This window comes from Nocardia sp. NPDC051321 (genome assembly GCF_044455225.1).
Lineage (GTDB): Bacteria > Actinomycetota > Actinomycetes > Mycobacteriales > Mycobacteriaceae > Nocardia.
Window position 1 is genome coordinate 115,343 of sequence record NZ_JBITEM010000007.1, and the last position, 57,342, is coordinate 172,684.

General features: G+C 66.9%; 55 protein-coding genes (2 of these 55 only partly in view). 15 read left to right on the forward strand and 40 right to left on the reverse strand.

The features are described 5' to 3' along the window. Positions 1-213 carry the 3' end of an isocitrate lyase/phosphoenolpyruvate mutase family protein gene (locus ACIA8C_RS17995; RefSeq protein WP_397135906.1) on the forward strand. Its footprint begins 639 nt before the window's first position, so only the last 213 of its 852 coding nucleotides appear in the window; the start codon falls outside the window, past its left edge; the stop codon is at positions 211-213. A 28-nt stretch (positions 214-241) separates the two neighbouring features. Here ACIA8C_RS17995 and ACIA8C_RS18000 read toward each other — a convergent pair whose 3' ends face one another. The 3 genes from ACIA8C_RS18000 to ACIA8C_RS18010 form a co-directional block, all read right to left on the reverse strand. Beyond that, the gene (locus tag ACIA8C_RS18000) at positions 242-868 is read right to left on the reverse strand and encodes an NUDIX hydrolase (RefSeq protein WP_397135908.1); all 627 of its coding nucleotides are present in this window, start codon (positions 866-868) and stop codon (positions 242-244) included. Positions 869-1,211: 343 nt separating this feature from the next. Then, positions 1,212-2,468 carry an adenylosuccinate synthetase gene (locus ACIA8C_RS18005; RefSeq protein ID WP_397135910.1) on the reverse strand — a complete coding sequence of 419 codons (1,257 nt, stop codon included), beginning with the start codon at positions 2,466-2,468 and terminating at the stop codon, positions 1,212-1,214. Between the two features lie 532 nt (positions 2,469-3,000). Further along, the gene (locus ACIA8C_RS18010) at positions 3,001-3,948 is read right to left on the reverse strand and encodes a hypothetical protein (RefSeq protein WP_397135912.1); all 948 of its coding nucleotides are present in this window, start codon (positions 3,946-3,948) and stop codon (positions 3,001-3,003) included. A gap of 103 nt (positions 3,949-4,051) precedes the next feature. On the opposite strand from ACIA8C_RS18010, the gene ACIA8C_RS18015 reads away from it, so the two are divergent. Beyond that, positions 4,052-4,438 carry a RidA family protein gene (locus ACIA8C_RS18015; protein WP_397135914.1) on the forward strand — a complete coding sequence of 129 codons (387 nt, stop codon included), beginning with the start codon at positions 4,052-4,054 and terminating at the stop codon, positions 4,436-4,438. Positions 4,439-4,492: 54 nt separating this feature from the next. Beyond that, positions 4,493-4,783: a YbaK/EbsC family protein gene (locus tag ACIA8C_RS18020; protein WP_397136552.1), complete on the forward strand. Its 291-nt coding sequence runs from the start codon at positions 4,493-4,495 to the stop codon at positions 4,781-4,783. A gap of 15 nt (positions 4,784-4,798) precedes the next feature. Here the strand turns inward: ACIA8C_RS18020 and ACIA8C_RS18025 are convergent, their stop codons facing one another. Beyond that, positions 4,799-5,296 (reverse strand): winged helix-turn-helix transcriptional regulator, encoded by a 498-nt coding sequence (locus tag ACIA8C_RS18025; RefSeq protein ID WP_397135916.1) that lies wholly within the window; start codon positions 5,294-5,296, stop codon positions 4,799-4,801. Between the two features lie 54 nt (positions 5,297-5,350). Here ACIA8C_RS18025 and ACIA8C_RS18030 point away from each other — a divergent pair, with 54 nt between their 5' ends. Beyond that, on the forward strand, positions 5,351-5,794 hold the full coding sequence (locus ACIA8C_RS18030; protein ID WP_397135918.1) for a nuclear transport factor 2 family protein: 444 nt from the start codon (positions 5,351-5,353) through the stop codon (positions 5,792-5,794). 9 nt (positions 5,795-5,803) lie between these two features. Further along, complete coding sequence (locus ACIA8C_RS18035) at positions 5,804-6,157, forward strand: MmcQ/YjbR family DNA-binding protein (RefSeq protein WP_397135920.1); 354 nt, start codon at positions 5,804-5,806, stop codon at positions 6,155-6,157. Between the two features lie 107 nt (positions 6,158-6,264). Here ACIA8C_RS18035 and ACIA8C_RS18040 read toward each other — a convergent pair whose 3' ends face one another. The 3 genes from ACIA8C_RS18040 to ACIA8C_RS18050 all read right to left on the reverse strand — a co-directional run bounded on the left by ACIA8C_RS18040 (position 6,265) and on the right by ACIA8C_RS18050 (position 9,689). Further along, complete coding sequence (locus tag ACIA8C_RS18040; RefSeq protein WP_397135922.1) at positions 6,265-7,854, reverse strand: ABC-F family ATP-binding cassette domain-containing protein; 1,590 nt, start codon at positions 7,852-7,854, stop codon at positions 6,265-6,267. Between the two features lie 181 nt (positions 7,855-8,035). Then, positions 8,036-8,638, reverse strand: coding sequence for a DUF4291 domain-containing protein (locus tag ACIA8C_RS18045; protein ID WP_396991104.1), 603 nt, complete (start codon positions 8,636-8,638; stop codon positions 8,036-8,038). Positions 8,639-8,711: 73 nt separating this feature from the next. Then, complete coding sequence (locus ACIA8C_RS18050) at positions 8,712-9,689, reverse strand: aldo/keto reductase (protein ID WP_397136554.1); 978 nt, start codon at positions 9,687-9,689, stop codon at positions 8,712-8,714. A 240-nt stretch (positions 9,690-9,929) separates the two neighbouring features. Between ACIA8C_RS18050 and ACIA8C_RS18055 the strand changes: the two genes are divergently transcribed. After that, the gene (locus ACIA8C_RS18055; protein ID WP_397135923.1) at positions 9,930-10,571 is read left to right on the forward strand and encodes a putative glycolipid-binding domain-containing protein; all 642 of its coding nucleotides are present in this window, start codon (positions 9,930-9,932) and stop codon (positions 10,569-10,571) included. A gap of 176 nt (positions 10,572-10,747) precedes the next feature. Here ACIA8C_RS18055 and ACIA8C_RS18060 read toward each other — a convergent pair whose 3' ends face one another. From ACIA8C_RS18060 to yajC, 6 genes are all read right to left on the reverse strand, one after another. Continuing rightward, the gene (locus ACIA8C_RS18060; protein WP_397135925.1) at positions 10,748-11,626 is read right to left on the reverse strand and encodes a GNAT family N-acetyltransferase; all 879 of its coding nucleotides are present in this window, start codon (positions 11,624-11,626) and stop codon (positions 10,748-10,750) included. Between the two features lie 117 nt (positions 11,627-11,743). Further along, positions 11,744-12,316, reverse strand: a complete 573-nt coding sequence (locus tag ACIA8C_RS18065; protein WP_397135927.1) for an adenine phosphoribosyltransferase — start codon at positions 12,314-12,316, stop codon at positions 11,744-11,746. Positions 12,317-12,353: 37 nt separating this feature from the next. Next, positions 12,354-14,075, reverse strand: a complete 1,722-nt coding sequence (locus ACIA8C_RS18070) for an ABC transporter substrate-binding protein (RefSeq protein WP_397135929.1) — start codon at positions 14,073-14,075, stop codon at positions 12,354-12,356. A gap of 16 nt (positions 14,076-14,091) precedes the next feature. Further along, on the reverse strand, positions 14,092-15,315 hold the full coding sequence (secF, locus tag ACIA8C_RS18075; RefSeq protein WP_397135931.1) for a protein translocase subunit SecF: 1,224 nt from the start codon (positions 15,313-15,315) through the stop codon (positions 14,092-14,094). Between the two features lie 5 nt (positions 15,316-15,320). Continuing rightward, the gene (gene secD, locus ACIA8C_RS18080; RefSeq protein WP_397135933.1) at positions 15,321-17,039 is read right to left on the reverse strand and encodes a protein translocase subunit SecD; all 1,719 of its coding nucleotides are present in this window, start codon (positions 17,037-17,039) and stop codon (positions 15,321-15,323) included. 173 nt (positions 17,040-17,212) lie between these two features. Beyond that, the gene (yajC, locus tag ACIA8C_RS18085) at positions 17,213-17,596 is read right to left on the reverse strand and encodes a preprotein translocase subunit YajC (RefSeq protein WP_397135935.1); all 384 of its coding nucleotides are present in this window, start codon (positions 17,594-17,596) and stop codon (positions 17,213-17,215) included. Positions 17,597-17,952: 356 nt separating this feature from the next. Between yajC and ACIA8C_RS18090 the strand changes: the two genes are divergently transcribed. After that, positions 17,953-19,299, forward strand: coding sequence for a hypothetical protein (locus tag ACIA8C_RS18090; RefSeq protein ID WP_397135937.1), 1,347 nt, complete (start codon positions 17,953-17,955; stop codon positions 19,297-19,299). Between the two features lie 49 nt (positions 19,300-19,348). Here ACIA8C_RS18090 and ACIA8C_RS18095 read toward each other — a convergent pair whose 3' ends face one another. Further along, positions 19,349-20,839 (reverse strand): flavin-containing monooxygenase, encoded by a 1,491-nt coding sequence (locus ACIA8C_RS18095; protein WP_397135939.1) that lies wholly within the window; start codon positions 20,837-20,839, stop codon positions 19,349-19,351. Positions 20,840-20,875: 36 nt separating this feature from the next. Between ACIA8C_RS18095 and ACIA8C_RS18100 the strand changes: the two genes are divergently transcribed. Continuing rightward, a complete protein-coding gene (locus ACIA8C_RS18100; protein ID WP_397135941.1) occupies positions 20,876-21,541 on the forward strand; it encodes a TetR/AcrR family transcriptional regulator in 666 nt (221 codons plus the stop codon). A gap of 148 nt (positions 21,542-21,689) precedes the next feature. Then, on the forward strand, positions 21,690-22,289 hold the full coding sequence (locus tag ACIA8C_RS18105) for a DivIVA domain-containing protein (RefSeq protein WP_397135943.1): 600 nt from the start codon (positions 21,690-21,692) through the stop codon (positions 22,287-22,289). Between the two features lie 394 nt (positions 22,290-22,683). On the opposite strand, the gene ruvB is transcribed toward ACIA8C_RS18105, so the two are convergent. The 4 genes from ruvB to ACIA8C_RS18125 form a co-directional block, all read right to left on the reverse strand. Beyond that, positions 22,684-23,766 (reverse strand): Holliday junction branch migration DNA helicase RuvB, encoded by a 1,083-nt coding sequence (ruvB, locus tag ACIA8C_RS18110; protein ID WP_397135945.1) that lies wholly within the window; start codon positions 23,764-23,766, stop codon positions 22,684-22,686. 6 nt (positions 23,767-23,772) lie between these two features. Continuing rightward, positions 23,773-24,375: a Holliday junction branch migration protein RuvA gene (gene ruvA / locus ACIA8C_RS18115; protein WP_397135947.1), complete on the reverse strand. Its 603-nt coding sequence runs from the start codon at positions 24,373-24,375 to the stop codon at positions 23,773-23,775. Beyond that, entirely contained in the window at positions 24,372-24,941 is a 570-nt protein-coding gene (ruvC, locus tag ACIA8C_RS18120) for a crossover junction endodeoxyribonuclease RuvC (protein WP_397136556.1), read from the reverse strand. Before ruvC ends, ruvA begins: the two co-directional genes overlap by 4 nt. Before the next feature lie 104 nt (positions 24,942-25,045). Next, positions 25,046-25,474: an acyl-CoA thioesterase gene (locus ACIA8C_RS18125; protein WP_397135949.1), complete on the reverse strand. Its 429-nt coding sequence runs from the start codon at positions 25,472-25,474 to the stop codon at positions 25,046-25,048. 111 nt (positions 25,475-25,585) lie between these two features. On the opposite strand from ACIA8C_RS18125, the gene ACIA8C_RS18130 reads away from it, so the two are divergent. After that, entirely contained in the window at positions 25,586-27,058 is a 1,473-nt protein-coding gene (locus tag ACIA8C_RS18130) for an alpha/beta hydrolase-fold protein (RefSeq protein ID WP_397135951.1), read from the forward strand. A 34-nt stretch (positions 27,059-27,092) separates the two neighbouring features. On the opposite strand, the gene ACIA8C_RS18135 is transcribed toward ACIA8C_RS18130, so the two are convergent. Beyond that, on the reverse strand, positions 27,093-28,055 hold the full coding sequence (locus ACIA8C_RS18135; protein WP_397135953.1) for a GlxA family transcriptional regulator: 963 nt from the start codon (positions 28,053-28,055) through the stop codon (positions 27,093-27,095). A 70-nt stretch (positions 28,056-28,125) separates the two neighbouring features. Between ACIA8C_RS18135 and ACIA8C_RS18140 the strand changes: the two genes are divergently transcribed. Together ACIA8C_RS18140 and ACIA8C_RS18145 are read left to right on the forward strand one after the other, a co-directional pair. After that, positions 28,126-29,073 (forward strand): NADP-dependent oxidoreductase, encoded by a 948-nt coding sequence (locus ACIA8C_RS18140; protein ID WP_397135955.1) that lies wholly within the window; start codon positions 28,126-28,128, stop codon positions 29,071-29,073. Positions 29,074-29,145: 72 nt separating this feature from the next. Then, positions 29,146-29,352: a DUF5988 family protein gene (locus ACIA8C_RS18145; protein ID WP_396991124.1), complete on the forward strand. Its 207-nt coding sequence runs from the start codon at positions 29,146-29,148 to the stop codon at positions 29,350-29,352. A 308-nt stretch (positions 29,353-29,660) separates the two neighbouring features. Here ACIA8C_RS18145 and ACIA8C_RS18150 read toward each other — a convergent pair whose 3' ends face one another. Both ACIA8C_RS18150 and pdxT read right to left on the reverse strand, forming a co-directional pair. Continuing rightward, on the reverse strand, positions 29,661-30,413 hold the full coding sequence (locus ACIA8C_RS18150) for a YebC/PmpR family DNA-binding transcriptional regulator (RefSeq protein WP_397135957.1): 753 nt from the start codon (positions 30,411-30,413) through the stop codon (positions 29,661-29,663). 116 nt (positions 30,414-30,529) lie between these two features. Further along, a complete protein-coding gene (pdxT, locus tag ACIA8C_RS18155; RefSeq protein WP_397135959.1) occupies positions 30,530-31,174 on the reverse strand; it encodes a pyridoxal 5'-phosphate synthase glutaminase subunit PdxT in 645 nt (214 codons plus the stop codon). A 219-nt stretch (positions 31,175-31,393) separates the two neighbouring features. Between pdxT and ACIA8C_RS18160 the strand changes: the two genes are divergently transcribed. Then, on the forward strand, positions 31,394-33,085 hold the full coding sequence (locus ACIA8C_RS18160; RefSeq protein ID WP_397136558.1) for an APC family permease: 1,692 nt from the start codon (positions 31,394-31,396) through the stop codon (positions 33,083-33,085). Positions 33,086-33,367: 282 nt separating this feature from the next. On the opposite strand, the gene ACIA8C_RS18165 is transcribed toward ACIA8C_RS18160, so the two are convergent. After that, positions 33,368-34,186: an acyl-CoA thioesterase gene (locus tag ACIA8C_RS18165; RefSeq protein ID WP_397135961.1), complete on the reverse strand. Its 819-nt coding sequence runs from the start codon at positions 34,184-34,186 to the stop codon at positions 33,368-33,370. A gap of 137 nt (positions 34,187-34,323) precedes the next feature. Here ACIA8C_RS18165 and ACIA8C_RS18170 point away from each other — a divergent pair, with 137 nt between their 5' ends. Continuing rightward, a complete protein-coding gene (locus ACIA8C_RS18170; protein ID WP_397135963.1) occupies positions 34,324-34,926 on the forward strand; it encodes a hypothetical protein in 603 nt (200 codons plus the stop codon). A 139-nt stretch (positions 34,927-35,065) separates the two neighbouring features. Next, entirely contained in the window at positions 35,066-35,509 is a 444-nt protein-coding gene (locus tag ACIA8C_RS18175) for an HIT family protein (protein WP_397135965.1), read from the forward strand. A 360-nt stretch (positions 35,510-35,869) separates the two neighbouring features. Here ACIA8C_RS18175 and ACIA8C_RS18180 read toward each other — a convergent pair whose 3' ends face one another. The 18 genes from ACIA8C_RS18180 to ACIA8C_RS18265 all read right to left on the reverse strand — a co-directional run. Further along, a complete protein-coding gene (locus ACIA8C_RS18180) occupies positions 35,870-36,601 on the reverse strand; it encodes an SDR family oxidoreductase (RefSeq protein WP_397135967.1) in 732 nt (243 codons plus the stop codon). Between the two features lie 80 nt (positions 36,602-36,681). Next, positions 36,682-37,131 (reverse strand): hypothetical protein, encoded by a 450-nt coding sequence (locus ACIA8C_RS18185; protein WP_397136560.1) that lies wholly within the window; start codon positions 37,129-37,131, stop codon positions 36,682-36,684. A 244-nt stretch (positions 37,132-37,375) separates the two neighbouring features. Continuing rightward, positions 37,376-38,275: a LysR family transcriptional regulator gene (locus ACIA8C_RS18190; RefSeq protein ID WP_397135969.1), complete on the reverse strand. Its 900-nt coding sequence runs from the start codon at positions 38,273-38,275 to the stop codon at positions 37,376-37,378. Between the two features lie 202 nt (positions 38,276-38,477). Further along, complete coding sequence (pdxS, locus tag ACIA8C_RS18195) at positions 38,478-39,380, reverse strand: pyridoxal 5'-phosphate synthase lyase subunit PdxS (RefSeq protein ID WP_397135971.1); 903 nt, start codon at positions 39,378-39,380, stop codon at positions 38,478-38,480. Between the two features lie 574 nt (positions 39,381-39,954). Continuing rightward, positions 39,955-40,998 carry an NUDIX domain-containing protein gene (locus ACIA8C_RS18200; RefSeq protein WP_397136562.1) on the reverse strand — a complete coding sequence of 348 codons (1,044 nt, stop codon included), beginning with the start codon at positions 40,996-40,998 and terminating at the stop codon, positions 39,955-39,957. Further along, the gene (locus ACIA8C_RS18205; RefSeq protein WP_397135973.1) at positions 40,998-42,122 is read right to left on the reverse strand and encodes a glycosyltransferase family 4 protein; all 1,125 of its coding nucleotides are present in this window, start codon (positions 42,120-42,122) and stop codon (positions 40,998-41,000) included. The genes ACIA8C_RS18200 and ACIA8C_RS18205 overlap by 1 nt, the downstream gene beginning before the upstream one ends. Further along, on the reverse strand, positions 42,119-43,144 hold the full coding sequence (locus ACIA8C_RS18210) for a phosphatidylinositol mannoside acyltransferase (RefSeq protein WP_397135975.1): 1,026 nt from the start codon (positions 43,142-43,144) through the stop codon (positions 42,119-42,121). The genes ACIA8C_RS18205 and ACIA8C_RS18210 overlap by 4 nt, the downstream gene beginning before the upstream one ends. A 46-nt stretch (positions 43,145-43,190) precedes the next feature. Next, positions 43,191-43,904 carry a phosphatidylinositol phosphate synthase gene (gene pgsA, locus ACIA8C_RS18215; RefSeq protein WP_397135977.1) on the reverse strand — a complete coding sequence of 238 codons (714 nt, stop codon included), beginning with the start codon at positions 43,902-43,904 and terminating at the stop codon, positions 43,191-43,193. Positions 43,905-43,906: 2 nt separating this feature from the next. After that, positions 43,907-44,500, reverse strand: coding sequence for an HIT family protein (locus tag ACIA8C_RS18220; protein WP_397135979.1), 594 nt, complete (start codon positions 44,498-44,500; stop codon positions 43,907-43,909). Continuing rightward, entirely contained in the window at positions 44,497-46,548 is a 2,052-nt protein-coding gene (gene thrS / locus ACIA8C_RS18225) for a threonine--tRNA ligase (protein WP_397135981.1), read from the reverse strand. Before thrS ends, ACIA8C_RS18220 begins: the two co-directional genes overlap by 4 nt. Before the next feature lie 409 nt (positions 46,549-46,957). Next, on the reverse strand, positions 46,958-47,572 hold the full coding sequence (locus tag ACIA8C_RS18230) for a (2Fe-2S)-binding protein (RefSeq protein ID WP_397135983.1): 615 nt from the start codon (positions 47,570-47,572) through the stop codon (positions 46,958-46,960). Continuing rightward, entirely contained in the window at positions 47,569-47,994 is a 426-nt protein-coding gene (locus tag ACIA8C_RS18235) for a TIGR02611 family protein (RefSeq protein WP_397135985.1), read from the reverse strand. Before ACIA8C_RS18235 ends, ACIA8C_RS18230 begins: the two co-directional genes overlap by 4 nt. 94 nt (positions 47,995-48,088) lie before the next feature. Further along, positions 48,089-50,341, reverse strand: a complete 2,253-nt coding sequence (locus tag ACIA8C_RS18240) for a SulP family inorganic anion transporter (RefSeq protein ID WP_397135987.1) — start codon at positions 50,339-50,341, stop codon at positions 48,089-48,091. 242 nt (positions 50,342-50,583) lie between these two features. Then, positions 50,584-52,815, reverse strand: coding sequence for a SulP family inorganic anion transporter (locus ACIA8C_RS18245; protein WP_397135989.1), 2,232 nt, complete (start codon positions 52,813-52,815; stop codon positions 50,584-50,586). A 317-nt stretch (positions 52,816-53,132) separates the two neighbouring features. After that, entirely contained in the window at positions 53,133-54,206 is a 1,074-nt protein-coding gene (locus ACIA8C_RS18250) for an SDR family oxidoreductase (protein ID WP_397135990.1), read from the reverse strand. After that, entirely contained in the window at positions 54,206-55,600 is a 1,395-nt protein-coding gene (locus ACIA8C_RS18255; protein ID WP_397135991.1) for a condensation domain-containing protein, read from the reverse strand. The genes ACIA8C_RS18250 and ACIA8C_RS18255 overlap by 1 nt, the downstream gene beginning before the upstream one ends. Then, complete coding sequence (locus ACIA8C_RS18260; protein ID WP_397135992.1) at positions 55,597-56,799, reverse strand: M20 family metallopeptidase; 1,203 nt, start codon at positions 56,797-56,799, stop codon at positions 55,597-55,599. Before ACIA8C_RS18260 ends, ACIA8C_RS18255 begins: the two co-directional genes overlap by 4 nt. Positions 56,800-56,856: 57 nt before the next feature. After that, positions 56,857-57,342 carry the 3' portion of a class I SAM-dependent methyltransferase gene (locus ACIA8C_RS18265; protein WP_397135994.1) on the reverse strand. It continues 309 nt past the right edge of the window, so the window shows 486 of its 795 coding nt (coding positions 310-795); the start codon falls outside the window, past its right edge; the stop codon is at positions 56,857-56,859.

Consider the following 57,342-nt stretch of genomic DNA (forward strand, 5'->3'; position numbering starts at 1 on the left):
CTGCCGATCAACGTCATGGTCGGCGCCGGAGCACCCTCCGTCGCAGAACTCGCGGCGACCGGCATACGCCGAGTCAGCGTCGGCTCGGCAGTAGCCCAAGCCGCTTACAAACTGGCCGAAACGGCGACCATCGAACTCCTCGAGCACGGCACCTACACAACCCTCGAAAATGCCATCGACTTCGGCGCTATCCAATCCCTGCTGAGTCGCTAACCCCGTCGAGCGGCGCAACACTTTCCCGTTAGTCGTCAGCGCTGAACGCCCAGACCGCGGCGGGTCGGCCCGTCGCCTTTACCCGGCGACGTTCGGTGGTGCGGGCTAGGCCGGGGACGGTGGCCAGGGTGCGGTTGAGGTTGGCGGGGTCGGGGCGGGTGCCGGAGAGGGCGGTGGTGGCCGTTACGGCCTTGGTGGCGGGGAATTCGTTGCCGAGTAAGGCCCGGGTGAAGGAAAGGTCTTTCCACAAGAGGTCGGCGAGGAGGGTGCGGGACGCGTCGAGAATGCGGTTGTGGTCGAAGGCCAGGGCGGGCATCTCTTCGAAACTGATCCATTGGGCGGGGCCCTCGTGCGGTCCGACTACCGCCCACATCGCGATCGACAACGTGGGACCGCGCGGGTCGCGGTTCGGTTCATCGAAGGTCACGAGCTGACCGACCGCACCAATCGCAGCCTCGGGGACACCAAGTTTCGTGTGCACCGCCCGCCGAGCGGCTCCGACCAGCCGCTCGCCACGCCCGAGCAAAACACCGGGCAGAGCCAACTCCCCGGTGAACGGCGCCATCACACGCGGCGCGATCCCCACACTCACCCCAGCGTCGTCGCCCCAAAAACGCAACGCCACCACATCAACCGACACCACAGACTGCTCCACGCCTCCCAATCCTGCCGCACCCAACCCCCCAACCCCCCGACCGGCACCCGCCACGCCGCACCCCGATACCGAATCCACATTCAGTGGCACCTGAGGGCGGCAAACGTCGTAAGACCCCGCCGTGGTGTGCCACTGAATGCCGATTCACCAGTGCTTGTCCGGTGCCGGAACACCCAGTTTGTGGGTGGTCGAGGTGGTCAGCGGCGGTTTTGGTCATCGATGCGACCCCGCGAAGGCGGCCTCGTTGGTATCAGCCAAGATCCGCACTGCCTTTCGGGATCCGCTGCTGCGCCCTGGAGTCGGTGCGGATCCCGAGAAACAGTGCGGTTCCGGGCAACGGGGCTCATGCGGCGGCGGACGTTGCCGCGGTGGGGGTGCGGTGGGTTCGGGTGGGGCCGTTCGAGGTCAGTACTACTGGGGTGTCGAGTGTTTGCGTCAGCCAGGGCACCACGTCGGCTGGCATTTCAGTGAGCACCGGGTGGGCGGTGGACAGCAGGTCCGTGAGGTGCTGTTGGTAAGCGAGATCCTGCCAAGCGCCCGGCTCCAGGTTGTCGATCACGCCGTTGTCGGTGGCGTATCCCGTTGCCGCGTACCGAGTTCCCGGGGTGTCCAGGTGGGTGAGGGCGAGGCCGTCGATGCCGCCGGAGACCGCGATGGCGTAGCGCAGCAGGATCGGGTCGAGGTGGCCCAGGCGGAATTCGCCTTGGTAGCGGCCGGTGGCGTTATGGGGTTCCGGGAAGTCGAGGGCGCGGTCCTCGGTGGGGAGCGGGCCTGCGCCGTGGCGGGTCATGTAGGTGCGGGTGACGCCGAGAACGTAACCGGCGGCGCCGATTTCGGACAGCATGGTGCGCGCGTTCCGTGGTTCCACGGTGGACCAGGTGGTGTGCGGATGGAAGCCGCGCCACTCGTCGAGGAGGACACCTTGGGCACCTTCGAAGATCAGGCGGCCGCGCCGGGCGAACCTGGCGAACTGGTCGCCGCCGACGATGCGGACGGCGGCGGCGAATTCCCGATACATCTCGACCAGGGTGTCGATCGGCTCGTACCGGTGTCCGCTGGGGGCGATCAGCGCGCCGTAGTGCGCGGCTAGCACCTGAAGTTTGTCGCGAAGAACTTTGGGGCGCAGGCAATCCGATACTGTCGGCGCGTCGTGCGTCAACGCGTACGAGGCGGTTTCGCCGATCCCCCGTCCGCACGAACCGTGCCGCGAGGAACCCCTCGCGTCCTCGCGGGCACGGTTGGCGGCGATGTGGATCGGCGTGGTGAGCAATGCCCGGCCGTCGATGTGCAACAGTGCCAACGGATCCGGTACACCAAGAGCAGCCAACTGCCGCGCCTCCCCGGCAAGCGCGATCGGCTCGACCAGCACATGCTGCGACAGCAGCGTCGGCACACCCGAGAACGTGCCCGATCCGAACTGCGCGAACGTGTGATGCCGACCGTCTGCGATCACGTTGTGCGCGGCCTGCGCTCCCCCGTTGAACCGCACCACGGCCGAAACCTCGAGCCCCGCCGCCACAGAGCACAGCCAATCGACCGTCGCCCCCTTCCCGGCATCGCCGAAGCCGAGGTCGACCACCACAATGTGCGAGCGAAACATGCTGCACTCCTTCCTATCTAGCCTGATGTCACCAGCCCCGGCCGGTAATCGCCGCACGGACCACGGCGATCCGGTAACTGCTGCGGCTACCCGATAGCGCACCTCCCCGACCATCACCTATCGCGCACCGCACGGCCACCGACCGCCCGCAGCAACGCGATCCGATAGGTGCTGCCCCTACCCCAGTAACGCACCTACCCATCGCGCCCACCATCACCTATCGCGCCTCGAACCGGTCACCCCACACGGCAACCGACCGCAACGGCGATCCAGTTAGTGCTGCGGCTCCCCATCTCGGCCCGAACCGGTGAGCCACACGCGACAACCAACCGCCCGCACTACGGCGATCCGTTAAGCGCTGCGGCTCCCCGATCCCGCACCCTTCCCATCGCGCCCACCATCACCTATCCCGTCCCGAACCGGACCTATCCAGTCCCGAACCGGCGGCCCCCGCCCGGCACAACCGCCCGCGGTAGCACAATCTGTAGGCACTTCAGCTACCCCGGTTCGCCTCGGGAACCGACAGGCGACGTCAACTGCGACCACTTGGCAGCGCACGCATCCGCGGCCCCTTGGCCGCCAACGCCTTTCCGACCGACGCGGCCTCGGCCGCCGATCCCACATCACGGAGATCCGCGAGCCCCGCATCGACATCGACCCGTCCCTCCTCTAAACCGATTGTCAGCGCGATGAGTTCGCATACGGCAGCCGGATCGTCGAGCTTCAGGAATCCCTGCCCGAGCAACCCACGCCAGTGGTCGGCGATCTCCGGATCGTCGTAGTAGCTCGACTGATTAGGCAGGATGTAGTAGATGTGCCAGCGCTCGGCGAGCTCGCGGTAGATGGATTCCACCGAAACATCGCGCCGCACACCGTCACCGATGACGCTGCGGATGTGCCGCGAGGCCAGCTTCGGCTTGTTCAGCTCGTCGCCGATCAGGAACAGGTAGCCCTTCTTGCCCCGCTTCTCCCACGCGTCGGTGACGATGTGGGTGGCCATGAAATATCCGGCCAGTTCATAACTTTCGGACTTCTGCCCACCACCGCCGCCTTCCAGCAGGATGGCGCGCAACTGCTCGTCCATCCGGTTGTCGGACTCGAACTGCCCCACCTGCAACGGAACTCGGTCGCAGTCGGCGTCGCCGACGGCGCCGAACAGGATCTGCGGGTCGTCCGCGTATCCCTTGCGCCGCAACAGTCCGTGCAGCTTGCCGAGCTTACGCTGCATGATCCGCGGCACCCGGCCCATCGAGCCGGTGACGTCGAACAAAACCGCGATGGGCAGCGAATTTTCGTGGTCGGCCGAGTCGCGGCATTCGCGCGCGGTGACGCCGAGTGGGTCGAGGGTCGGGTGCGCCTGCCAGTCCGCGTATGCCACAGAACGCATTTCGGCGGTGTATCCGAAGTCGTCGAGCCCTCGGCTGGCACGGAAGGTCTTGGCCGCCCGATAGGCGGTGTCGTCCCAGTTTCCGTATCCCATGTGATCACTTCCTCTCGTGAATCTAGTTTTAGTGTAAGCGACTAAAACTACGGCCGTCAAGGAATCACCTCGGTAAACGCCGTTCCCTGGCAAGATCGAGAGGGTGGATCTCCTACAGCACAATCCGACCGAAGGTATCTACGCCGCCACCGACGACTACGTGCACGCCATGGAGGTCCGAGGCGCCCAACGACTGCTATTCGTTTCCGGCACAATGGGTCTCGATCCAGACGGCAAGCCAGCCGAGACCCTCACCGAACAACTCGAACTGATCTGGTCGAATCTGCGCGCCATCCTCGCCTCCGCCGACATGACCGTCGACAACATCGTCCGCCTCACCAGCTACCTGCGTGACGCCTCCGACGCCGAGGCAAACGCCGCCGCCAGGGTCGCGGCACTGGGTGGCCGAGCCGTACCGACCACCGCGATCGTGGCGCAGACCCTGGACAACGACTGGCTGGTCGAGATCGAGGTCGTCGCCGCGGGTTGATACCGGCGAAATTCGCGGGCTTCGAGCGGCGCGGCCGGTTTAGGGACGCCGCTGCTGGTACTCACCAGCGGCGCGCACCGGGTGGACACCGGCAAGGTCGCCGCACATCTCGGCATCGCCGAATTGTCGCGCGCCAGTGCCGAATTCGTCCGGGCACACACCGGCCAGGCCATCGGCGGCGTCGCCCCGCTCGGTCACCCGGCGCCGATCCGGACATTGATCGACGAAACGCTGGCCGATCAACCGGAGATCTGGGCCGCCGCCGGACACCCGCACACCGTATTCCCGACGACCTTCCAGGAATTGGTCGCGGCCACCGGCGCCGAGGCCGTCGCGGTCAACTGACGCGAGCGGCGCCGGTCAGGTCGGCGCCATGTGATCGCCGACGAGCATGGTCCCCGGACCGCGCTGCCCGCCCGGCCCCTGATGAAACCGCACGTTGTCCGCCGTCAGCGCCGACCCGCACTCCCGGCAAACCACCACGCCGACAGTGGCTTTGCCACAGTCTTCGTGCACAACCAACGCGGGCGGCCCCTCAGGACCCGCGAGCCAGGTGTCGCCCCATGCCACGAGCATGGTCAGCACCGGATACAACTCGCGCCCCTTCTCGGTGAGCAAATACTCGTGCCGAACCGGATTCGACTGGTACACACGGGTTTCCACGATCCCATGGGCTTGCAGCGCGTCCAGCCGCGCGGCGAGCACATTCGACGCGATACCGAGATCGCGCCGAATGTCCTCGAACCGCGTCAACCCGACGAGCAGGTCACGCAGGATCAGCGGCGTCCATCGCTCCCCGATCGCGTCCAGCGTGCGGGCGATCGAGCAGACGATGTCGGACAGAGCAGCCTTGGGCACCCACTCAGGATAGTCCATTGCTTTTTGCAAGTGACTACGGCTAGGTTCGGTGCCATGCATACGGCAACCGACGATGGGGCGACCGCGACCGATGCGGTAGCCATGTTCTGCGCGGCGACCAAAGCCGCCGATTTCGACGCGTTGATGGACACGCTGACCCCCGACGCCACACTGACGTCACCGTTGTCCGGACGATTGGTGTTCCGCGGCAAAGACGACCTGCGAATACTGCTGACCGCCGCCTACGGCGGGCTCTCCCACCTGCGATGGACCGAACAGATCGGCGACGGGACCCGGCGCGTACTCCTGGCCGAGGCAGCCATCGGACCATTCCGGCTCACCGAGGCCCTCGTCCTCGAACTCGCCGACGACGGCCGTATCCGCAAGCTCGAGCCGCACCTACGACCATGGCTCACCCTCACCGCCCTCGCGGTATGGCTCGCTCCCGGCCTGCTCAGGCACCCCGGGGTCATGCGAAGGGCGATGCGCGCGCCGTAGACTGCGCGCATGGACCCGTTGACGCGGATCCGCGCGATCTGCCTGGACCTACCGGAGTGCAGCGAACGGCTCAGCCACGGCTGCCCCACCTTCTTCGTGCGCGTGAAGACCTCGTTCGTCAAATACATCCCCGGCGGCTACCGCGAGCCGGGCCCCACGCTGTGGTGCCCGGCTCCGGCGGGCGTGCAGGCCGAGTTGGTGGACGCCGAGCCCGAGCGGTTCTTCATACCGCCGTACGTCGGCCACAGCGGCTGGATCGGCGTCCGCCTCGACATCGACCCCGACTGGCCCGAGTTCGCCGCGATCATCCACGACGCCTACCGCAGGGTGGCCCCGAAAAAGCTTGTGGCCGAACTCGACTGAACAACCAATGGTCAGTTGCTACCGCTCGACGACAACGGCCGGGATCAACCGGGCCGCACACCCCCTGATCGTCGGAGATCAAGGGGCGTGCGGGTTTTCGCGGACCATCAAGGGTCAACGGTCTCGCTCAGCCCGTCGGGGGTGAGCTCGATCCGCCTCGTCAGGCCGATGTCGTCGAGGAAGCGCGGGTCGTGGCTGACCACGATCAGCGCGCCCTCGAAACTGGCCAGCGCCTGGGTGAGGTGCTCGAGGCTGGGCAGGTCGAGGTTGTTGGTCGGCTCGTCGAGCAGCAACAACTTCGGTGCCGGGTCGGCGAGCAGCAGCATGGCCAGTGCGGCCCTGAGCCGTTCGCCGCCGGACAGTGCCGAGGCCGCGACATCGGCGTCGGTGCCGCGAAACACGAAGCGGGCCAACTGGGCCCGGATCTGTTCCGGCGACGCGTGTGGCGCCGTCGATGCCACATTCTCGAATACCGACCGTTGCTCGTCGAAGATGTCGAGGCGTTGCGGCAGCATCCGCCACGGCACCTTCGGGTGCGCGGCCGAAATCTGTTTCAGCAGCGTGGTTTTGCCCACGCCGTTGCGCCCGGTCAAGGCGATCCGCTCCGGCCCGTTGACCCGCAGCGAAACCGTTGGCCCGCAGGCCAATTCGACCTCGTCCAGATCGATCACGTCCTGGCCGGGGTAGAGCCGGGTATCGGGCAGATCGACCCGGATCTCCCGATCGTCACGCAGCAGCTCCTGCGCCTGCTGGAGTTGGTCCTTGGCCGTGTCCAGCTTGCCGATGTGCTGATTGCGCAACTTGCCCGCCGACACCTGCGCCTGCCGTTTGCGTTGCGCCATAATTATTTTCGGCTCCCGCTTGGTGTCCCACATCTTCTGCCCGTAGCGCTGCCTGCGGTCCAGCTTGATCCGCGTTTCGACGAGTTCGCGGGCCTGCTTGCGCACATCGCCGCGCGCGTCGCGGATCGCGGCCTTCGCCGCGACCTGCTCGGCCTCGATGATCCGCTCGTACTCGCTGAAATTTCCGCCGAACATGCGCAGCTCGCCCTGGCGCAGCTCCGCGATGGTGCCCATGCGCTCCAGCAGCTCACGGTCGTGACTGACCGTGACAACGGTGCCGGAGAATTGCGCGACCACCTCGTAAAGCCGTTCGCGGGCAAGCTGATCCAGGTTGTTCGTCGGCTCGTCCAGCAGCAGGATCTCCGGCTCGGCCAGCAGTTCGGCGACCAAGCCGAGCAGGGTCGTCTCGCCGCCGGAGAGGGTCTCCAGCCGGCGATCCAGCTGTTCGGCCGAGTCGGCGACATAGTGCAGACCGAGCCGCCCGAGCAGGGCGATCGCCCGTTCCTCGACATCCCAGCGGTGGCCGACGATGTCGAAGTCGGACGCCGCGGCGCCACCGGATTCGATGCGGTGCAAGGCTTTCCGGATTTCCGCGATGCCGAGCACCGCGTCGACCCGTTGCCCTGCGGCGAGACCGAGGTCTTGTCGCAGGTAACCGAGATGGCCGGGGACCGTGACCGAACCGCGAGCGGGGGTGAGCTCACCGGCGATCAGCCGCAGCAGCGTGGATTTGCCCGCGCCGTTGCTGCCGACCAGGCCGATATGACCCGGGCCGAGGCCGCCATCGAGCCCTTCGAACACAGGGGTGCCGTCCGGCCAGGCGAAGGTGAGATCGGAAAATGACAGAGTGGTCATGGTGACTCCAGAGGTTGCTACGGATACGCGGCACGCGACTGCGCACCGCCCGAATGGCTACCTCATGAGATCAACGGCATGACTCCGATCAACGGCAATAAGACCCATCTAGATTAACCACACCTACGCTGCCGATGCCAGTGATATTTGAATCACACAGCCCCTTATCGAGGCCCGCGACCTAGCCGGTGCCGATCACACCGGCGATCTCCGGGGTCAGCGGATAGGGTCGCTCGACCGGTAGCGCACGCGCGGCCGCCTCGAGTTTCCCGTCCGCCACCAGTCGTCCGATCTGCTGTGCCTGACCGGTGACATCGCGAATACCCGTGATCCATCGATCGACGTACAGCCCCACCGCCGGACCGCCGAGCCCGACCTGCAGCGACCGGTGCGCGAGCGGCCGGTGATGCAGGTCGCGCTCCGGATCCCATTGAATGCGAACGGGACTCGCTCGCAGTCGGGCCATCCACACCTGTCGGTCCGGATACATCTCCGGCACATAGTGACTCAGGCAGGACTGCCATAGCGCCCACTCGAATCCGGCGCGGGTGATGGACACCGCGAGCACCCGCTCCTGCCCCGGTTTGGTCGCCCAACCGCATCGATACATCATCCAGAGAAACGAAGGCTTGATCCACGTCATCCGGTCCCGTTTGAAGGGAACGACGAATGTTCCTGCGGCAACGGCCGCCTCGGCGATCTCCGCCGGGTATGCCTGATAGACAACCACGGTCGCCGTGTCGTAGTCAGCTCTGACCTGCCGCATCGGCGGCGCAACACTCACGCGCAGATCCTTGCAGTCCGGCCGCCGAACGCCAACGGAATTCGCGCTATCGGGACGACGCTCCGGAATCGGCTCAGCCGTTGGTGAAAGTCAGGCTGGTCGCGTCGTAGCGGGTGCCCGCGATCTGCTCACTCGGCGCGGCGGCCTCGATGGCGGCGAGGTCCTCGGCGGACAGCACGATGTCCAGGGCCGCGAGGTTCTCCTGCAGGTACTGCTGGCGCCGGGTCCCCGGGATCGGCACCACGTCCTCGCCTCGGTGCTGCACCCAGGCCAGGGCGAGCTGACCAGCGGTGACGCCCTTCGCCTCGGCCAGCTCGTTCAGCTTCGCGACGATCGCCAGATTCCGTTCGAGGTTGCCGTCGGCGAAGCGCGGCTGCGTGCGCCGGACATCGTTGTCCGCCAGGTCCTCGACCGAGTTGTACTGACCGGTCAGGAAGCCGCGGCCGAGCGGCGAGAACGGGACGAGACCGATCCCGAGCTCACGGGCGACCGGGGCGATCTCCGCCTCCAAATCACGGCTCCACAGCGACCATTCGCTTTGCAGGGCGGTGATCGGGTGCACCGCGTGTGCCCGCCGCAGGGTGTGCGCGCTGGCCTCGGACAGTCCCAGGTGACGGACCTTCCCGGCCTGCACCAGCTCGGCCATGGCGCCGACGGTCTCTTCGATCGGCACCTGCGGATCGACCCGGTGCTGGTAGTAGAGGTCGATGTGGTCGACTCCCAGCCTGCTCAACGACGCGTCGCACGCCGCACGCACGTAAGCGGCGTCGCCGCGGATCTGCGTCGGCTCGCCGAGGCGGTTGGCGAAGCCGAACTTGGTGGCAAGCACCACCTCGTCGCGACGCCCGGCGATGGCCCGGCCGATCAGTTCCTCGTTGTGCCCGAAGCCGTAGAAATCGGCCGAGTCGAGGAGGGTGACGCCCAGGTCGAGGGCGTGCCGCAGTGTCGCGATGGACTGCTCGTCGTCCGCGGCACCGTAACCGTGGCTCATTCCCATGCATCCCAGGCCCTGTGCGGAGACCGCTAGTTCGCCGAGGTGCCGGGTGCGGATGTTGTTCATGGTCTGCCTCCTGATATCTGAACTGGTCTGCGGGCAACGCTAAGAGTTGGAGCGCACTCCATGTCAAGCGCAGACCGATCGCCCGTTACGGAAGACACGACCGACTTGTCGCGGTGTCGCGATACCGTGACCGCATAATCGGATCTCGGGACGTGCCAACGCGTTTTGCGCCGTGCGCGGGGTGCCCGGCTTGTCACACCGAATCGGCTCGGGGCAATACGATCCTGTCGCATGATCAATAAGTCGGAAGTGCCGAAGGGACGTCAGGTCCTCTGGCAGGTCGAGGAGACCGCGGGGTTCGAGTCGTCCTGGATCGACCTCGACGGCCTGCACCTGCACGCCGAAGGCCGATCCGTCGGCCAACTCCCCGAGCCGTACTGGGTGAGCTACACCTTGGACACCGACGAGCACGCCGTCACCGCTCGCCTGCAGGTCACCTCCGTCACCGCAACCGACCATCGCACCCTGGACCTGCGCCGCGACGGCGACACCTGGTTCGTCGACGGCGTCCCCCGCCCCGACCTCGCCGACGCCCGCGACTGCGACCTCGCCTGCTCCCCCCTGACCAACACCATGCCGATCATCCGCACCGGCCTACACCAACACCCCGGCACCGCCGATTTCCTGATGGCCTTCGTCGAGGTCCCCAGCCTGCGAGTAATCCCATCCAAACAGGCCTACACCCACCTCACCACCACCGAGAACGGAGCCCAAGTCCGCTACGCCGCAGGATCTTTCACCAGCGACCTGCACATCGACCCCGATGGCCTCGTCATCGTCTACCCCACCCTCGGCCGCCGAATACCCCCCACCACAACCGTCACGGACGGCGAACGTCAGCGCGGCCCAGGCTCCGCACGCCCCGGCGCCTGATCCCGGCTACTCGACCTCGAGGCTCTCGTAGGTGACGACCAACTTCTCGGCGGGCTGATGTCTCCTGCCACACCGACTTCGAGCGACTTCTGCGACATGTTGGTCAGCTCGTACCCCGCGCAACCTGTCCCTCGTCGTCGTAGCCGATGACAGCCCCGCATGTTATGTGGGCGTTTTCAGAGGAAGTGCCCGCTGGCCAGGTACGGCGCGGGAGTCGGCATGCCACGGACGGCGAGGTATCCCTCTTGGCCGATATCGAGTCCTGCGGCCAAACTGACATCCACTGCCCATTCGTTGGCGGTGGTGATGCAGTTGACGAGGGTGTCTGCCTGCGCGGCGGCCAGAGCTTCCCAGAGCAGGTCTGCCGCGGTTCGGCGATCGCCGGCGGCCAGGAGATGCGGACGTCCTCGGTCGTCGATGTACACATATCCCGGTTTGTCCTTGACGCGGGACACGACCAAACGGTGATTGTTCAACAGATACTGATGGTCCGATCCGTGTCCGGCCCCACGAACCTGCTGATCCAGTCGGTCCATCCAGTCGAAGTCGGCCGCCGAACCGTCGGACAGTCTGGTCACCGCCGGAAGCGCTGAACGGTCGACTGTGCCGACCATCCGCATCTGCGGGTGCAGCGAGAACCCGGCCAGCCGGTACCGCCGTGTGGCTCCGGGATGCACGCTGGAGGAGAACATTCCCTGCCGATCCCCGGCATGCGTCAGCACGGCGTCGAGCAGCCGCTTCCCGATGCCGTGCCCCTGCAAACCCGGCAGTACACCGTAGGTTGCCAAGTACCACAGCCGATCTCGATTCTGCGAGATCGCGAATCCGACGATCCGCTCGCCGTCGGCCGCCACCCAGCACCCTTGCGGGTCGGCCTCGAGGAAGTAGCGCATGCGGTCGACCCACCGCTTGGCCGCCTTTTCCGATCGAGGTTCGGGCTCAGGCTCGCTGACTCGTCGATCACGCCGATCGCTGTCGAGGAATACCTCGTCGGAAGCGCGCTCGGCATTGACCAAGTCATCCGCGCACATCAACCTGACCGCTACACCATCCATCCGCCCACGGTACGAACAACTCCGCGCGGCGTGAACTGATTATCCCTTCATAGAAGCCAAGCCTATTAAGGGATAGGGCATCAAACTTTAATGCTGGTGCCCCACACTGGCGATAGATCAGATCTTGACGATCGAGGTCAGGGGGTAGTTGCCCTGGTGGTCGCGGCCGTTCAGGAAGGTGAGTTCCAGGACTACCGCGGCGGCGATGATTTCGGCGCCTGCTTGGGTGAAGAGGTCGGCCGCGGCGGCCAGGGTGCCGCCGGTGGCCAGGACGTCGTCGAGGAGCAGGATGCGCTTGCCTGCGAGGGGTACGCCGTCGGCGGGGATCTCCAGGGCGGCGGTGCCGTATTCGAGCTGGTATTCGCGGGTGATGACCGGGGGCGGGAGTTTGCCTGCCTTGCGGACGGCGAGCACGCCGGTGCCGAGGCTGGCGGCGACGGCGGCACCGATCAGGAAGCCGCGGGCGTCGACGCCGGCGACGAGGTCTGCGTCGGGGCCGCAGGAGGCGAGGCAGTCGATGACGGTGCGGAAGCCTTCGGCATCGGCGAAGACGGGCGTGAGATCGGCGAAACGGACACCGGGAGTGGGGAAGTCGTCGCGCCAGCGGGTGAGGCGTTCGACCGCTTCGGCGGCCCGGCCGGTCCGATCGGCGGCTAGCTCGTCGGATTCGATCGCCGCGTGCTTACTCATCGACACCTCTCCATCATCACAACACCCACAGCACCTGTCACCTTTTCAGCACCCAGCGATCCATGTTCCAGCCGGATCCCGCTTGGTTGGGCGCGGCTATCCCGTTCTGCAAACCACCGCTGAACGCGATGGTGCGCGGGGTGGCGAACAGCGGGATGCTCGGCAACTCCGCCCACAGCAGGTTCTCGGCTTCGGTGAGCAGATTCAGCTGTGTGGTCGAGTTATCGTCGGCCGCAAGCTGATCGGTGATCGCATCGTAACGGCCGTTACCGAATCGGCCGAAATTGAGCCCGCTACCGGTGCGCAACGCACCCGCCGCCGCGACCCCGGCCAGCGACCCGGCCGGCCCCTGCGCGGATGCCGTGCTCGCCAGGATGGCGTCGACTTTGCCCTCGGTGAGCTGGGACGGCGTGAAATCGGGCGCCCCGGCGTCGACGATGGTGATGCCCACCGGTTTACAGGCCTCCGTGATCATCGCCACGGTCTGCGCGCGGCGGTCATCAGGACGCAGATACCCGATGCGGATGGTCGGATTGTTCGCCCGCGACGCCGCGACGGCCTGCGTGGCGCCCTGCACGTCGCCGCCGTTGAACTTGCCCGCCGCACCGATGATCGACGGGTAGAACAGCGAGTCCTGTTGCACGATATGCGCGTTGAGCGGCCCCGCACCGAGCCCGTCTTTGGGCGCGTCCGGCATCTTGCCGAGCTTGTCGAACAGCGCCTGGCGCGGCGTGCACAAGGCCAGCGCCCTGCGCAGGTCGACCGAGCCGAGCACTCCCCCGGTGGCCAGCACCAGCTGTTCGGCGCCGCGGCCCGGCACGTTCTGCACCCGGAACCCGTCCAGGTTCAGGTCTTTCACCGATTTGCTGCCGATATCGATGACACCCATGGCGCTGTCGCCGACCTTGGACTTCACGTCGATGTTCTTGGGCCACACCAGGATCCGGCCGGTCGCGGGCTTGTTGCCCCACCACCGCTCGTTGGCGACCAGCACCAAACCGTCCTTGTCGCTGAGTGATTCGATTCGGTACGGCCCGGACGACGGGAATCGGGTCAGGTCGAGGTTGCCGGAGCTGAAGTTCCAGCCGGTGTTCCAGAATTCGGCGATCCGGCCGAGCCCGCTCGAATCACCGGTCTGCAAGGCGGACACCACATTCGGCACGTTCGCCACCCGGGCCGCGACATGGGCGGGCATCAGCTCGCCCGCGGTGAACAGGTTGCGCCACGCCGAATAGTGCCGGTCCGGCCGGAACACCACGGTGGCGTCGCGCGAACCGGGCTGGCAGTCGACCCGCTCGATGTCGGCGTAGCCCGCGGTGCTCGCCGCATCGAACAGCGGAACCTGGCCTCGGTCAACGGGTTTGGTGAATCGACCGCTGCGCGCGGCCCAGGCGAGCACCAGATCGTCACAGGAGGTTGGCACGCCGTCGGAGTACACACCGTCCGGGTTGAGCCGGTACTGGATGGTCTGTACGTCGCCGGGCACCTCCTTGGCGGTGCCGAAGTCGGTGTCGGCGACCTGCTGGCCGTCCGGTCCGGTGTAGAAGAACCCGGTGACCACCCGGCTGAACACCGCGGTCGATCCGGTGCTCGCGCCGAGGGTGCTTCCGCCGTTGTAGCTGGCGATGGTGGCGTCGACGGCATAGCCGATGGACGGCACCTGGTTCTTGCTGGAGCACCCGGCCGCCACCCCGGCGGCCATGGTGCCCGCGGCCAACACCGCGATCAGGCGAACTGCTCGGCTACCTGGCTTTCGCATGAAACCCCTGCCTGTGTCAGTGCCGCCGCTTCTGCCGTTTTCCGCTGGGGCGCGCGCCCGGCCTTGGCGCCTGCCCCGGTTCCCTCGGCCTGCGCGGTTCGTCGTCGTAGCCGCGACCGGTCGCGGCGGTCGCGCGGCGCTCCGCCTCGACACCCGCACGCGCGCTGGCCACCCCGGCGCGCCGGGCCTTGACCTTCTCGGTGTGTTTGGCGACCGGACCCCAACGTTCCTTGATCGACACCAGCAGCGGTGTCGCGAAGAAGATCGAGGAGTAGGTGCCGACCAGCAGACCCACCAGCTGGACGAGCGCCAGGTCCTTGAGCGTGCCGACGCCGAGCATCCAGACCGCGATCACCATCAGGCCGACGATCGGCAGGATGCCGATGAGGGCGGTGTTGATGGACCGCATCAATGTCTGGTTCACCGCCAGGTTGGCCTGCTCGCCGTAGGTGCGGCGGTTCAAATGCAGGATGCCCCTGGTGTTTTCCTCGACCTTGTCGAACACGACCACCGAGTCGTACAGCGAGAAGCCGAGAATGGTCAGGATGCCGATCACGGTCGCCGGGCTCACCTCGAAGCCGACGATCGAGTACACGCCCGCCGTGACGGTGACGTCGAAGACCAGTGCGGCCAGCGCGGCGATCGCCATGTGCGGTTCGAAGCGGATGGCGATGTAGGCGGCGACCAGCACCAGGAACACCGCCAGCGCGATGAGCGCCTTGCGGGTGATCTGGCTGCCCCAGGTCTCGCTGACGTCCGAGGCGCTGATCGCGGCGCGGCTCGGGTTGCCGTCCTTGCCCTTGGGCTGGAACTTGGTGAACAACGCATTGTTCAGCGTGTCAACCTGTTTCGAGTCCAGTGCCTCGGAGCGGATCAGGATGGTGGCGTTGCCGCCGCTGCCGACGGTCTGCACCGAGACGGGGTCGGTACCGATCGCGGAGCGGTAGACCTCCTCGACCTGGCTGGTGCTCGCGCCCTGGGCCGGGAACTGGATCCGCGAGCCGCCCTCGAAGTCGATCCCGAAGTTGAAGCCGCGAAAGATGATGCTGCCCAACGAGATCAGGATGATGGCGGCGGTGATCAGGTACCACGTCCGGCGCTTGCCGATGACGTCGATGGCTCCGGTGCCGGTGTAGAGCCGGTTGAAGAAGCCGTGCTTGGGCTGCTCGGTCACCGCGGTGAACACGTCCGTGGTCTCGGCCGGGTTCGGGGTGCGCGACGTGCTCGTGTGGTTCGTCATCTCGTTCACGCCTTCCCGAGTGCGGCCTCGGCCGCCTTCCGCTCGCGCGCGACCTGCTGGATCGCACCGAGCCCATTGACCGACGGCTTGGCCCAGTAGTTCGTGCGGGAGGCGAGCAACACCAGCGGCGAGGTCACCAGGAACACCACGACGACGTCGAGGATGGTGGTGAGACCGAGGGTGAACGCGAAGCCCTTCACCTGGCCGACGGCGAGGATGTAGAGCACCGCGGCGGCGATGAAGCTGACCGCGTTACCCGACAGAATCGTGCGGCGGGCGCGCTGCCAGCCGCGCGGCGCGGCCGACCGGAAGCTACGGCCCTCGCGCATCTCGTCCTTGATGCGTTCGAAGAACACCACGAACGAGTCGGCGGTCATACCGATACCGATGATCAGGCCGGCGATGCCGGCGAGGTCGAGGGTGAACCCGATCCATCTACCGAGCAGCACCATGATGCCGTAGACCGCGAGACCTGAAGCCACCAGCGAGAATCCGGTGACGAACCCGAGCATGCGGTAGTAGGCCAGGCAGTACAACAAGACCACGGCCAGACCGATCGCACCGGCGAGCAGGCCCGCCTTCAGCGAGGACAGCCCCAGCGTGGCCGACACCGTCTCGGCCTCGGAGGTCTGGAACGACAGCGGCAGCGAACCGTACTTCAGTGTGTTCGCCAGTTCCTTGGCCGAGGACGCGGTGAAGTTACCCGAGATCTGGGTGCGGCCACCCTGCTGCGGACCCTGCTGCACGGTCGGCGCGCTGACCACCTTGGTGTCGAGCACGAAGGCGACCCGCTTGTTGACGTATTCGCCGGTGAGCGTGGCCCACGCGTCGCTACCGCCGGACTTGAACTCGAGGTACACCTCGTGCCGCGCCTGCTGCGTGTTCAGGCCCGAGCTCGCGCTCTTGATCTCCTGGCCGTCGATCCGGCTCTTGTCGAGCAGCAGGATCTCCTGGCCGTCGGTGGAGCAGGCGACCAGCGGCAGGGTCGGATCGTCGTTGCCCTGCAACGGATCCGGCTTGGTGCAGTCCAGCGTGGCCATCGCGGCCTGCTGGATGGTCGGGTCGGCGCTCTGCCGGATCTTCTTGGCGTCCTGGATGTCCTTGGTCGCCTGTTCCTGCGGGGTGAGGTTCGGATCGGCGGGCGGCTGCGTCGGTCCCTGCGCCGGGAACACTCGCTGCTGCGGGGCCGGCTCCACGGCCTCGCCGCCCGAGGCGGGCGCCCCGACCGAAGGGGCGTTCGGGGCGGCCGGTGGTGCGTCGCCCGGCGGAGCGGGCGGTACCTCACCCGGCGCACCGGTCGGCGTCGCACCCGGTGCCGGTTGCTGCGCCTGGCCGCGCTGGGCGGCGGGCACGGCATTCAGCACGGGGCGGATGTACAGCTTGGCGGTGGTCGCCAGCGCGCGCGCCTGCTGCCCGTCGTCACCGGGCACCGTGATCACCAGGTTGTCGCCGTCGATGATGACCTCGGACCCGGCCACACCGAGGCCGTTGACCCGGTTCTCGATGATGTCCTGCGCCTTTTTCAGGCTGTCCTGGTTCGGCTTGCCGCCGTCCGGCGTTCGGGCGGTCAGCGTGACCCGGGTACCACCCTGAAGGTCGATGCCGAGCCGTGGTGTCGAGGATTTGTCACCGGTGAAGAACACCAGCGCATAGATCACGGCCAGCAGCGCGGCGTAAACGCCGAGCAGCCGGAGCGGATGCGCCGATCCCTGGGAAGGTGGCACAGTACGTCATCTCCTAGGCGGGAAGTCGAGAATGGAACAGGCAGGCACACACCAGCGACGCCGGGTGCGGACAGTAGTGGCGTAAGCGGGGCCCGCGGATCGGACGCCGCCGCGGCTTCGGCCACAAGGCCATGGTCGCGGCGGCATCCGGCGCGCGGGCACGCCGAAGGACATCAGTCCTTGGTCAGCCGGGTCTCGGTCTGCGCGGCGGATTCCTCGACAGCGTCGGCCACGTGCGCGCCGTTGGTGTCGGCAGCGGCCGAATCGACCTCGATCGTGTCGGCGTCGTCGGCAACCGGCTCGGTCTCGACGCGCACCTCGCGGATGGCCGCGCGCAGCCACGTCGTGACGACCTCCTCGGCGATCTCGAGATCAACCGTGGTGTCGTCGAGATCGACGACGGTGCCGTACAGCCCCGACGTGGTGATGACCTGGTCGCCCGCCTTGAGGGTGTCCTGCATCTCCGTGACCTTGGCGGCTTCCCGCTTCTGGCGGCGGACGCCGAGGAACATCGGCACGAGCAGGGCTACCAGCAGCAGCGGAAACAGAAGTTCCATCGTCGAAGTCAGTCCCTAGTCTTGTGGGTGGGATAGGTATGTACCCCGACAGTCTGCCAGTTCAAGTCTCCGCTGCCACACCGGCACACCTGCTGGGGAGCGCCGCTGTGCCGATCGGCCATATCGCACGGCGAATCCGCGGCCGGCACCGGAGCCCGAATAGCCCGGTCGGTTTGCCAGGAAATTCTCCGGCTCGAAACCTGTCCGTACCGAATTCCGTTGGCTTACAGTAGAAATCGCAGGGAATTCATCGCGCAGGATGTCCCGACGGCGTTGCCGGGGAGCCTGATCTACGCACGAACTCATCGACCTTCGAGCCGTGTCTCGGGACCTTCTGTGCCTTCACAAAGGGGACGATGATGGTCAAGGAAGCCAGAATCGACGTAAAAACGCTGCTACAGAAAGCTGCCGGGGATCTGGCCGCCCCGGAGCTGTACGACCTGGCCCGGATCGCCGAATCAGGACCATGGTTCGGCACCCCGGACGCCAGGAACGGCGAGCCCGCGCGGCGCCCGGACTACGAATGGCCGCTCGTTTCCGAACATCCCTACCTCGGAAAATACGGCAAGGGCACGGCGGCGGTCCATCTGGGGACCGGGCACGAGCGCCTGGTCAGCCCCATGATCTTCGCCGACGGATTCAACTACGGTCCCAGCGACATGGACGGACTATGGCAGTGGTTCAACCACCCCTATTCCGATGCCGGTGAGCGCCTGTTCGACCAGTTGCTCGCCGCGGGTATCGACATCGTGCTGCTCGGCTTCGACGCTCGCCACGACTACATCCAGGTCAACTCGGGCGTGGCACGGGCCTGCGTCAAAAAGGTCATCGCCGAGCAGCAGGGCAATACGCCGCTGATCACCGGCGGCGTGAGCATGGGCGGCCTGATCACCAGGCACGCGCTCGCCACGATGGAACGGGCCGACGAGGATCATCGGACCGGGACCTATCTGTCCTGGGATTCGCCGCACAACGGGGCGTGGATTCCGCTGATCCTGCAGCAGATGGCGTACTTCTTCGAGTTCTTCGAGACGGTGCCGCCGGGTAAGGCGAGCAAGGCCAGTCTGATTCGCAGCCCCGCGGCGCAGCAGTTGCTGTGGGCGTGGGTGGCGGACGCGCGGTATTCGGGTCCGGTCGCGACCGCGTCGCCGTTGCGCGCCCAATTCGTCCAGGAGATGGCCGATTTGGGTGGTTTCCCGCAGCGGCCGGTGCGGCTCGGCGTCGCGAACGGGCGTGGCGACGGACACGGGCCCGCGCTGCCCGCCGGGGAGATCGTCTTCGAAAAGAAATTCCTCGGCGGCCTGGTCGGCAGCGCCACCGCGCGGTATCAGCCCGACTTCGGCGACAAGCAGCCGATCGGTGGCATGCACCTCGGGCTGACCGCGCGCAGCTCGACGACCAGCGAGGTCGCGCCGTTCGACGGCGCACCGGGCGGCATGCTCGATTCGTTCGGGCAGGTCGCCACCACGCTCGGGATCGATATGGAAGAGGCGAAGCGCTGGAGTTGCTTCGTCCCGTCGGTCAGTGCGATCGCGTTGGACTTCGACCCGATGAGCTGGGAGGTCGAGCTCGACAAGGATCTGCGCAAGGTGACCGCCGAACACACCGCGCTCACCGAGTTCTGTTGTAACGCAACCAATACCGAGCACTCGATGGTGACACCGATGCTCGCGGAGTGGGTGTTGCGCAAGATCGCCAAGTAGCGCGGCGAGCCCCGCCGGAACCGATCCGGCGGGGCTGGCGCGAGCTCGGTCAGGCGGACTTTCCGTAGACGTAGTCGTCGAGCGGGAAGCTGACCGCCTCGCGGTGCGCGTTGAGCGTGCTGGTCGGGCGCAGCAGCGCGGCCTCGCCGTGCGGGTTGAAGTAGTAGCTGCGCGCGGTGGAGCAGTTGCCGCCGTAGAAGACCGAGGTGCCGAGCTTGTCGGTGACCCGATCCAGGAAACCGGCGTTGGCCTGCTCGGTCACCTCGAAGGTTTCCTCGCCGCGGCGGAACAGCTCGGCGAAGAGCCGTCCCATGTGCTTCATCTGTGCCTCGATGGTGGTGAAGTAGGACAGGCCGCTGTAGGAGTACGGACTGTTGAGGCTGAGGAAGTTCGGGAACTTCGGCACGGTGATGCCCTCGTAGGCCTGGAAACGGTTGTCCCGCCAGAACTTTCCGAGGTTGACGCCGTCGCGGCCGATGATCTCGATGGCCGGGAAGTTCACGTCCCACAGGTTGAAGCCGGTGGCCAGGATCAGCGTGTCGATCTCGGTCTTGTGCCCGTCGGCGGTGACGATGCCGTCGGCCTCGATGCGCTCGATCGAGTTGGTCTCCAGGCGCACATTCGGCTTGTTGAAGCTGCGGAAGTAGGTGTTGGAGAAGGTGGGACGCTTGCAGCCGAAATCGTAGTGCGGGGTGAGCTGCTTGCGAGTTTCCTTGTCCCGCACCGAGGTACGCAGGTGCGCCTTGGCAAGGATTCCCGCGGCCTTGTTGAGCGGCTTGGCCTGCGTGTAGTGCAGCACGCCGACCACCATGAGTGCCTCGAGCAGGCTGGTGTTGAACAGGCGCGCGGCCTTCTGGGTGGCAGGCACCCGATCGAACAGCTTCTGCACCGAGCCCGGAATGGCGGCGTCGATCTTCGGCACCACCCAGATCGGGGTGCGCTGAAAGACGGTGAGCGCCTTCGCCTTCTTGGCCACCTCGGGCACCAGCTGCACGGCGGTAGCGCCGGTGCCGATGATCGCCGCCTTGCGATCGGTGAGGTCGAAATCGTCCTCCCACGCGGTGGTGTGGATGATCTTGCCTGCGAACGAATCGATGCCGGGGAACGGCGGGGTGTAGGGCTGCGACAGGAAGCCCGTCGCGGTGAGCAGGTAACGGCCCGTGAGGGTTTCACCGCCCGCGACCGATACCACCCACTGCTGGTGCTCTTCGTCCCAACGGGCGCCGTCGACCACCGTGCCGAACCGCATGCGGCGGCGCAGGCCGTACTTGTCCGCGATATGGCCCGCGTACTTCTTGAGCTCCGCGCCCGGCGCGAACAGGCGCGTCCAATACGGGTTCGGCTCAAAGGAGTACGAGTAGGTGACCGAGGCGATGTCGACCGCCAGGCCGGGGTAATGGTTGACGTGCCAGGTGCCGCCGAGATCGTCCTCGCGTTCGAGGATCACGTAGTTGCTCAGGCCGAGTCGATCGAGCTCGATGCCCGCCCCCATGCCACCGAATCCCGCACCGACCACGACCGCGTCGTACTGAGGCGCCACTCCGAACCTCCAGGTATGTGAACCGCTTATCACAGAATGACACATCATTCCGTTTGTGACGACTGTATCATCGGTGGCGTGACGAAGCCATTGACGCGTGCCGAGCGGCGCAAAGCCGAGCTCCGCCAGGAAATCATCGACACCGCCTTCGTCTGCTTTTCGGAGAAGGGCTATCACGGCACCGGGATCGCGGACATCGCCGGTCACCTCGGCATCGGGCACGGCACCTTCTACCGCTACTTCAGCAACAAACGCGACATCATCGACCACGTCATCGATGACCTGTCCGCCAAGATCATCGACGCCCTCGGCACCGAAAACGCCCCCGACGCCGCCACCACGCTGGACGAATACCGCGCGCAGACCGACCGGATCGGCCAGGCGCTGACGCACATCCTGATGGACGACCGCCGCGTCGCCCAGTTGCTGCTCGTGCACGCGCCCGGCATCGACGAAGAACTGACCGCGCGCCTATACGGCCTGCTCGACATGGCCGACGCGCTCACCGCGGGTTATCTCGACCACGGCGTCGAACTCGGCTATCTGCGAGCGGATTTGGACACCGTCAATACCGCGCGGGCGGTCACCGGCATGCTGCTCGCCGGCATCGTGCACGGCCTGCGCGACAACGACGAGGGGGCCATCCGTGGTCTCAACGAGGCCATCCGACGGCTGCTGATCGACGGTGTCCGCAAGGACTGAGCAAATCGATAAGCCCCCTGACGGGCCTGCCGGCGTTAAGGTGAGGGAACAGTTCCGACGTGTCCGCCAGGGGGCGCTCGTGGTCGCAAGAGACCAGGGAGTACGAAAAACGCACATTCCGACGGACCGGCGCACCGGGCCTGACAGAATGTCGCCCGTGACCCCCGAGGATGTGAGCCGAATCAGTTTTGCGACACCACCATTCGGGCAGCGTGGTTACCACGCGGACGAGGTGGACGCGTTCCTCGACCTCGTCGCCGCGACCATGGCCGGACAGGGCGCCCTCGCCGCCGACGATCTGCGGCACGTCACCTTCGGCGCACCGCGGCCCGGCGGACGCGGATATCGCGCCGACCAGGTCGACGAGTACCTGGATCAGGTGCGGGTCGAGCTCGAGATCCGGCAACGCGGCGCGCGGCCCGCACCTTCCGGCAACGGGCAGTCGATACTCACACCGGACGACGTCCAACGCATGCGGTTCACCTACGCGCCAGTTGGTCGTCGCGGGTACCACGAAGACGAGGTCGACGCCTTCCTCGACCTGGTCGCCGCGACCCTCGCACACGGCGGGCCCGGCAGCCTGACCGTCGCCGACGTGCGCTCGGTGCGTTTCAGTGGCGCAAGGCTGGGGACCCGCGGATACCAGGGCGACGAGGTGGACGCATTCATGGACCTGGTCGTCACAGCCCTACAGCACGCCGAACACCAACACCACCGCTGGACCCTGCACCGCGACGCCGTCGAGTAGCACCTCCCGCTGAACCAACCCCCGGACCTCCTCGTCCACCGCGCCCAAGATTGCTGACGGTTTCACGCACGCCCATGCAACACCTGGAACTCTCGCCCCCAAGATCACCGAGCCATCGACGTGAGTCAAAAGGTCGCCAAATGATCTTTGATAGCGACCATTTGACTCACGTCAATGCTCACTCGAACCGGTAAAGGGTGGCCGGCGGCTGAGGCTCCGGCCCCGGAGGGAACCGACGTCCAGGGCTCCTGCGCCGCAACAGACTCTGCACACCACACCGAACTGTGCGCAGCACCTGAGACTTTCGCCCCCCACCAAGATCACCGACCCATCGACGTGAGTCAAAAGGTCGCCAAATGATCTTCGATAGCGACCATTTGACTCACGTCGGTGCTTATTCGAAGAGGTCGAGGGTGGGTTGGGGGGTGCGGCCTCGGACTTCGATGGAGCCGAAGACCAGGTCGGGGGGTGGGACTAGGCCGAGGTGTTCCCAGGCGGCGGCGGTGGCTACGCGGCCGCGGGGGGTGCGGGCGACCATGCCCGCGCGGACGAGGAAGGGTTCGCAGACCTCTTCGACGGTGGCGGCCTCCTCACCTACGGCGACCGCGAGGGTGGAGACGCCGACGGGTCCGCCGCCGAAACTGCGTACCAGGGCGGTGAGTACGGCGCGGTCGAGGCGGTCCAGGCCGAGCACGTCGACGTCGTACACCTCGAGTGCGGCCCGTGCGATGGGCAGGGTGATCAGGCCGTCGGCGCGGACCTCGGCGTAGTCGCGGACTCGGCGGAGCAGGCGGTTCGCGATGCGGGGTGTGCCGCGGGATCGGCCTGCGATCTCGGCGGCGGCCTCGCGATCGATCTGCACGCCGAGGATCTGCGCCGAACGCAGGATTATGAGCAACAGCTCGTCGGGGTCGTAGAAGTCCATGTGCCCGGTGAAGCCGAAGCGGTCGCGCAGCGGGCCGGTCAGCGCACCGGACCTGGTGGTGGCACCGACCAGGGTGAACGGGGCGATGTCGAGCGGGATCGAAGTCGCGCCGGGTCCTTTGCCGACGACCACGTCGACGCGGAAGTCCTCCATCGCCAGGTAGAGCATTTCCTCGGCGGGGCGGGCGATGCGGTGGATCTCGTCGATGAACAGCACGTCACCGTCGACCAGGTTGCTGAGCATGGCCGCGAGATCGCCCGCGCGTTCCAGCGCGGGACCGGAGGTGATGCGCAGCGCGGTGCCGAGTTCGGTCGCGATGATCATCGCCATGCTGGTTTTACCGAGGCCGGGCGGGCCGGACAACAGCACGTGATCCGGTGTGCCGCCACGTTGTTTGGCGCCGCGCAGCACCAGTGCGAGCTGTTCGCGCACGCGCGGCTGACCGATGAAGTCGTCGAGCGACTTCGGGCGCAGGCTGGCCTCGATCTCGCCGTCGGACTTCAAATAGCTTGGCGTGACCTGGGATTCGTCCGCTTCCTCCTGGTAATCCATGCGGTGCTACCGGTTCTTGCCGAGCAGGTTGAGTGCGGCGCGCAGCCCGACGGAGGTGTCGGCGGCGGGTTGTTCGGCGAGGACGGAGTCGATGGCCTGCTCGGCCTGTTTGGCCGGGAAGCCGAGGCCGGTGAGTGCCTCCACCACCTGGTCGCGCACCGGCGTGATGACCGGGGTGGCGGCACCGGGCGGGCCGGATTGCACCGGAACGAGATTCACCTTGTCGCGCAGCTCGACCACCATGCGTTCGGCACCGCGCTTGCCGATGCCGGGCACCCGGGTGAGCGCGGCGACGTTGCTTTCGGCGAGCGCCTTGCGCAGCGCCTCGGGTTCGAGCACCGCGAGCACCGCCATGGCCAGGCGGGGGCCGACGCCGGACACCGTTTGCAGTAGACCGAACAGGTCGCGCGCCTCGGTGTCGGCGAAGCCGAACAGCGTCATCGAGTCCTCGCGGACGATCATCGCGGTGTAGAGCCGGGTTTCCTCGCCGCGGGTCAGCGTGGACAGCGTCGCGGGGGTGACATTGAGCCGGTAACCGATGCCCGCCGTCTCGATCACCGTGTGGTCGAGTGCGATCTCCAGCACCTCACCGCGTACCGACGCGATCACCTCTGTACCGCCTTCCGTTGTTCGGCAAGCCGTTCCGCGTACTTGCGTTGTGCCTCGGCCGCTTGGGCTTCGGCCTTGGCCATCCGCTCCATCAGCGGCGCCCGCCAACAATGGCAGATGGCCAGCGCGAGCGCATCCGCCGCGTCGGCCGGTTTCGGCGCGACCGGTAAGCCGAGTATTCGCGTCACCATGGCCGTGACCTGTGCTTTGTCCGCGGTGCCGTTGCCGGTGACCGCGGCCTTCACCTCGCTGGGCGTATGGAACGCGACCGGTATGCCGCGGCGCGCGGCCGCCAGCGCGATCACGCCGCCCGCCTGCGCCGTGCCCATCGCGGTACGCACATTGTGCTGGGCGAAGACCCGTTCGATCGCGACGGCCCCTGGTTTGTGCGTGTCCAGCCACAATTCCGCGGCGTTGGCGACCTCGAGTAGACGATGCGCGAGGTCCATGTCGGGCGGGGTGCGGACCACATCGACGGCGATCGCGGTCACCTTCCGGCCGATACCGCCCTCGACAATGCTGAGGCCGCACCGGGTGAGCCCGGGGTCGACGCCCATCACCCGCACGAAAACCCCTCTCGCAGACACGAACAACTGTTCGAGAGTCTAGCGGAGGCAGGGTCTTTCACGGTCCAGCGACACGGGATGCACCAGGCCGTCTGCCGAGCGACTTACGGCGCTACCGGGAAGCCGAGTAGCTGCGGTTTACCGGCGCGGGCTGCCCACTCACGCGCCGGATCGGCGACAAGACGTCGCGCTTTGAGATCGAGCAGTCCGCTCACGTTGATCACGGTGGCGGCCACCTCTCCGTCCGCGCGAGTGAGGATCTGCTCGACGCGATACGTCTTGCCGGTCCCCCACAGCCACGCGCAGGACACGTCGACCGTGTCACCGCCGCGTAGCTCTCGATGGAATTTGATCGTCGTCTCGAGATTGACCGGCCCGAACCCATCGGCGATCAACTCATCGACCGAGATCCCCGCCGCCTGCACGCAGGCGAACCGCGAGTGGTCGGCGTACTGGTGATACGCCGCGCCGGTGACGTGCAACTGCGGATCCAGGTCGGACACACGGACTTCTAAGCGAGTACTGAAGGGCACGAGGCCGACTATGCCAGCACCCACCGACAAGTTTCGGCCGCGCGCAACCACCCAGGTTGGCTGGAGCAGATTCACAGGGTGTCTCGAGGAACCGTGTCGACAATGCCGTAGGTGTCCGCCCTTGGAGTGCCGTTTGCCGCGCCCGCGATCCCGGTGCCACCACCGGCCCCGCAGTTGCCGTCGGCGAATCTGAATCCGAACTATCAGAACACCTTTCATCATGGGATCGCCCTGCTGCACGGGTGGCTGCCGTTGACCGTCGAGCTCGTCGCGGTGGTGTTTTTGCTGGTCGCCGTGGCGCGAAGGACGCGGCGGTGGTGGCTGATCCAGGTGCCGGTGTGCGTGCTGATCGGCGTGCTCGGTGCGCTGGTCGCGCGGTGGTACGTGTCGAACCAGGGGTTGGCCTCGGATCCCGCGCCCCCGTTGCTGTGGGCTTGTATCGGTGCGACGGCGGGCGCGCTGGCCGTCGCGGTACTCGGCTGGCGGGGTGCGCGGTGGTGGCGGCGCGGGGTTGCGCTGCTTGCCATTCCGCTGGCGCTGCTCAGTACGGGTCTGGTGCTCAACCAGTGGGTCGGCTACTACCCCACCCTGCAGTCCGCGTGGGGTGCGCTCACCGCCGGGCCGCTGCCGCAGCAGACCGACCTCGACGCGCTGGACGGCTTGCGCGACACCGGCGTATCGACGGGCAAGATCGTGCCGGTCGATATTCCCGACTCGGGCAGCAACTTTCCGCATCGCACCGAGTACGTGTACCTGCCGCCGGCCTGGTTCGCCGGGCCGACCCCGCCCACGTTGCCGGTGGTGATGATGATCGGCGGTGAGTTCAACACCCCCGCCGACTGGATCCGCAGCGGACAGATCATGCCCGCCGTCGACCAGTTCACCGCCGCCAACGGCGGCCGCGCGCCGATCCTCGTCTTCGTCGACTCCAGCGGCAGCTTCAACAACGACACCGAATGCGTGAACGGACCGCGCGGCGACGCCGCCGACCATCTGACCCGAGATGTGCCGAGCTACCTCGAATCCCGCTTCGGCGCCGCCGCCGACCCCGCGCAGTGGGCGGTGGTCGGCTGGTCCATGGGCGGCACCTGCGCCGTCGACCTGGCCGTCATGCACCCGGAACTGATCCACACCTTCGTCGACATCGCGGGTGACATCGGGCCCGTCTCCGGCACCAAAGACCAGACCATCGCCCGTCTCTTCGGCGGCAACGCCGACCAGTGGGCCGCCTTCGACCCGCTCACCGTCATGGCAAAACACGGCCAATACACCGGTGTCGCAGGTCTTTTCGACGACCTCACCCCACCGCAGCGCCACTACCCCACCGGCAATGGTGCACCGCGCGGGCCGCGTCCCGCGACGGACGACGACAACCCCGGAATGGGCGGCCACGATGGCGTCCAAGACACCGGCGAGGTCGGGGCCGCCGAAAAGCTCTGCGACCAAGGCCGTGCAGTCGGCATCGATTGCACTATCCACACCACCCAAGGCGGCCATACCTGGCAGTTCGCCTCGGCCGCCTTCACCTCGTCCCTGCCCTGGATCACCGCTCGACTCGGCCTCCCTATCCCCAACACGCCCTGACAAGGCCGCGTAATTCGGCTTCAGCCGCTCGGCGTCAAACAGGCGAGAGAGTCTGGGTAAAGGTGCGACGGTAGGCCTGGGGTGAGACCCCGATCGCCTCGTGTAGGTGCTGACGTAACGAGGTCCCGGTGGCGAACCCGACCTCGCCCGCGATTCGGTCGACCGTCATGTCGGTCGATTCGAGGAGGTGGCGGGCGCGGAACAGTCGCTGCTGAATCAGCCACCGGCCCGGACTCATACCGACCTCCTCGCTGAAGCGGCGCGCGAAGGTGCGTTTGCTCATCCGGGCGCGGACCGCGAGTTCGTCGATCGTGAGCGGTAGGTGGAGGTTTTCCAGCGCCCACTGCCGGGCGGCGGCGGTGCCTGCCGAGGTGGCCGGTGGCACGGGCTGCTCGATGTATTGAGCTTGCCCGCCGTCGCGCCACGGCGGGATGACGCAGCGCCTGGCCACGGCGTTGGCGACCGCGCTGCCGTGGTCGCGGCGCACGAGATGCAGGCACACATCGATACCGGCCGCCGCGCCCGCGGAGGTGAGGATGTCATCGTCGTCGATGTAGAGCACGTCGGGATCGAGGCGAACGCGCGGAAACGTGCGCCGGAAGAGGGCGGCCTCATGCCAATGCGTGGTCGCCGGACGCCCGTCGAGCAAACCGGCGGCGGCCGCGACGAACGCGCCGGTGCAGATCGCGACGAGCCGCGCATCGGGCCGGATTCGGGCGAGCGCGTCGCGCACCGGCTGAGGCAGGTCGCCGTCGAGGGTCATCGCGATGTCGCAGGCGGGCAGGATCACGGTGTCGGCGGTGTCGATGATGCCGCTGTCGTGCGCGACGGCGATCGAGTAATCCGCGGCAGTGCGCACCGGCTCGCCGTCGAGCGAGCAGGTACGAACCTCGTATCGGCCGCCCGCACTGCCGAATACCCGGTTCGGGATGCCGAGCTCGAACGGATAGACCCCGTCGAGCGCCAGCACCGCGACTCGATGAACCGAAGACGTCATGGCACGATCATATCGAAGAATGGCAATCATGCCATTTACCGGTCGGCGCCGGAGCGGCAAACTCGGTGCAATGAGTGAAAATATGCGTGCGATCAGCCAGGACAGCCTCGGCGGCCCGGAGGTACTCACCGAGGTGCGACTCCCCCGCCCGGCGCCCGGTCCCGGCGAGATTCTGGTGCGGGTGCGTGCGACCGGCCTCAACCCGACCGACTGGAAGCACCGCGCCAACGCGGGCGCCTTCCTACCCCAACCGCCCTTCGTTCTCGGCTGGGACGTGTCCGGCGAGGTCGCTGAAATCGGCGTCGGCGTGACCTTGTGGCAACCCGGCGACGAGGTCTTCGGCATGCTGCCGTACCCGAACGGTCACGGCGCGATGGCCGAGTACGTCGTCGGCCCCGCCCGCGCCTTCGCCCGCAAACCCGCGAGCCTCGATCATGTGCAGGCCGCCGCGATCCCGCTGGCAGCACTCACCGCCTGGCAGGCTCTGGTCGACACCGCCGACTTGCGGGCAGGTCAGCGGGTGTTGATCCACGCGGCGGCGGGCGGTGTCGGGCACTTCGCCGTGCAGATCGCCAAGGCGCGCGGCGCTTACGTCATCGGCACGGCCAGCGCGCCCAATCACGAATTCCTGCGCGGTATCGGCGCCGACGAGGCGATCGACTACCGCACCACCGATGTCGCCGAAGCGGTCCGCGAGGTGGACGTGGTGCTGGATTCGACCAGTGACGACAACAGCATTCGCTCGCTGCGCACATTACGTCCGGGTGGCCTGCTGGTCACGCTGCGCCCATTCGGTGAGCTCGATCTGGCAGGCGAGGCGAGCAAGCTCGGCGTGCGCGCGCTGCGCCTGCTGGTGGAGGACGACCACGCAGGCATGGTCGCGCTCGCCGGGCTCGTCGAATCCGGTGAGTTGCGTCCGACGATCGCGGGCACCTTCCCGCTGACCGACGCCGCGAAGGCGCATGCGTTGGGCGAGAACGGTCGCACCGTGGGCAAACTGGTTGTCACTGTGCCCTGACACCGAAATTTTTCCGCGCGGCGCTTCGGTGAATCCGCGAAATCGGGACGGTCACGCTTCTACCATCCGATGATGAGCACTGTTGTGAAGGCTGTCCTCGAGGGCGGGCCGAAAGACATGCCCGCGCGAATCGTTCCCATCACCCCGCCGGGGGTCGAACTGAAAGTCCCGTTCAAGGGTGGTTACGAACACTTCAAGGTGACCCGCAAGGAGAAGGACACCCCGGAGGGGCGGTTGCGTGTTTACGAGTGGTCCAGCCGGACCGAACTGCCGAAGTGACGCGCGAATAATCGTCCTGTGCGGCCGGTCGGATCATCGACCGGCCGCCTTCCTTCGGTCCGCCCGGGAAGCAGCGGGCAACTCAACCCATCATCTGAAGCCCGAAGCGCCGATCGCCGAGGTCGGCCCCGGCTAGGCGTACTACCTGGACGCACTCGGGGCGGCCCGCGATGACGCGGACCGCCCCGAGTGGGAGGACTACTACCCCTCGATGAAGCAGTACTACGAGAACCTGGCGGACTAATCGTCGAGCTGCGCCAGGATTTCGTCGGAGATGTCGACCATCGGATGCAGCTACGTTCTGCACCTCACTCGTCGAGCTGCGCCAGGATCTCGTCGGAAATATCGACGTTGGTGTATACGTTCTGCACGTCGTCGCTGTCCTCGAGCGCGTCGACCAACTTGATCACCTTGCGGGCACCGTCGGCGTCCACCTCGACCGACACCGACGGCTGAAAGCCGGATTCGGCGGAGTCGTAGTCGATTTCGGCGGCCTGCAGCGCCTTGCGCACCGGGATCAGGTCGCTCGGATCGCTGATGATCTCGAAGGAGTCACCGAGGTCGTTGACCTCCTCGGCGCCCGCGTCGAGCACGGCCATCAGGACGTCGTCCTCGGACAGGCCGTTCTTCTCCAGCGTCACGACGCCCTTGCGATGGAACAGGTACGACACCGAACCGGGGTCGGCCATGTTGCCGCCGTTGCGGGTCATCGCGACCCGGACCTCGCCGGCGGCGCGGTTGCGATTATCGGTCAAGCACTCGATCAACACCGCGACACCGTTGGGGCCGTACCCCTCGTACATGATGGTCTGCCAGTCGGCGCCGCCGGTCTCTTCACCACCGCCGCGCTTGCGGGCGCGTTCGATGTTGTCGATGGGGACCGACGACTTCTTCGCCTTCTGGATGGCGTCGAACAGCGTCGGGTTGCCTGCGGGGTCACTGCCACCCGTGCGGGCCGCCACCTCGATGTTCTTGATCAACTTGGCGAAGAGCTTGCCGCGCTTCGCGTCGATCCCCGCCTTCTTGTGCTTGGTGGTGGCCCATTTGGAGTGGCCGCTCATTCCCTACTTCCTTCAGGTCGATGGCACGTTTGGTGGTGTGTACCGTACCGGCCTGGCCGGACGAACAACTTCTCCAGCCTACTCGGCCGGTCATCGCGGTCTGAACGGCGCGTGAACTACACGTCCCGGACGAGGTCCACGAACATGCGATGCACCCGAAGATCGCCGGTGACCTCCGGGTGGAACGACGTCGCGAGGACCTTCCCTTGCCGCACTGCCACAATGCGGCCCGCGAACGGTCCGTCGGGCACGGTCGCGAGCACCTCGACGCCGTCGCCGACGCGCTCCACCCAGGGTGCCCGGATGAACACCGCGCGCATCGGGCCGTCGTCGAGTCCGGTGAAGTCGAGGTCGACCTCGAAGGAGTCGACCTGGCGACCGAAGGCGTTGCGGCGCACCGTCATATCGATGCCGGACAGGTGCCGCGCGTCGGGGCGGGTGTCGAGCACCTCGTCGGCGAGCAGGATCATGCCCGCGCAGGAACCGAAGGCGGGCATGCCATCTCGCAGTCGCGCCCGCAGCGGCTCGAGCAGTTCGAAGACTTCCAGCAGCTTGCTGATGGCCGTCGATTCGCCGCCGGGCAGCACCAGCGCGTCCACCGCGGCCAGCTCGGACGCGCGGCGCACCAGCACGGGTTCGGCGCCGCAGTGCGCGAGGGCCGCAATGTGTTCCCGGACGTCGCCCTGCAGGGCCAGCACGCCGATGGTGGGGCCGGTCGGGGCGAGGTCGGCGGCGGGCGCGGCGACCGGGGAAGCGTTCACGTCGGAAAGTTTACGAGGCGCCGCGGTGTGGGCCTGCTCACGGTCGCCGTCAGGGTTCCGTCAACGGGAGGGTCCGCGCGGCCGGAACGGGTCGACACTCGCAGAGTGATAGCTGTGTTGCCGCGCAAGGTCCCCGGGCCGCGCGGAGAGGCGAATACGGTCCGTGCCCGCCGGGGCCTCACCGTGCCGACCGGGTTGGCTGGGCTTTCCCTCGACGCGATGGCGTCGGTCTCCTACGGTCCCGAGGCGATCGTGTTGGTGCTGGCGGCCGCGGGCGGCGCCGGATTGGGCCTGACCCTGCCGGTGACGCTGGCGATCGCCGCGTTGCTCACGGTGCTGGTCGCGTCGTATCGGCAGGTGATCGCGGCGTTCCCGAACGGCGGCGGGGCGTACGCGGTGGCCAAGGCGCACCTGGGGCATCGCACCAGCCTGACCGCCGCCGCCTCGTTGATCATCGACTACGTGCTGAACGTCGCGGTGTCGATCGCCGCCGGTGTCGCCGCGCTCACCTCGGCGTTTCCGGCGTTACTGCCGTACACGGTGTGGTTGTGCGTCGCCATTCTGGTCGGCATCACGGCGTTGAATCTGCTCGGCATCACCGAGAGCGCACGGGCGTTCATGGTGCCGACCGTGGTGTTCGTGGTCGGCATCTGCACGGTGATCGTCGCGGGGCTGCTGCGTTCCGAGCCCGCGAGTGTCAGCGCGGGCACCGCGACGATGCTGGACGCGCACACGGTCGGAGTGCTGTTGCTGCTCAAGGCATTCTCCAGTGGGTGTGCCGCGCTGACCGGCGTGGAGGCGATCGCGAACGCGGTGCCCAGCTTCGAAGCGCCGAAAGTGGTTCGCGCGCAACGGGCGGAGGTCGCGCTCGGCGCGCTGCTCGGCGTCATGCTGATCGGACTCGCCCTGCTGATCGAGAAGTTCGAGGTGCGTCCGATCGACGGCACCACGGTGCTCTCACAGTTGACCGAGGCGGCACTCGGTCATGGAATCGGTTACTACGTAGTCCAATTCGCGACCGTTGTGCTGCTGGCGCTGGCCGCGAACACCTCGTACGGCGGGCTGCCGACGCTCACCAAGATTCTGGCCGACGACAACTGCCTGCCCCATCGGTTCGCGGTCAGCTCGCCGCGGCAGGTCTATCGATACGGCGTGCTCACCCTCGCCGTCGCGGCGGGGGTGCTGCTGCTCGGCGCGAACGGCAACATGAACGCGCTGGTTCCGCTGTTCGCGATCGGGGTGTTCGTCGGATTCACCATCGCACAGGTCGGCATGGTGCGGCATTGGCTGCTGACCAAGACCGGGGGCTGGCGTTGGCGGATGGCACTCAACGGGTTCGGTGCGCTGCTTACCTTTATCGCCGCGATCGTCACCACCGCAATGAAATTCACCGCGGGCGCATGGTTGATCGTGTTGATCCTGCCCGTGCTCGTGGTCGGCATGGAGCGAATTCGCGACACCTACGGCAAGATCGGTGCGTTCCGCCGGTCCGACGAGGTACCGCCGCCGCCTCGGCCGCGGGACGCCGTCATCGTGGTGCCGGTGTCCGAGGTTTCCGACCTGAGCTGCGAGGCATTGTCCGCGGCGCTCTCGATCGGCAAAGACGTTGTCGCGGTGCATGTTTGCCTGCCCGGCGAGTCGGTCAAGGCGTTCACCAAAGCCTGGGAGGCCTGGCATCCCGAGGTGCGCCTGGTGCTGCTCGAAGACAGCGACGCGACAGTCGGCGGCCCGGTAGCGCGCTACGTCCGCGAAAACTTCGAGGGCCGCCGCAAAGTCGTGGTCATCGCCGAGGTCGACCCCCCGATCGGCTGGAACCGCGTCCTACCCAGCCACCGCAGCGATGAACTAGAACGCGTCCTGCGCCGTATGACCGACACAGTAGTCTGCCACCTGCGCGTCCAGGTGGGCTGAAAGCCTGAGCGAATTCAGGCGGCCGCGGTGGTGCGAGTCGGCCACACTCACACCACCGCGGTCGACAAACTTTCCCGCGGTGCGCACCAATTCGCGCCAAGTCGCTGACGAACACGCGTGCAGCGCACCACAACATGCGCCGCAGCGCGACATCAGCGAGTTACGCCGCGGACCGCGACCAGCACGACCGCACCGCACGAGCCAGTCACCCGCGAACCAATTCTCTTGCCGCACAACAATTCGTCGACGAACTCGCGCACCACGATGTTTGCGGCAAGCGGGTCAGTCGCGGAGGTTGCGGATGAGTCCTTCTTGGACTACCGCCGCCACGAGTTGACCTTCGCGGTTGTAGATCTTGCCGCCGGTGAGGGCGCGGCCGAAGCCTGCCGACGGGGAGGCCTGGTCGTAGAGGAGCCAGTCGTCGGCGCGGAAGGGGCGCAGGAACCACATGGCGTGGTCGAGGGAGGCGTTTTGGGTTTGCTCGTCGGGGTGGGTCACCTTCGAGGAGCCGAGCAGGGTCATGTCGCTCATGTAAGCGAGGGTGCAGACGTGGAACAGCGGGTCGTCGGGGAGCGGGTGACGGTAGCGGAACCACACCTGCTGCTGAGAGACGACACCTTCGCGGCGGGCCACCTGATCTTGGGGCACCGTCCGGATGTCCCAGTGCTCCCACTCGCGCATCGCCCACAGCCGCTCGGGGCTCATCGTGGTGCTGGCGTCGGGCAGGTCGTCGGGCGCCTGCACCTCGGGCATCACATCCTGGTGCTCCGGGCCCTGGTCACCGACGTGGAACGACGCCGACATGGTGAATATCGCCTGACCGTCCTGCACCCCGGTGACCCGGCGGGTGCAGAACGAGCGGCCGTCCCTGATCCGCTCCACGAGGTACACGGTCGGCTGGTCAGGGTTGCCCGGCCGCAGGAAATATCCGTGCAGCGAATGCACCTGATACCGCTCTTCGACCGTGCGCACCGCCGACACCAGCGCCTGGCCGGCAACCTGTCCGCCAAACGTGCGCGGAAGCTGAGTCTTCGTGGACGCCCCACGGAAGATGTCGCGCTCGAGCCGCTCTATCTCCAGCGCCTCTTCGATTGTCGCCATGGGCTGAGATTAACTCGCCACCCCGCCGGGCTGCTCCTCGGCCGTCAGGTGATCGGCCAGCAATGGGATTCCGGTTCCAACCGCACTAACTGATGCCGCCGATGCGGGCCGGTCACTCGGTTTGCTCTGATGGACCGGTGCCGCACTTCGTTCCGATCACCCAGGACGTCCTCATCGAACGTCTCGTCGAGCGCCTCCGCGCCCTGCCCGGACATCGGGTGATCGCCATCGACGGCGCCGACGCCGCCCGCCCGATCGATCTCGCCGATCGTGTCGCCGCCGCGTTGCGCGACACCGGCAGACCCGCCGAGGTGGTCTCGCTGCACGATTACGTCCGCCCGGCATCCCTGCGCGTGGAGTTCGGCCGCGACGAAATCTCCTATCGCACCGCCTGGTTCGACTACGAAGCGCTGCGCCGCGAGGTCATCGACGCCCTGCACACCGAAGGCCGCTGGCTCCCCGCCCTGTGGGACGAGGCCACCGATCGCTCGGCCCGCGCCACCATCCGCCCAGCCCCCGCCGACACCGCCCTCCTGATCGCAGGCCCCATGCTGCTCGACCACTATCTCCAGTTCGACCTGACCGTCCGCCTCGACATGTCCGAACAAGCCTTGCGCCGAACCACCCCACCCGAAGATCACTGGACCATCCCCGCCCTCCTCGACACCGAAACCTCCACCGCCCCAACCTTCTTCGCCCGCTGGGACCACCCCGACCGCCCAGCCCTCCGCATCGACTAGCCCTCCCGTCCTTGCTTTTTTCTGAACGCCATTCTCAACAAGGAGCTTGTTGATAGATGCGCATATCAACGTAACTAAATGAGGGTCCCGTCTCCGATTCGTGCGGCGACGTCCCGCTGATCATCGTTATGGTGACCGAATGGGGAGCAAATGCGCTATCTGCGCGAAACATCAAGGCGTCGGACCACTCGTAGGGCCGGTGATCTTCGAGAACGAATTAGTCGTCGTAACGCACCGCCCCCTCGATCAGGGCTCCCCCGTCCCCGGCTACCTATTCGTAGAAACGCGCAGACACACCCCAACCGTGTCCACCCTCACCGACCCCGAAGCCGCAGCCATCGGCGTGGCAGTAACCCGCGCAGCCCACGCCCTACAACAAGAACTAGCCCCGGAATTCGTCTTCTCCGCGATCACGGGCCGCTCCGTCGCCCACTTCCACCAGCACGTCTTCGCCCGCCCAGTCGGCACTCCACCGACCATTCCATGGACCGATATCGACTCCTGGCCGGACTCCCCGCGCACCACCCCCACCGAGCTGGCACCCTTGTGCGCCCGCCTGTCCACCCACTTCTCCCCTCGCTGAATAACACCATGGTTCCACGTGCTCCGATGTGGTGAAACCTGTTGGTATACAGCCGGTCTCACAGACCCCGCGTACCTCGCACAGGTACCTGGGGCCTTGTGAGAGGTATGGGGGGTCTGTGAGACCGGCCGGTGAGCTTGGGCTGGTGCGGGGCGACATCGCTGGTGTTGGCCAGGATCGGTATAGCGTCTCACGGCCGTACCCGGCTTAGTTGGATCCTGCGGGCTTAAAGGGGGATTCGACTTGGCCGCGCAGAGTGCGGGTTCCAGGATGGCTATCTGGCGTTGCGAGACAGTGATATCCAGCGAATGTCATGTTGCAGCGGGGTGGGCTGGGGGGACTACACCGGCCGCCACGTGACTAGACGAGGCGGTGGCCGCCGTCTACGTGCAGGACGGTGCCGGTGATGAAGGGGTTGTGCATTGCGGCGAGCATGGCTTGGGCTACTTCGGTGGGTTGGCCGATGCGGCCGACGGGGAGGCGGGCGGCGAGTTGTTGGTGGCGTTCGGTTTTGGCGGGGCCGGCGATGGTGTCCCAGATCGGGGTGTCGATCCAGCCCGGTGAGACGACGTTGACGCGGATCGGGCCGAGTTCGATGGCCAGGGCGTAGGCGAGGGATTCGAGGGCGCCGTTGGCGGCGGCGACGATCGAGGAGCCAGGGCCGGGGCGGTAGGCGGCGATGCCGGAGGTGAAGGTGAGGGAGCCGCCGGGGGTGATCTGCGCGTGCTTGGCGAGCAAAGCCGGACCGATCAGCTTGGCGTCCAAGGTCTTTCGAGCCTGTCCGACGTCGAACGACGCGATGGGCTGATACACCCCCTCGACGTCCACCGCCGTGGTCACCACGTGGTCGACCCGACCAACCTCGGTGAACAACCGCTCGATATCGCTCTCGCTGGTGATGTCGGCGACGAGCGAGCGCACCTTGCCCGGTCCATCGGGCAAGGTGCGTTCCGCGTCGGCGAGCCGCTCAGCCGAGCGGCTGGCGATGATGACCTCCGCGCCTTCGGTCACCAGCGCTGCGGCCAACGCCAATCCCATGCCGGAGCTGCCGCCGACGATGACGACCCGTTCTGTTGTTGCGCTAACTGTCATGTCTCCACCTGACCACCGCGGCAGTCGAGTGTCCATGTCGCGCTAACGAATTCGCGTTAGCCAAGGACTAACGCAGCAGGTCAGCCGGTGCAAGCAGGGGATTGCTGGTTGAGGTTGGTGAGGGCGCCGCAGGCCCAGGTCTTCTGGACCTTCCACTTGCCGCCGTCGAGAACGAAGGGCACGTCGACCGTGTTCTCAGTACCGTTGATCGTGAATTTCGCCTGGGCACTGACGGAATCGCCGAACACGCTGACTCCGGTGACCACTGCCGTGGCATTCGAATCCTTGAACGCCTTCGCGAGACGGTTGGGCAGGTCCGGGTCGGCCTCGATGCCCTGCACCAGATCCAGCTTCTCCGAGCTGGGCACCGACGGATCCAACGCCTTCTGCAGCAGTGCGTTCAGCTCATCGGCGGTCGGCGGGGCGGGCGTGTTCGGATTGGCGGTCGTGCTGGTCGACGTGCGAGGTGGCTTCGGCGGATCCGACTTGTCATCGCTGCCGCAGGCCGTCAGGCCCAGTGCGGCGACCACGGCCAAGCCGGCGATCGCTATGCGTCCGGTCTTACGAAGCTTCAACTACTCGTCCTTTGCGTTCGGCTGATACATCGACGGTGATGCGGCGCGAGCTACCGGCGAGGTGGTCGACAGGCATCGAAACATCAAGCTACCCAGCACAATTGTGAGAACAGTAAGACGATGGTGTGGCGCGGAGAAGAGTCGGTCAGCTACGGCTGTATCGGGTCGAGACGCCCAGGGACCGTCGCGGATAGCGTAGTCAGGTTCGGTCGGCGGTCGCGCGCCATTGGGGGTTGGCGGCTAACACGTCGACCAGGGCGCGTACGGCTGGATTGCGGACGGGGACACGCCAGATGGCGGCGTAGGTGACCGTCAACGGTCCACTGCGGAGCGGGCGCCACGCGAGGCCGGGGCGGTCGGCGACGCGCGCGGAACTCAGGCCGATCACGTCCGGCAGCAAGGGCAGCACCGCGAGCATTTGGGCGTGGCCCATGGCACTATCGCTGAGTCGCACGTGGGCACCGCGTTCTCGCAGCGCACGCAACAGGTCGTCGTGCAGCCCGGCGGCCGATTCCCTGGCGAACAGGATGAGCTCCTGATCGGTGAGATCGGCCGGTTCGACCTCGGCGGAATCCGCCAGCGGATGTGCCGTTGACATCAGCACGCCGAGTTCGTCGTGGGCGATCGGCCGCTGAGCGAAGCGATCGGGTAGCGCTACCGGCGCGCGCACCAGGGCGAGATCGACCTCATCGTCATCGAGCAAACGAACCTGGTCGGCGGTGGTGCCCCCGGTCAGCACCAGCCGGGTGCCGGGCGGTAGCAGTTCCTCGATTCGCGAAGGGAGCCAAGGAGGTACACCGTTGAGCAACCCGAACCGAACCACCGGAGCCCCCGCGGCGGACGCACGCCTCGTCTCCCGCACCGCCCCATCCACCGACCGCAACACTTCCTTGCCGGTCCGGAACAGCACCTCCCCCGCCGCGGTCAATTCGACCCGAGGTTCCCGACTGAGCAGCGCCCCGCCCATCTCCCGCTCCAGCACCTTGATCTGCTGACTGAGCGTCGGCGTCGAAATGAACAACCGCTCCGCCGCCCGCCGAAAATGCAATTCCTCCGCCAAAACAACGAAGTACCGCAACTGCCGCAATTCCACGATCACCTACACCCATCCGCCAGCCACCCCACCGAAATCCGCACCCTGACTCGGGACCCGCACTCAGAATAGGGCCCTAAAGCCAGTGCAGATCCCGAGAGTCAGTGCGGATTCCGGCCGGAGAACTGCGCACGGAGCTGGGCCTCAACGCACACGAGCAGGGACTCCGGTGAGTCCCCGCTCGCGGAAGTTCACATCGGCTGAGGGATCACCAACCGCGTTCGGCCAGGCGGTGGTCGACGGGCAGTTCCTCGACGTTGATGCCGACCATGGCCTCACCGAGCCCACGGGACACCTTGGCGAGCACGTCCGGGTCGTCGTGGAATGTGGTCGCCTTGACGATGGCGGCGGCGCGCTCGGCGGGGTTGCCGGACTTGAAGATGCCGGAGCCGACGAAGACGCCCTCGGCGCCGAGCTGCATCATCATCGCGGCGTCGGCGGGGGTGGCGATGCCGCCCGCGGTGAACAGGACGACGGGCAGCTTGCCGGTCTCGGCGACCTCACGGACCAGTTCGTAGGGTGCCTGCAGTTCCTTGGCGGCGACGAACAGCTCGTCGGCGGGCAGCGAGGACAGCCTGCGGATCTCCCCGCGGATCTTGCGCATGTGCGTGGTGGCGTTGGAGACGTCGCCGGTGCCCGCCTCGCCCTTCGAGCGAATCATGGCCGCGCCCTCGGTGATTCGGCGCAACGCCTCACCCAGGTTGGTGGCGCCGCACACGAACGGAACGGTGAAATTCCACTTCTCGATGTGGTTGGCGTAGTCGGCGGGGGTGAGCACCTCGGACTCGTCGATGTAGTCGACGCCGAGGCTCTGCAGGATCTGCGCCTCCACGAAGTGGCCGATGCGGGCCTTCGCCATGACCGGGATGGAGACGGCGGAGATGATGCCGTCGATCATGTCCGGGTCACTCATCCGGGACACGCCGCCCTGCGCGCGGATATCGGCGGGCACCCGCTCCAGCGCCATCACCGCGACCGCGCCGGCGTCTTCAGCGATCTTGGCCTGGTCGGCGGTGACGACATCCATGATCACCCCGCCCTTCAGCATCTCGGCCATGCCGCGCTTCACGCGGGCGGTGCCGATGGTCTGGGTGGTGTCGGGCGTCGTCACGGCAAACTCCTGGGTCATCTGCGCCAATCGGGTCGCAAGGGATTGAATCGACCCAATTCTAGGCGTGCCACCCAGGCCACTTGATAGCCAGTCGGAGATGACTGGCCTTGTCACCTACCTGGGGCTCTGTCCGTCCGCCCCGCGCACTGGACCGGTCAAGCGGGGCCACGGAAACGGATTCACCGGTCAAGCGGGCCGGTTGCCCCGTCGCCCGCTAACTCCCGGCTGCGACTCAGAGCGGGCCGACAACCAGCAACTGTGCCCAGTACTCGGCGGCGGCGGGACCGATGAGCGGCAGCAGGAAATCGAACAACAGGTAGGACATCTACTACGTACCTCCGCACAGCGAACATTTCCCCCACCGAGGCGGGGCCGCGGCACCGAAGTCCGAATGCCTTGCGAAAAGCACTACCCAGCCCGCGTCGATCCAGTCGCGACCGTAGCACGATAGTGAAACACATCACATTTGCGGCGGCGGCTCGAGCGGGCTTCCCAATTCGTGTTGACCGACGCGACCGTCAAGCCATCGATATTCGGGCAGAGATTGCCGAAAATAGGCTGGTCGCAGCCTATTTCAGCGGATGGACCTGACCTCGGGGTGCGCGGCTCCGGAGGCGGCCTCGGCGGCTTCGGGGAGCAGTTGGTCGAGGTTGTAGGGGTAAACGGTTTCACCGGAGCGGTCCAACTGGATGATGTCTTCGGCGGTGCACCATTTGTTGCCGGTGATGGCGCGGCGTTCGATGGTGGTCAGATTGGTGGCTTGCGGTTCGTAGCCTGGCACGCGCAGGGCGAAGAACAATTCTTCGGAACGGATCAGGTCGCCGTCGAAGGGGAACACCGCGACCCGACGCCAGATCGGGCCGCGCAGGCTGTCCGGGTCGGCCTTGTGGCCGGTCTCCTCGTAGAGCTCGCGGACGGCCGCGTCCCGCAGTGATTCGCCAGGGTCGACGCCACCGCCGACGGTGAACCAGAACGAGATATCCGGCGTCTTCGGGTCGTTGCCGCGCATCAGCAAGGTGCGGCCGCGTTCATCGAACAGCACGATGCGCGCGGTGGTGCGGGTCGTGTCGACCGTCAACCCGGTGGACGCGGCCGGGGTGGCCCGCTCGGTGATCTCGAAATACGTTGGCAGCGGCGCGGTACCACCGAGGTGCAGGATGCGCACCGAACGCCGGGTGCGCAGCGCGAGGGTGTCGCGAACGGCATCGTTGTGGAAGCGGCGCGCGATCAGGACTCGCGCCTCGGCGTCGGCCAGCTCGGCCACCAGCTGCGGGCGCAACTTCTCGATGTCGATCGTCGAAAGGGCCCCGGAGAGCTGGTTTTCCACGGTCTCCCGATCGGGCCGCGCGACCCGTTCGGCTCGATCGGCCAGCAGCGCAAGGACTTTGCCCTGATCGGCCAGCGCCGGATCGGCCACCGGGTCCGCGATCGCCATCGCCACCGACCTGGCCACCACCGCCCGGCGGGCCAGCGCCGCGTCCAGCGCCTGCCAGGACTGATCGGAACGCACGTGCAGCCGGTCGAGCCGGTTGGCGGTGGAGTAGGCCCAGATGCCGATCGCGACGATAACCGCCGCGATAAGCGCGAGGACGAGAACCGTTGTCGCGGAGAAGGTGATCATCCGGCGGCCCGTACCCTGGTGTCGCCGACGGTCACCGTCTCGTACACCCGAAGGATCTGCTCGGCGACCACCGGCCAGTCGTACTCGCCGACCACCTGGGTCGCGGTGTCCACCAACGCGGCCCGGCGATCGTCGTCGGTGAGCACCCGATCGATGGCCTTCGCGAGCGCCGCCGAATCACCCACCGGCACAAGCGCACCGGCCGTACCGTCCCGCAGCACCCGGCGGAAGGCGTCCAATTCGCTTGCCACCACGGCGGTTCCGGCGGCCATCGCCTCGATCAGGATGATGCCGAAACTCTCGCCGCCGAGATTGGGCGCGACGTAGACGTCCGCGCTGCGCATCGCCGAGGCCTTCTCCGCGTCCGACACCTGACCGAGGAAGCGCAGGTGCCCGGCGAGCGGCCCCGCCTCCCGCCGCAGCCGGTCCTCGTCGCCGCGCCCGACGATGAGAATCTCCAGCTCCTTATGCTTGCGCACCAGCTCGGGCAGCGCGCCGAGCAGCACGTCCATCCCCTTGCGCGGTTCGTCGTAGCGGCCGAGGAACAGCACGGTCCGGCCGGCGCGCGGGTAGCCGGGCAGCATCGGCGCCCGCGCGAACGCGGGGACGTCGACGCCGTTCGGAATCTCCACCGCGTCCGAGCCGAGCGCCTCCACCTGCCAGCGCCTGGCCAGCTCCGAGACGGCGATCCGGCCGCTGATCTTCTCGTGGTAAGGCCGCAGCACACTCTGAAAGGTGCTGAGCACCAACGACTTCGTGGTCGAGGTGTGGAAGGTGGCGACGATCGGCCCCTCGGCGATCTTCAACGCCAGCATCGACAGGCTCGGCGCGTTGGGCTCGTGGATATGCAGCACGTCGAAATCGTTGCCGTCGATCCAGCGGCGAATCCTGGTGTAGGCCATGGGCCCGAAGGACAACCGCGCCACCGATCCGTTGTACGGAATCGCGACCGCGCGACCGGCCGACACCACGAAATCGGGCAGTGGCGTGTCCTCCGAGGCGGGCGCGAGCACGCTCACCCGGTGTCCGCGTTCGATGAACACCCGGGCCAGCTCGACCACGTGGGCCTGCACACCGCCGGGAACGTCGAACGAGTAGGGACAGACCATGCCGATCTTCATGGGGCGCCGTCCGATTGGGCCGTCGTATCAACGTTTGCCGAACCGTTCGAGCCTGCCGCCGGGTCCGTGCCCGCCGTCGGGATTGGCTCGTCACGGTGCGGCCGTGCGGCGGCGATCTTGGCCAGCCGCTCCTCGGACAGATCGCCTTCCCACATCGGTTGCAGCATGTGCCAATCCGCTGGGTGCTCGGCGATATTGGCCGCGAAACGATCCGCCAACGCCTGGGTGGCCGCCGCGACGCCGCCCGAAACATCCACCGGCGGATAGACTTTCATCCCCCAGCCGTCGTCGGTGAACCAGGTGTGCACCGGCAGCAGCGGCGCGCCGGTTTCGATGGCCAGCTTGGCGGCACCGGCGGGCAGCCAGGTGCGCTCGCCGAAGAAGGTAACCGGGACGCCGCGGCCGGTCAGGTCGCGCTCCCCCATCAGGCAGATCGCCTTGTTCTCCCGCAACCGGTTCGCGAGCTGGCCGAAGGGCGACTGCGCGGCGCCGGTCAGTGGAATCACCTCGAACCCGAGGCTCCGCCGATAGTCGAGGAAACGCTCGGCCAGCGACTCCGGCTTCAACCGTTCGGCGACGGTCGCGAAGGTGCCGTGGTTCTGCACGAGCCACACCCCGGCCATGTCCCAGTTCCCCGAATGCGGCAGCACCAGGACCGCCCCTCGGCCAGCGGCCAGCCCGGCTTCGAGGTGCGACTTCCCTTCCAGCACAAGCTCATTACCGATTGCCGCGTGGTCCATCGACGGCAGCCGGAACGCCTCGCGCCAGTACCGCGCGTAGGAGCGGATGCTCGCCCGGATCAGCTCGTCCGGCACGTCCGATGGTGTCCCGCCGATCACGCGAGCGAGGTTGCGCCGTAACTGATTCGGCGCACCACCGGCCCGGAACGCGCGGTTCGCTTTGCCTGCGACGCGATCGGCGCCGAAGTCGAACAGGCGCCGCGCCGTCGACTCGGGCAGTGCCCGCACCAGCCGCCAGCCCGCCGCGTATCCGACGTCGCTCAACCGTTCCCCGATATTCATGACCATTGCCCCGTTTCCCGCACCGCACCGCCACGATTCGGCGGTCTCACGTTGGCAGCTCCGTCGCGTTCGCCGTTCCCGCCGTAGGGTTTTCGGGCTGCGCCGGATCCTTCGGTTGCGCGGGCGTGAGCACATCGCGCGCGCCGGGCGAACTGCGCACCGCGAGCACCCGCTGGAACACCGTGACGATGCTGAGCACCGCCAGGATCCACATCGCGACGTGCACCGCGTAGGCAAGCCAGCCGATACCCCAGTACCCGCCGATCCCGGTCAACCCCGCACCGACCAGCACGATGATCAGCCGGTCCGGCCGCTCGATGATCCCGCCGTCGGCGGACAGCCCGCTGGCCTCCGCGCGCGCCTTGGCATACGAAATCACCTGCGAGGTCACCAGTACCACCAGGGTCGCCGCGAACAACGGCTTGTGATGCTCGTGGAACACCGCCCACCATGCCAGCCCCGCGAAAATGGCGCCGTCGGCCATCCGGTCGCAGGTGGCGTCGAGTACCGCACCGTATTTCGTGCCGCCGCCGCGCGCCCTCGCCATGGCGCCGTCGAGCATGTCGAACATGACGAACAACCAGATCACCATGGTCCCCCAGAACAGGTGTCCGGTCGGGAACAGAGTGACCGCGGCGGCGATCGACGCGGTGGTGCCGATGACCGTCACCGCATCCGGCGTGAGCCCCGTGCTCACCAGCGCTTTGCCCAGCGGCGCAGTCGCTTTGGCAAACGTATCGCGGCCGAAGAAGCTCAGCACTTCTAGTCGACTTCCTTCCAGGCTGCCGACAGCAGCGCCCTCGTCTCGCGTAGCAACTGTGGCATCACCTTCGCGCCACCCACCACGGTGATGAAGTTCGCGTCGCCGCCCCAGCGCGGGACGATGTGCTGGTGCAGGTGGTCGGCCAGCGAACCACCCGCCACGCCACCGAGATTCAGGCCGACGTTGAAGCCATGCGGCCGCGATACCCGCTTCATCACCCGGATCGCCTGCTGGGTGAACGCCATCAACTCGGCGCCCTCGGCCACCGTGAGGTCTTCGAGGTTGGCCACCCTGCGGTACGGCACCACCATCATGTGGCCGGGGTTGTACGGGTACAGGTTCAGCACCGCGTAGACCAGTTCGCCGCGCGCGATCACCAGACCGTCCTCGTCGGACATCTTCGGAATATCGGTGAACGGATGCCCGGTCGAGGAGGGGTCGGGGGACGCGGCCTCGGCGATGTAGGACATCCGGTACGGCGTCCACAGCCGTTGCAGCCGATCGGGTTCGCCCGCGCCGCGGTCGACGATGCTGCCCTGTTCCGCGGCGTCGTTCAGCTCGGTAAGTCCATCCGGCGCCCCGCGCTCAGTCATTCCGCACCCTTGATCTCGAAGCCCTCCGCGGTCGGCGAAGCGTTCTCCCGATTCGCGATCCATAGCACAATGGTGGCCACCGCCTCGGCGACCGGCACGCCGTTCACCTGGGTGCCGTCGCGGAACCGGAAGCTCACCGCGTCGGCGGCCACGTCCCGCTCGCCGGCCAGCAGCATGAACGGCACCTTCTGCGCGGTGTTGTTGAAAATCTTCTTCTGCATCCGGTCGTCGCTGCGGTCCACCTGCGCGCGCACGCCCGCGTCCCGCAGCCGCTCGATCACCTGATCCAGGTGCGGCGCAAAGGCTTCCGCGACCGGGATGCCGACCACCTGCACCGGCGACAGCCAGGCCGGGAAGGCGCCGGCGTAGTGCTCGGTGAGCACGCCGAAGAACCGTTCGATGGAACCGAACAGCGCGCGGTGGATCATCACCGGCCGCTGCTTGGTGCCGTCGTTGGCGGTGTATTCCAGGTTGAACCGCTCCGGCAGGTTGAAGTCCAGCTGGATGGTCGACATCTGCCAGGTCCGCCCGAGCGCGTCCTTGACCTGCACGGAGATCTTCGGCCCGTAGAACGCGGCGCCGCCCGGGTCCGGCACGAGCTCGAGCCCGGAGGCCGAGGCCACCTTGGACAGGGTCTCGGTCGCCTCTTCCCAGAGTTCGTCCGAGCCGACAAACTTCACCGGGTCCTTGGTCGACAGCTCCAGGTAGAAGTCGTCGAGGCCGTAGTCCTTCAGCAACGCGAGCACGAACTGCAGGGTGCTGGTGAGCTCGGCGTGCATCTGCTCTTTGGTGCAGTAGATGTGCGCGTCGTCCTGGGTCATGCCGCGCACCCGGGTCAGGCCGTGCACCACGCCGGACTTCTCGTAGCGGTACACCGAGCCGAACTCGAAGAGCCGCAACGGCAGTTCCCGGTACGAGCGGCCGCGGGCCCGGAAGATCAGGTTGTGCATCGGGCAGTTCATCGGCTTGACGTAGTAGTCCTGGCCGGGCTTGCGGACGGTGCCGTCCTCGTTCAGCTCCGCGTCCAGGTGCATCGCCGGGAACATGCCGTCCTGGTACCAGTCCAGGTGGCCGGAGACCTCGAACAGGTGTCCCTTGGTGATGTGCGGGGTGTTGACGAACTCGTAGCCCGCGGCCACATGCCTGCGCCGCGAGTACTCCTCCATCTCCTTGCGGATGATGCCGCCCTTGGGGTGGAACACCGGCAGGCCGGAGCCGAGCTCGTCGGGGAAGCTGAACAGGTCCAGTTCCAGACCGAGCTTGCGGTGGTCGCGGCGTTCGGCCTCGGCGAGCAGGTGCATGTGCTCTTCCAGGGCCTCCTGGGATTCCCAGGCGGTGCCGTAGATGCGCTGCAGGTCTTCGCGGTTCTGATCGCCGCGCCAGTAGGCGGCCGAGCTGCGGGTCAGCTTGAACGCCGGGATGAACTTGGTGGTCGGGATGTGCGGGCCGCGACACAGATCGCCCCAGAGGCGTTCGCCGGTGCGAGGATCGAGGTTGTCGTAGATGGTCAGCTCTTTGCCGCCGACCTCCATCACCTCCGGATCGTCGATGCCGGACTTGTCGCTGATCAGCTCCAGCTTGAACGGCTCCTTGGCCAGTTCGACGCGGGCGTCCTCGACCTCGATCACCCTGCGCGAAAAGCGTTGCGCGCCTTTGACGATCTTCTTCATCCTGGATTCCAGCTTGGCCAGATCCTCCGGGGTGAACGGCCTGTCGACCTGGAAGTCGTAGTAGAAGCCGTCTTTGATCGGCGGGCCGATGCCGAGCTTGGCCTCCGGGAACTCCTGCTGCACCGCCTGGGCCAGCACGTGCGCGGCGGAATGCCGGATGACACTGCGGCCGTCCTCGGTGTCGGCGGCGACCGCCTCCACCTCGACGTCGGTGTCCGGGGTCCAGGACAGGTCCTTGAGGCCCTCGGCGTCACGCACGACGACGATGGTGTCCGGCCCCTTGGTCGGCAGTCCGGCCTCGCGCACCGCGGCACCCGCCGTCGTCCCGGCCGGCACCCGGACGAGGGCGGCAGGGGTAGTGCGGGCTGAGGTGGTCACGGCGGTGCTCTCCTTGGAGTTTCTCGGGTGCGGGGACGTCCCCGCGGATCATGGCCAGGACACGCACTGCCCCGGCGCGACCATGCTATCGGCATGCCCACCCCAACGCGCACACGCTCTCCCGCCGCTCCGCGTATTCAGGGGTCACCAGCGCCCAATTCGCTATCCGACCGGAGGGCGCCCGAAGGCCGCGAGCAGACGCGCAAGCCTCGGCAGCGGCCTTGGTACACCTGCTTGCTCCCTCATACCCCCTCCTAGGTGTTGCGAGGAGAGAAGCAGGTCCGCGACGCCACAAACCCACATCGAGGCGAGTGAAATGGTCGTTGGCGCCCATCGACGCGAGTCAAAGGGTCGCTAGCTGATCTTGAACAGCGACCGTATGACTCACGTCGATTTCCCAAGTCCCGGGTCAGCTGTCTGCTGCCAGGTTTTCCAGCATGGCCTCACGTTCGGCGGCGGGGCGTTTGGGGCAGCTGGTGCACATTTCGCAGTTGGGGACCTCGTAGACGAGGCAGCAGGAGATGCGTTTGACGAAGGTGCGGCCGCCGATTTCGACGAAGCGCGGTATGGGGAGTTTGCCGCCGATCTGGGTCGCCAGTCGGGTGCCCGCGTCTGGGGAGCCCGCGTCCAGGGCCCGGTTGCCGATGGCGTCGGCGACGATCGCCCACAGCGCAGGCACGGTCGCACCGGAGACCTCGGCGACCGGACCGATCACGGCCGCAAGGGTTTCCCGCAGTGCCGCGCCCGGCTCGGTTGATGCGTCGGGCTCGGCGAGCACCTGGATGCGTTCCACGCCGCCGTCGGGACGGACCTCGCAGTCGAAATTGTCGAGCACCGGCTCGACCGCCCGCTCGTCGCGCGCGTACGCCCGCGCGATCCGCTCGACGAGCGCGGAGGCGACCATGCACCACCACAGCGTGCCCGCGATGCGCGGTGTGGTGGTCCCCCACGAGTGGCCCATCTCGGCGATCCGCGCCGCCAGCCAGTCCGGCTGCGTCAACGTTCGCCCGGGAACGGTGTTCACCACTTCAGGGGACTGCGTAACCATTGCCACTCGACTCCGATCCAGCTGCCGACCATCCCGAAAGTGCCCAATATCCATAGTGTCGCGACAACCAGCGCAAAGGTAGCGCCCGCCGCGAACACGCGCATGGCGGTGCCCCGAGCGGAGTACCACGCCATACCCTGCCGGTACTTGTCCCGCAGCCAGCCGAGTGCCCGTTGTGCCCAGGCGAATTCGGTGGCCAGGATGCCCAGTCCGGTGAATACGATCGCCCAGCCGGGTCCGGGGTAGGGAATCGTGACGATTCCGACTGCGAGCACCGCGGTGCCGACCAACGCGACCCCGACCCGATAGGCGAGGTTCAGCGTAGGTCGCGCGGCAATGCGGGCCCGGAAGGCGCGCCAGCCCGTCGGCGTCGAGCTTGTCTCGAGGTCGGCCGTCATCTTTCCCAGCGTACGAGACCGACCGGTCCGGGCCAGGTCACGGACGTCGAGCCCGCACGAATCGGCCAGTTCGGGCGGGCTCGGCGGTCATTGCTCAGACGAGTTCGGGGACGACCCGATGGCCCGCCTCGTCCTCGATGTGGGCCAGTCCGTCCTCGGTGATCTCGATGACGCGCGCGCTGGCGATATCGAAGAACAGGCCCGACACCGTCACACCGCGTTCGGCGACGGCCGCGCGTACCGCGGGGTGGCGCTGCAGGTTCTCCAGCTGCACGGCCACGTTCACCATGCTCAGCTGGTCCACCTCGCCGAAACCGGCCCGTGCCGCGGCCACCGCGACCGGGTGCCCGCGCCGGATCCGGTCCAGGCTCGGCCGCGCGTGCGCGAGCCACTTGTCGATTTCCGGGCCGGCCTTGGCCCCGGAGTGCAGTGCCTTCATCGCGCCGCAGGACGAATGCCCGCAGACCACGATGGACCGGACGTTCAGCTCTTCCAGGGCGAAGACGAGCGCCGCGTCCACCGACGGGTCGCCGACCGCGGGCACCAGGTTGCCCACGTTGCGCACCGTGAACAGATCACCCGGCCCGCTGTTGGTGATCATGTTCGGCACGATCCGCGAGTCCGCACAGGTCAGGAAGAACGAATCCGGATCCTGACTGTCGCGCAGCCCGTCCAGGTGTGGCCGCACGACGTGCGCATGACTGCGGTGATAGGCGGCGACGCCTGCCGCGATCGGGTCCGCGTGTTCGTCGCGGCGCCACGGGCCGAGGATGTCGGTCCACACCGCGCGCCCGAAGCTGCGCGACGGCGGGCCCGCCGTCGCGTACGCCATCCGCGCACTGCCGATTTCCACGAAATCGACACTGCCGCCGTTGCTTTCCTGCTGACGCACCCAGTCCTCGATGGCCTCGAAGGCGGCGTGGTCGAGGAAGTCGACGGTCATCTCGACGGTGACGTCGGCGTCGGCGGGCACCTTCGCGAATTCCGTGGACAGCTTCGGCAACGCGAGGAAGGTGCAGGAGCCGTCGATGGTGATCATCCACCGCTGTGAACCCGGAATCTGCCTGGCGCTGATGGCGACTCGCACCACCCGCCACAGCAGCAGACCGAAGGCCAGCGCGAGGCCGATCAGCACGCCCTCCAGCAGATTCAGGAACACCACCGACACCACGGTGACCGCGTAGACGAGTAGATCGCCGGTGCGCCTTGCCATTCGGATGTGCGCAAGCTTGACAAGTTGAATGCCGATCACGATCAACAGCCCCGCCAGGGCCGCCTTCGGAATCTGTTGCACCACAGCGGCCAGTGCCACCGAGAACACCAGGATCCAGACGCCGTGCAGCACCGCCGACGCCCGGCTGCGCGCACCGGCCTGCACGTTGGTGGCGCTGCGCACGATCACGCCGGTGACCGGCAGCCCGCCGAGGAGGCCGGACAGCACGTTGGCCGAGCCCTGGCCGATCAGCTCGCGATCGAAATTGGTGCGCCGACCGGAGTGCATCTTGTCCACGGCCACTGCGGAGAGCAGGCTCTCCACGCTGGCGATCAACGCGATGGTGATGACCATGAGCACCACCGCCGACCAGTCACCGCGCGGCAGTTCCGGCAGGCCGATAGCGTCGAACAGCGAGCCGTTCAACACAATTCGCTCGGCCCCGGTGGGCAGCACCATGGCGAGCACGGTGCCCGCGAACACCGCGACCAACGGCCCGGGGACCACCCGCAGTTTGCCGGGCGCGTACTTCCACCCCAGCATGATGGCGATCACCACCGCGCCGATGAAGGCGTCGCCGCCGTGCAGCGACATCAGCTGCTCGGGTAGCTGCGTGAGGTTCTTCCATGCCGAGCTGTGCGACGAACCGCCGAGCAGCACGTGAATCTGTTGCAGCGCAATGGTGATACCGATACCGGCAAGCATCGCGTGCACCACCACCGGCGCGACGGCCAGCGCGGCCCGCGCAATCCTGCTCAGCCCGAACAGAATCTGCAGCACACCGGCCGCGGCGGCGATGAAACAGGTTGTTTTCCAGCCGAATTGGTTGATGGACTCGGCAACGACGACGGTGAGGCCCGCGGCGGGGCCACTCACCTGAAGAATGGAGCCGCCCAGCAAACCGGCGACGACACCGCCGATCACGGCGGCGATCAGACCGGCGGCGACGGGCGCGCCGGAGGCGACGGCGATGCCGAGGGACAGCGGCAACGCGACCAGGAAAACCACGATGGAAGCGGGCACATCGTGCCGAATGATCGAGCGCACACGATCGGACAGGGGTCCAGAACCGCGACCCGAGTCCGCTGGGACATCCTGTGTTATCGGTGGGGCCACATCGTTCTCGACAACCATGACTATCTCCTTCGCCGAACCCGGCACAACGGCCGAGGTCGGTTGACGATCTACATGTCCAGCAGGGCATACGACCGCGAACCGGCATCTCGCGGTGAAGCAGTTCTCGACACACCAACGGGTCGAGAGGTAAACCGAAGCAAGGCTATTAGTAAAGGCTAAGCAAAGCCTGAGAATGATGCTAAGAGCGCGTTAACACCGCGCATAGCCTCATGACTGCCACATCCGGACCGTCGCGACGATTAAACCGGCGCGGCTGCGACACGGCGGCCCTCGTCATCGAATTCCGCGATACCGTCCACGGTCACCTCGATCACCCGGGCGGTGGCGATATCGAAGAACAGCCCCGAGACCGCGACGCCGCGCTCCTCGATGCCCTGGCGCACGGCCGGGTGCGCGTGCAGCGTCTCCAGTTGCAGCGCCACATTCACCATGCCCAGCTGATCGACCGCGCCGAATCCCGCCAGCGCGGCGGCCTCGGCGACCGGGTGCCCGAGGCGGAAGCGGTCGAGGCTCGGCCGGGCATGGGCCAGCCAGTCGCTGAGGCCCGAGCCGGTCCGCACCTCGCGATACAGCGCCTCCATCGCGCCGCAGCCGGAATGGCCGCACACGACGACCGCGCGCACGTCCAGCTTTTCCAGCGCGTAGATCAGCGCGGCCTCGACCGACACGTCGCTGCCCGCGGTGGGGACGAGATTGCCCACGTTGCGGACCGTGAACAGGTCGCCGGGTCCGCTGTTGGTGATGACGTTCGGCACGATGCGGGCGTCGGCGCAGGTGAGGAAGAACGAATGGGCGTCGGGGCGGTGGCGCAGGCCATCCAGGTGCGGGCGCATCAGGTGCGCGTGCCCGCGGTGATAGGCCGCGATGCCCGCCACGATCGGATCCTCGTGAATGCCGGTGCGCCGCCACGGACTGATCGCCTGGTCGATGACCTGCCGGGAATTGCCGCGCTCGGGTGGCCCCGCCAGCGCACGCGCCATCCGAGCGCTGCCGATCTCCACGAATTCGACCGTGCCGCCGTCGGATTCGTGCTGGGTGGCCCATTCGGTGATCCGCTCATACGAGGCGTGGTCGAGGAAGTCGACCGTCATCTCCACGGTAACCTCAACGCCCGCAGGCACTTTGGCGAGTTCCGCGGACAGCTTCGGCAGCGCGAGGAAGGTGCAGGTGCCGTCGATGGTTACTACCCAGCGCCGCGCGCTCGCCACCGGTTCGGCGACGATGGTCACCTTGACCACCCGCCACAGCAGCAGCGCGAACGACAGCGCGAGCCCGATCAGCATGCCAACCAACAGGTTCAGGAACACCACGCTCAGTACCGTCGCGACATACACATACAGATCACCGGTGCGGCGCGCGAGCCGGATGTGCGCCAGCTTCACCAGCTGCACACCGATCAGAATGAGCAGCCCGGCCAGCGCCGCCTTCGGGATCTGCTGCACCAGACCAGCCAATGCCACCGCGAACAGCAGCACCCAGACGCCGTGCAGCACCGTCGCCGCCCTGCTCTGCGCGCCCGCCTGCGCGTTGGTGATGCTGCGCACGATCACCGCCGCCACCGGCAGGCCGCCGAGCAGGCCGGACACCATGTTGGCCGAGCCCTGCCCGATCAATTCACGGTCGAGGTCGGTCGAGCTTTCCGGGCGCAGCTTGTCCACCGCGACCGCCGAAAGCAGCGTCTCGACGCTGCCGATGAGCGCGATGGTCACCACGGTGATCGCGATCGCGGTCCAGCTGCCGGACGGGATGGTTGGCAGTCCGATCGCGTCGAGCAGCGAGCCGTTCAGCACCAGCCGCTCGACGTGGGTCGGCAGCACCAGCGACAACAGCGTCGCGACCACCACGGCGACCAACGGCCCCGGCACCACCCGCACCCGACGCGGCACGAACTTCCAGGCGATCAGGATGACGATCACCACCACACCGATCAGCAGATCGCCGCGATGCACGGACATCAGCTGATGGGGCAGCTGGACGAGGCTGGCGAACGACGAGCTCAGCGACGTGCCGCCGAGCAGCACATGCACCTGCTGCAGCGCGATGATCACCCCGATGCCTGCCAGCATCGCGTGCACCACCACCGGCGCGATCGCCAGCGCACCCCGCGCGATCCGGCTCAGGCCGAACAGAATCTGCAACGCCCCGGCCCCGGCGGTGATGAAACACGTCGCGGCCCAGCCGAATTGGTGCACGCTCGCGGCGACGATCACGGTGAGGCTCGCGGTCGGCCCGGTCACCTGCACGCCCGACCCACCGACCAGTCCCGCGACCACCCCGCCGACCACCGCCGCGATCAGCCCCGCGGCGACGGGTGCGCCGGAGGCGACCGCGACACCGAGGGAAAGCGGCAGCGCGACCAGGAAAACCACGATCGAGGCTGGCAGATCGTGGCGGCCTATTGCGGCCAGACGTTCCGGAAAAGCGAAGTGGCGCAGCGACGTCCGTGGTGCGGAATCGGTGTCGGTGGACATATTTCTCCTTCGCCGGGCGGACGTGGACCGTCCCGGTTCATCGGTGGAACATGTACTGGCATCGAAAACGAGCGGCGGGCGTGACTCAACCGCTCGAGAGCGGCGACCCGGGTGATGCGAAGATCTGGCTAATAGTAAAGACTTCGCAAAGCATTTGGAAAGCTTTCAGGTGGAATCGGCCCCATCGTCATCGAATTGTGATCCAGATCACTGTCCAGTTCTTCCGGTCAGCCTGCGCAGCTCGAACCTGCGGGTCGATGTCTTCGATCCACAGCATGACGGGCAGACAGTCTGCTCGAACGCGCCAACCTGCCGGTCTACTTCAGATACCAGGTGACCAATCGTTCGACGAGCCCCAGATCGCAGGCCGAGTCGGGGACAGGTATCGCCGATTCGAGATTGCGACGGTCGAACTCGATGCGTTCCAAGAGGTATTTCCCGGTGTACGCCATGCGGGTAGCGACCGCTCGGTCGAGGACGGTGAGGGCGGCGTCGTCCCAATGCTCTGGCGAAACGGGGCGCAGGGTCATGCCGATGCCGGTGCCGATCAGTTCGATCGTTGCCGCCGCCGAGACGCCGACGCGGTCGGTCAGGTTGACGATCTGCGGTAGCTCATCGACTTCGGCCAAGGCCAGCAGCCACTCCACGCACGTATCGATCGGGACGAGGTTGAGTGTCGCGTCGTCGCGCACTTGCACCGCGGCCTCGCCGCCGGGGAAACGTCGCGACACGCGCCGCATGTTCGACATGAAGTTGTAGATGCCGAAATCCGATGTCGTGTGGGCGGTCTTGGAAGAGCCGACGACCTGCCCGAGCCGGAATACCGCGCCGTTGACGCCGTGCTCCCGGACGAAATCACGGAAGACCAGCTCGCCCCCGCGTTTGGTTGCCTCGTACACCGTCCGGAATTGGGTGTCGTCGGTGAGCGGTAGCCAGTTCTCTTCGGTGGCTGTGTCCGATATGCCGCCGACGTAGGCGGTGCTGATCAGAAAGAACCGGGAGCCCGGCCTGGAGTGTTTGACGAATAACCGCAACGCCCGTTCGGTGCCGTTGGTATTCACGTCCTGGAGTAAGGCGGGCCGGTTCGGCGAGAGGTCGACCGCTGCCGCGAAATGCCAGAAATCACAGGGTTCCGAGAAGATCGTGGCTGCTTGGAAGTCAGCGATGCCCAGGTACTCCTGGGTCAGTTCGCAGTCAAAGGTTTCGAGGCCGGTGAGGTCGGGTGGCATCTGCCCCTCGTTGAGGGTGGCCGACTCGAGCGACTCGGGAACGCGGGTACGCGCCCCTCTGGCAAGGGCTTTCACCCGGACGCCACGCTTGAGCAGCTCGCAGATCGTGTTGCTGGCAACGTATCCGTTGGCGCCGTCGACGACGGCTACTCGCGCATCCATCAGGCGCTCCACCGGGTGCTGCCGAACCGGCGGTCGACGGTGCCGACGAGCTGCCGCAGTGGGACACCGGGACGCTGCGCGGCGTCGAGGCATAGGTCGACGATGGTCGCGCACATGGCGGCGGCTGATTCGTCGTTCCATAACCGCTGTGCCGCGTTGAAAGTCATCGCCATCGCCTCCTGGGTTGCCTTGATCGTGAGCAGGCCGTCGATCGGGAGCACGTTTCCCACCGAGGTCCGGTGCAGTGCGTAATCCGCTGCGACGCAATCGGGGCCGAATAGTGCCGCACCGACCTGAGTCTTCGGGACATTCAGCATCTGTACCGGGAAAAGCGCGCTGTTCGGATCGATCATCGCGACGGACAGTTCCGGACAGAGCTCGAGCACCTCGATGAAGGGGTACCACTGGAATTGGTAGGCCTTCAGGCAGCTCTGCTTGAACGTCGCGACGAGGTCGGCGAACGACATCTCCGGCGACCAGCGGAATTCGAGCATAAAGGGATTGAAAAGCATGGCCACCGATTGATGGAACCGCGGATCCCGGCGGCCGTGGCTGAAGGTCGGCATGAGGTATGCGTCGCACCCACCGAGGTGCCCCAGGGTAAGGCCGTAAGCCGCGGCGATCACCATGAACGGGGTCGCGCGGAGCTGGCCCGACAATCCGCGCACCGCGGCGATTTCCGGTGCCGTCAATCGATGGTCCCCGCGGGAGGTGATCGCCTGGTGCGCCTGCGGCTGCACCGATCCGGGAATCTGCAATATCTCCAGGGAGCCAACGTATTCCGGCCAAAAGGCGCGGGCCGCGTCCGCCTCCGGCGTTTCCAGTGCGGCCAGTTCGTCGACGACGATCTGGCGATAGGGCACTTCCGGTGCCGCGGGCCGCGGTTCCAGCCCGGCGGCCGCGCGATAGCACCGTCCGATATCGCTTTTCAGCACCTCCAGCGACCACGCGTCGGACACGCTGTGGTGCACCGTCACCTGGAGCAGACGACGCTGCTCCGGTTCGTACTCGAGCAGGAGCCCGCGGACCAATGGCGCCCGCGTGAGGTCGAACGGCGCGTTGTTGTACTTGACCAGTAGCTCTTCGATCTCCGGCTCGTCCCAGGTCCGCGATGGGGCCGGTGTCACGGTCAGCTCGGGTTCGGTGGCGGAACCGATGACCTGCTCGGCCATCCCGCGGCCGCGAATCACGGCGGTGCGCAGCGCCTCATGTCGGTCGACGCACTGAATGATGGCGTCGAACAGTCGATTCCGGTCGAGCGGCCCGTCGATCGTGAGCCGGAACGAGATATTGAACGCCGCCGCCGCGCCGCCGGGCCGGATCGATTCCAGGAAGTCCAGCAGATGCTGCCCCGGCGTCAACGGCAGCCTGGTCTCCCCCGGCGGGCTCGTCATCGCGAACCCTCGTGCAGGAAGTCATGCGCCGCAACGGCATACGTCAGCGCATAACGCTTGAGGTCACGCACCGCCACCCACTCGTCGGCCATGTGCGCGATCCATTTTCCACCCGGCCCGTACACCACGCTCGGGACTTTCCCGTAATGGGTCAGGATGGTGCCGTCGGTGGTGCCCGGCACCCCGCCGAGGCTGGGCCGGACACCGTTGACCATCTCGTGCGCTCGCATCAAAGCGGTGACAAGTGGTGTGTCCGAGCCTGTTTCGACCCACGGCCGATCATCGATCACCGTGACGGCCGAACCGATCGCGCAGTCGCGTGCGGCCGTGTCGACGCACTCGCCGATCCGCTTCAACAGCGTCTCGTGGTCGATTCCCGGGACGGTGCGCACATCCAGGTAGAGCGCGCTCGTCCCGGTGATCGTGTTCAGCTGATCCGCGGTCCCCGCCCGCACCACCGTCGGCGTGATCGAGGGCGCGCCGAGCGGCGGCCGGGAGCCCACTTCCTGTATCAACGCGCCTTCTAGGGTCTCCAGGCCGAGCAGCACACGGGCCAACGCGGGCAACGTGTTCCGGCCCTGCCATGGCATCGCGCCGTGACTCATCACGCCGGTGAAATCCACCCGGAGCCGGATCGCGCCCTTCGATATCGGGCACACCTCGTCACCTTCGGGTTCGCAGCAGATCACCCCGTCGACGTCGCGGACGAATCCGTTGGCCACCGCCGTCTTGGCCCCGGTCATCATCCCCTCTTCGTCGGCGAGCAGCAACAGCCGGACCCGACCGGGAAACGAGCCAGCCAGCTGCAATGCCCTTGTCCCGTAAAGCATTGCCGCGACACCGGATTTCATGTCGGCGGAGCCACGTCCGTAGAGCTTCCCGTCGCGGATCTCGCCGCCGAACGGGTCGACCGTCCACTGGTCGAGGTCGCCCTCGGCCACCACGTCCAGATGACCCTCGAACGCCAGTGTTGGTCCGTCGCCACTGCCACCGGCGAGGGTCACCACGATATTCGGGCGGCCACCGGCGTCGAAAACCTCGGCGCGCCAGCCCCAGTCCTCGATCTTGTCGAGGAGGAAGGCCGCGACGGCGCGCTCGCCTCTGCCCTCCTCGTGCGGGGTGTGGGTCCGCACGAGCTGCTGCGTGAACTCGATGAGCTCCTGCTCGTCTATTCCGGCATCCAATGAAGAGATGTCCACGATGTGACCCCCAGGCGTCAAGTCTGTCCATGCTACGACGCTCGCTGGTGTCCCGTGCTATATCGCGCTGCTTCGTTCCGCCCTGAGCCACGACATCGCCTGCCGGAGTCCGGTGACCGCGCCCGCCTCCGTCACCACGCTCGTGCCGAACGTGCCGTTGTCGTCAATCTGCCCGAGTGCCAACAACTGTCGGCGGATCTCGACCGACTCCGCCGCCCCCGCACCGCCGTCGACGAGCCATTCATCCAGTGGCCGGAAGCTGGTGGTTCGGTGGCCTTCGACCACTGACAAGGCGTTGTCGTGCAACAACTCGACGAGCCGGCTCTCGGTGAGTGTCGTGGCATGCCCAGGATCTCGGACCCGCTGGATCGCCTCGAGTCGATCGTGCGCCGCACCGGAAAGCCCGGTGACGTTGTCGGCCACAATGACCTGACCGCCGGGCCGGGCCACCCGCGCCATTTCGGCGACGACGATGTCCGGGCGTTGGACATGATGCAGTGCACGCGTGCACATGACGAGATCGAACGCACCGTCCGGAAACGG

Excerpts from the sequence above, each read along its gene's own strand:
- ACIA8C_RS18005 (WP_397135910.1), bottom strand. The coding sequence starts at position 2,468 with ATGTTTCGCTCGCACATTGTGGTGGTCGACCTCGGCTTCGGCGATGCC.
- ACIA8C_RS18010 (WP_397135912.1), bottom strand. The coding sequence starts at position 3,948 with ATGGGATACGGAAACTGGGACGACACCGCCTATCGGGCGGCCAAGACC.
- ACIA8C_RS18030 (WP_397135918.1), top strand. The coding sequence starts at position 5,351 with ATGCATACGGCAACCGACGATGGGGCGACCGCGACCGATGCGGTAGCC.
- ACIA8C_RS18035 (WP_397135920.1), top strand. The coding sequence starts at position 5,804 with ATGGACCCGTTGACGCGGATCCGCGCGATCTGCCTGGACCTACCGGAG.
- ACIA8C_RS18040 (WP_397135922.1), bottom strand. The coding sequence starts at position 7,854 with ATGACCACTCTGTCATTTTCCGATCTCACCTTCGCCTGGCCGGACGGC.
- ACIA8C_RS18055 (WP_397135923.1), top strand. The coding sequence starts at position 9,930 with ATGATCAATAAGTCGGAAGTGCCGAAGGGACGTCAGGTCCTCTGGCAG.
- ACIA8C_RS18060 (WP_397135925.1), bottom strand. The coding sequence starts at position 11,626 with ATGGATGGTGTAGCGGTCAGGTTGATGTGCGCGGATGACTTGGTCAAT.
- ACIA8C_RS18065 (WP_397135927.1), bottom strand. The coding sequence starts at position 12,316 with ATGAGTAAGCACGCGGCGATCGAATCCGACGAGCTAGCCGCCGATCGG.
- ACIA8C_RS18070 (WP_397135929.1), bottom strand. The coding sequence starts at position 14,075 with ATGCGAAAGCCAGGTAGCCGAGCAGTTCGCCTGATCGCGGTGTTGGCC.
- secF (WP_397135931.1), bottom strand. The coding sequence starts at position 15,315 with ATGACGAACCACACGAGCACGTCGCGCACCCCGAACCCGGCCGAGACC.
- yajC (WP_397135935.1), bottom strand. The coding sequence starts at position 17,596 with ATGGAACTTCTGTTTCCGCTGCTGCTGGTAGCCCTGCTCGTGCCGATG.
- ACIA8C_RS18090 (WP_397135937.1), top strand. The coding sequence starts at position 17,953 with ATGATGGTCAAGGAAGCCAGAATCGACGTAAAAACGCTGCTACAGAAA.
- ACIA8C_RS18100 (WP_397135941.1), top strand. The coding sequence starts at position 20,876 with ATGACACATCATTCCGTTTGTGACGACTGTATCATCGGTGGCGTGACG.
- ACIA8C_RS18105 (WP_397135943.1), top strand. The coding sequence starts at position 21,690 with ATGTCGCCCGTGACCCCCGAGGATGTGAGCCGAATCAGTTTTGCGACA.
- ruvB (WP_397135945.1), bottom strand. The coding sequence starts at position 23,766 with ATGGATTACCAGGAGGAAGCGGACGAATCCCAGGTCACGCCAAGCTAT.
- ACIA8C_RS18135 (WP_397135953.1), bottom strand. The coding sequence starts at position 28,055 with ATGACGTCTTCGGTTCATCGAGTCGCGGTGCTGGCGCTCGACGGGGTC.
- ACIA8C_RS18140 (WP_397135955.1), top strand. The coding sequence starts at position 28,126 with ATGAGTGAAAATATGCGTGCGATCAGCCAGGACAGCCTCGGCGGCCCG.
- ACIA8C_RS18145 (WP_396991124.1), top strand. The coding sequence starts at position 29,146 with ATGAGCACTGTTGTGAAGGCTGTCCTCGAGGGCGGGCCGAAAGACATG.
- ACIA8C_RS18150 (WP_397135957.1), bottom strand. The coding sequence starts at position 30,413 with ATGAGCGGCCACTCCAAATGGGCCACCACCAAGCACAAGAAGGCGGGG.
- ACIA8C_RS18160 (WP_397136558.1), top strand. The coding sequence starts at position 31,394 with ATGGCGTCGGTCTCCTACGGTCCCGAGGCGATCGTGTTGGTGCTGGCG.
- ACIA8C_RS18165 (WP_397135961.1), bottom strand. The coding sequence starts at position 34,186 with ATGGCGACAATCGAAGAGGCGCTGGAGATAGAGCGGCTCGAGCGCGAC.
- ACIA8C_RS18175 (WP_397135965.1), top strand. The coding sequence starts at position 35,066 with ATGGGGAGCAAATGCGCTATCTGCGCGAAACATCAAGGCGTCGGACCA.
- ACIA8C_RS18180 (WP_397135967.1), bottom strand. The coding sequence starts at position 36,601 with ATGACAGTTAGCGCAACAACAGAACGGGTCGTCATCGTCGGCGGCAGC.
- ACIA8C_RS18205 (WP_397135973.1), bottom strand. The coding sequence starts at position 42,122 with ATGAAGATCGGCATGGTCTGTCCCTACTCGTTCGACGTTCCCGGCGGT.
- ACIA8C_RS18210 (WP_397135975.1), bottom strand. The coding sequence starts at position 43,144 with ATGAATATCGGGGAACGGTTGAGCGACGTCGGATACGCGGCGGGCTGG.
- ACIA8C_RS18220 (WP_397135979.1), bottom strand. The coding sequence starts at position 44,500 with ATGACTGAGCGCGGGGCGCCGGATGGACTTACCGAGCTGAACGACGCC.
- ACIA8C_RS18235 (WP_397135985.1), bottom strand. The coding sequence starts at position 47,994 with ATGACGGCCGACCTCGAGACAAGCTCGACGCCGACGGGCTGGCGCGCC.
- ACIA8C_RS18240 (WP_397135987.1), bottom strand. The coding sequence starts at position 50,341 with ATGGTTGTCGAGAACGATGTGGCCCCACCGATAACACAGGATGTCCCA.
- ACIA8C_RS18245 (WP_397135989.1), bottom strand. The coding sequence starts at position 52,815 with ATGTCCACCGACACCGATTCCGCACCACGGACGTCGCTGCGCCACTTC.
- ACIA8C_RS18250 (WP_397135990.1), bottom strand. The coding sequence starts at position 54,206 with ATGGATGCGCGAGTAGCCGTCGTCGACGGCGCCAACGGATACGTTGCC.
- ACIA8C_RS18255 (WP_397135991.1), bottom strand. The coding sequence starts at position 55,600 with ATGACGAGCCCGCCGGGGGAGACCAGGCTGCCGTTGACGCCGGGGCAG.